Here is a 57671-nt window from a genome sequence, read left to right on the forward strand (position 1 = left end):
GGCCCGTCCCGTCCATGTGCCCAGTGACCAGGGCCGTACCTCCCCCGGCCCGGTGCCGCTGCTCCGCCGGGAGTTCGAGTTCCCGGCAGGGTCCGGGAACTCCACCACGGCGCTCTTCTGTTGACGTGAGGTCTGTTGACGTGACTGTCGACGTGACGCCAGTTCCTGTCGACAAGACGACACAGCGACGGCGATGCGGACCGCCCACGCGCCCCAACTCCGCGAACACGCACCAAAAGTCCCCACCCCGCCGTTCCGTCGCACTGTGACGTGTGGCACCATGCGGTCCACCCCCACCCCCACCCTCACCCCCACCGGCACAGCCCTCACAGGAGACACATCTCTCGTGCAGCAATCCGCCGTCCCGGAACTGGCACACACGCACGCCCGCCCCATCCACTGGGTCGCCACGGCCACCGCTCTCTCCGCCGTCGTCGCCCTGTCCTCGCTGCTGCAACCCGATCCGGCGACAGCGGTACAGGCCGGCCCCGAAACGCGGTCCGCCCCGGTCACCGTGACGGCCCCGAACCCCGCCGGCGTCGACTTCCCCATCGAATGCGGACCCTCCAAGGCCCTCGTACGGATGAAGGCCTCCGGAGACCTCGACGGCGACGGCATCCCCGAGACGGTCGCCGTGGTCCACTGCGACGCCGGATCCGGAAGCCCGCCCGACGGCGTCTACGTCCTCACCCGGGGCACCGCCCCAAAACCCCGCGTGGTCGCCACCCTCGTCACCCCGAAGGACCGGTTCACCGTCAAGGACTTCGCCGTCCGTGACGGCGCGGTGACGGCGACCCTCCTCGGCTACTCCTCGATCGACGTACCGAGTTGCTGCCCCGACGTGACCGACCATGCCAAGTGGCAGTGGAAGAACGGCGCGTTCGTCCGCTCCACGCCCTCCGGCGCGCTGGGCGTGTGACCAACGCCTCCCTCAGCGCGCCCGCAGCGGCCCCACCGATGTGAGAAAACAGACATTCGTGACGCTGCGTACGCGTCAGGTCACTCCGCGTCCGGGCCGTGAACCTCGACCCTGTCCGAAACCCGACGCACATGGATGCACTCTCCCGGACACTCCTTCGCGGAGTCCACGACATCCGTGAGAAGCGTCAGCGGCACGGGGGTTGTGGCCCCCGGGGCCTGCAGCAACTCGTCGTCCGAACCCTTCACGTAGGCCAGGCCGTCGATGTCGAGCTCGAAGACCTCCGGGGCGTACTGGGCGCAGATACCGTCGCCGGTGCACAGGTCCTGGTCGATCCAGACCTCCAGTGCCTCGCCGCCTGCTCCGGCCTCCTGCTGCACGGTCATCTCTCCTGCCGTTTCCTGCGCCGACCGATCCGAAATGAAGGCAAGTCGGCCCAGCTCTGACGGGTGTTGAACACGTCGACCCTACCTCCGGCCGCTTCCCAATCATGTTCCGTGGGTATTCCCCTGGCGTGAGGGAGAGCGCAAGGGTGAAGATCGGACACACCTTGACAGTCTTTGTGATCTAGGGGTTTCAATCGACACCCACCCAGGTAGGGTCTGGAAGCGTCCAGCTCCCCTTGGAGGAGGTGAGGACCGTGGCAGCCCACGACGACGACATGAACCGCGGCATCCGCCCGGGACGAGGGTCCGACGACCCGGCCGGGCAGATCGCCTACCTTGAGCAGGAGATCGCCGTCCTGCGACGCAAGCTCGCCGACTCTCCGCGACACACGAGGATTCTCGAAGAGCGGATCGTCGAGCTGCAGACGAACCTGGCCGGCGTGTCCGCCCAGAACGAGCGACTCGCGAACACGCTCCGTGAGGCCCGCGACCAGATCGTGGCCCTCAAGGAGGAGGTCGACCGGCTCGCACAGCCACCGGCCGGCTTCGGTGTCTTCCTTGTGGCGAACGAGGACGGTACGGCCGACATCTTCACCGGGGGCCGCAAGCTCCGGGTGAACGTCAGCCCCAGCGTCGAGCTCGACGAGCTCCGACGCGGCCAGGAAGTAATGCTCAACGAAGCGCTCAACGTGGTCGAGGCCATGGAGTACGAGAGCGTCGGCGACATCGTCACCCTCAAGGAGATCCTCGAGGACGGCGAGCGCGCCCTCGTAGTGGGGCACACCGACGAGGAACGGGTGGTACGGCTCGCCGAGCCGCTGCTGGACATCACCATCCGCCCCGGCGACGCCCTGCTGCTCGAACCGAGGTCCGGCTACGTTTACGAGGTCGTACCGAAGAGCGAAGTCGAGGAGCTCGTCCTCGAAGAGGTACCCGACATCGGCTACGAGCAGATCGGTGGTCTGGGCAACCAGATCGAGATGATCCGCGACGCCGTCGAGCTCCCGTACCTCTACCCCGACCTCTTCAGGGAGCACGAGCTCCGGCCGCCCAAGGGCGTCCTCCTGTACGGCCCCCCGGGATGCGGCAAGACACTCATCGCCAAGGCCGTGGCGAACTCACTCGCCAAGAAGGTCGCCGAGGTGACCGGCGTGGCCGCCGGCAAGAGCTTCTTCCTCAACATCAAGGGCCCCGAGCTCCTGAACAAGTACGTCGGTGAGACCGAGCGGCAGATCCGCCTCGTCTTCCAGCGCGCACGGGAGAAGGCCAGCGAGGGCACCCCCGTCATCGTCTTCTTCGACGAAATGGAATCCCTCTTCCGCACCCGAGGCTCGGGTGTCAGCTCGGACGTCGAAAACACGATCGTCCCCCAGCTGCTCGCCGAGATCGACGGCGTGGAAGGCCTGCAGAACGTGGTCGTGATCGGCGCCTCCAACCGCGAGGACATGATCGACCCCGCCATCCTGCGCCCCGGCCGCCTCGACGTGAAGATCAAGATCGAGCGCCCGGACGCCGAAGCGGCCAAGGACATCTTCGCCAAGTACCTCACCGAGCGCCTCCCGCTCCACGGTGACGACCTCAACGAGCACAGCGGCGACAAGACCAGCACGGTCCAGAGCATGATCCAGACCGCGGTGGAACAGATGTACGCCGAATCGGAGGAAAACCGCTTCCTGGAGGTCACCTACGCCAACGGAGACAAGGAAGTCCTCTACTTCAAGGACTTCAACTCCGGCGCCATGATCGAGAACATCGTCGGCCGCGCCAAGAAGATGGCCATCAAGGACTTCCTCGAGAAGAACCAGAAGGGCCTGAGGGTCTCCCACCTCCTGCAGGCGTGCGTGGACGAGTTCAAGGAGAATGAAGACCTGCCCAACACGACAAACCCGGACGACTGGGCCCGGATCTCCGGAAAGAAGGGCGAACGGATCGTCTACATCCGTACCCTGATCACCGGAAAGCAGGGTGCTGACACCGGACGCTCCATCGACACGGTGGCCAACACCGGACAGTACCTGTAACAGACAGGGCGGCTGCGGGTGCCCTTCATGGGTACCCGCAGCCGACTGTTTTCGGGGCACGGCTGGAGCAAGGCAATGACGCAAATGATCTCCCCACCAGCGCAGAGGCGTTCTAGGCTCTTTCGTACCGCCGAGTCGCGCAGTGCGGGGACGGGCACCGCACACGCACCGGAGCGCCAGCGGTACTTGAGCGCCGCCCCCGACCGAGGGCGCCGCCCGGCAAGGAGGGCCGCATGACCGTACGGCGAGTAATGGGCATCGAGACGGAGTACGGCATCTCCGTCCCCGGCCACCCCAACGCCAATGCCATGCTCACCTCGTCCCAGATCGTCAACGCCTACGCCGCGGCGATGCACCGGGCCCGCCGGGCCCGATGGGACTTCGAGGAGGAGAACCCGCTGCGGGACGCGCGAGGCTTCGACCTCGCCCGCGAGGCCGCCGACGCCAGCCAGCTCACCGACGAGGACATCGGCCTCGCCAACGTGATCCTCACCAACGGCGCACGGCTCTACGTCGACCACGCCCACCCGGAGTACAGCGCTCCCGAGGTCACCAACCCACGCGACGCCGTCCTGTGGGACAAGGCCGGCGAGCGGATCATGGCAGAGGCCGCCGAACGCGCGGCCCAGCTCCCCGGCGCCCAGCCGATCCACCTCTACAAGAACAACACCGACAACAAGGGCGCCTCCTACGGCATGCACGAGAACTACCTGATGAAGCGGGAAACCCCCTTCTCGGACATCGTGCGCCACCTCACGCCGTTCTTCGTCTCCCGCCAGGTCTTCGCCGGAGCCGGCCGCGTCGGCATCGGCCAGGACGGCCACGAGCACGGCTTCCAGCTCAGCCAGCGAGCCGACTACTTCGAGGTCGAGGTCGGCCTCGAGACGACGCTGAAGCGCCCCATCATCAACACGCGCGACGAACCACACGCCGACGCCGAGAAGTACCGGCGCCTGCACGTGATCATCGGCGACGCGAACCTGTCAGAGATCTCGACGTACCTCAAGCTCGGCACGACAGCCCTGGTCCTCTCCATGATCGAGGACGGCTTCATCGCCGTCGACCTGGCCGTCGACCAGCCCGTACGCACCCTCCACCAGGTCTCGCACGACCCGTCCCTCAAGCGCGTGGTGACACTCCGCAGCGGACGCACACTGACCGCCGTACAACTCCAGATGGAGTACTACGAGCTCGCGCGCAAATACGTGGAGGAGCGCTTCGGGGCCGACGCCGACGACCAGACCAGGGACGTCCTCACCCGATGGGAGGACACGCTCACCCGCCTGGAGAACGACCCCATGAGCCTCTCCGGAGAACTCGACTGGGTCGCCAAACGCGAGCTCATGGAAGGCTACCGGCGCCGCGACAACCTCGACTGGGACGCGGCCCGACTGCACCTCATCGACCTCCAGTACGCCGACGTACGGGCCGAGAAGGGCCTATACAACCGTCTCGTGGCGCGCGGCAAGATCAAGCGGCTCCTCGACGAGGACGACGTCGAGCGGGCCCGTACGAAGCCGCCGGAGGACACCCGGGCGTACTTCCGGGGGCGCTGCCTGGAGCAGTACGCCGACGACGTCGCGGCGGCCTCCTGGGATTCCGTGATCTTCGACCTGCCCGGCCGGGACTCCCTCCAGCGCGTCCCAACCCTGGAACCGCTTCGCGGAACGCGTAATCACGTCAAGGAGCTCCTGGACCGCTGTCGCACGGCAGAAGACCTGGTCAAGGTGTTGTCGGGCGGCTGAGCGCGCGCTTTGGCGGGGGATCCGGGCAGGGTGGAAAAGGCGGCGTCCGGGAATCATCGAGATGGTCCCCGGACGTTGTAGCAACTGCGGGGCCAATGTCAGACCGGGCTTGTAGGGTCTGATCAAGACCGATCGGCAGCAATGCCGACCATGTCGGGCGAACTGAGCGGGGTGAGGGTTATGGCGACCAAGGACACCGGCGGCGGACAGCAGAAGGCCACACGCTCGACCGAGGAGGTCGAGGAGCAGGCACCTGAGGCACAGGCGAGCGAGGACCTGAAGGAGCGGCAGGAGAAGCTGTCGGACGACGTGGACTCCGTCCTGGACGAAATCGATGACGTCTTGGAGGAGAACGCCGAGGATTTCGTTCGAAGCTTCGTTCAAAAGGGTGGACAGTAATCCACATACGTGAACGACAGCAAGAAGTGTTCGCGGTGCCAACAGAAAAAGCCGCGGGCGGCATTCGCTAGCAACAAGTCCATGCACGGTGGCCTTCAGGCGTACTGCCGGGAGTGCTCTGCCGAGTACTACCGGCAGCGCCAGGAGGCGAAAGGGCGGACGGTTCGCGAGAAGGTGCTCGTTCCGCTTGGGCACAAGCATTGTCGTGGCTGCGACGAGGTGAAGCCCCACAGCGAGTGGCATCGCAAGAACAGCGCTCCGGATGGGCTGGCGAGCCGATGTAAGGCGTGCAAGGCGGCTGCTGGTCCAGCGGACCACCTTCGCCGTAAGTACGGCCTCACTCCAGCCGAGTTGGACGCGATGATCGCAGGGCAGCGAGGCATCTGTTGTATCTGCCTCGATGCTCCAGCTGAGCATGTGGATCACTGCCACGAGACGGGTAGGGTCCGTGGCGTACTGTGCTTCAGCTGCAACGCGGCACTGGGGCAGTTCAAGGATCGGCCCGACGTGATAAGGCGGGCTGCGACATACGTGGAAGGAAACGCGTGGAAGCCAATCCTCGTAGCACCGGGCGTCTACCAGCTGCCTTCCTGACGCCTGGGTCGTCCTCGTTCATGGACTTCCTGTCCGAGCACCAGCCGGAGATCCTCCCGGGCAACCGGCAGCTGCCGCCCACCCAGGGCGTGATCGAGGCCCCGCACGGCACGACGATCGTGGCCGTCACGTTCCCGGGCGGCGTGGTGCTGGCCGGTGACCGGCGCGCCACCATGGGCAACGTCATTGCTCAGCGTGACATCGAGAAGGTGTTCCCGGCGGACGAGTACTCGGCCGTCGGTATCGCCGGCACCGCCGGACTTGCCGTCGAGATGGTCAAGCTCTTCCAGCTGGAGCTGGAGCACTTCGAGAAGGTCGAGGGCGCCCAGCTGTCGCTGGAGGGCAAGGCGAACCGTCTGTCGACGATGATCCGTTCCAACCTCGGCATGGCCATGCAGGGCCTCGCCGTGGTCCCGCTCTTCGCCGGCTACGACGTCGACCGTGACAAGGGCCGGATCTTCTCGTACGACGTCACGGGTGGCCGTTCCGAGGAAACGAACTTCGCGGCCACGGGATCCGGTTCGATCTTCGCGCGCGGCGCCATGAAGAAGCTTTTCCGTGACGACCTGAGCGAGGAAGACGCCACGACCCTCGTGGTCCAGGCCCTGTACGACGCGGCCGACGACGACTCGGCGACGGGCGGTCCCGACGTGGCTCGCCGGATCTACCCGATCGTCACTGTGATCACCGAGGACGGCTTCCGCCGGCTCACCGAGGAGGAGTCCTCCGAGATCGCCCGTTCGATCCTGGCGCGGCGCCTGGAGCAGCCGGACGGCCCGCGGGCCGCGCTGCTCTAGTCGGCGGCCGTTTCTTGTCAAGGTGATCGAGTGACTTCCACAGAAAGGGACGGATAACCGGTGTCGACGCCGTTCTATGTCTCACCTCAGCAGGCGATGGCGGACCGGGCGGAGTACGCCCGTAAGGGCATCGCCCGTGGCCGCAGCCTGGTCGTGCTGCAGTATGCCGACGGCATCGTGTTCGTCGGTGAGAACCCGTCCCGTGCGCTGCACAAGTTCAGCGAGATCTATGACCGGATCGGTTTCGCGGCCGCCGGCAAGTACAACGAGTACGAGAACCTCCGGATCGGCGGCGTCCGCTATGCCGACCTTCGGGGTTACACCTATGACCGTGACGATGTGACCGCTCGGGGTCTGGCGAACGTCTACGCGCAGACGCTGGGCACGATCTTCTCCTCCTCGGCCGAGAAGCCGTACGAGGTGGAGCTGGTGGTCGCCGAGGTGGGGGAGAGCCCGGAGGGCGACCAGATCTACCGTCTGCCGCACGACGGCTCGATCGTGGACGAGCACGGCTCGGTCGCGGTCGGGGGTAACGCCGAGCAGATCAGCGGTTACCTCGATCAGCGTCACCAGGACGGCATGTCGCTCGCCGAGGCGCTGAAGCTGGCCGTGCAGGCCCTGTCCCGCGACACGAACGGCAGTGAGCGGGAGATCCCCGCGGAGCGCATGGAGGTCGCGGTCCTGGACCGTACGCGTCCGCAGAAGCGCAAGTTCAAGCGCATCGTGGGCCGGCAGCTGGCCCGTCTGCTGGAGGCCGGCGGCGCGGAGACGGCCGCGGAGGCCGAGGACTCCGACGAGGAGAAGTAGGACCCACCGGTATCGCCCCCCGGTACACCCACCGCCCGACAGCGCGCCCCGGCCGAGCAGGCCGGGGCGCGCGGCGTTGGGGAGGCGCGGTGCCGCCCCGACAGGGGCGCGGGGCACTGCGCGACCAGCCACTGTCGGCTCGCAGACACCAGACCACCTCAACGGGCGCTCAGCCCCCTGGAGGCGCCGTAGAGCCCCGTACCACCAGCTCCACCGGAATGTCCCCGCCCTCGGGTGTACGGCCCTCCAGGACCGCCAGCAGGGCCTGCATGCCCCGTTCCCCGAAGAGCTCCGCGTCCAGGCGGACCGTGGTGAGTTCCGGGTCGAGGGCCTGGGCGAGGGCGAGGTCGTCCAGGCCGGTGACGGAGATGTCCTCGGGGATGCGCAGGCCGAGGCGGCGAGCGGCCTTGTACGCCCCGGCGGCGAGTTTGTCGTCGTCGCAGACGAGTGCTGTTGGGCGTGGGCCCGGGCCGGGAGCCGAGAGGGCTGTTTCGGCGGCTGTCACGGCGGCCTCGATGGAGATCGGTGCGCGGGCCGTGCGGAGCAGGGTGTCCGGTACGGCGGCCAGACGGGTCGCGAGTTCGCGCGCCCGCGCCTCGAAGGTCCAGGAGGCGATGTCGGCCGCCAGGTGCAGGTAGTGGCGGTGGCCTAGGCCCAGCAGGTGGTCGGTGACCTGTCGTACGCCGTCGGCGATGTCGAGGTTGACCGTCGCCGCGCCCAGGCTGCCCTCGGGGTCGCTGTCGAGCATGACGAGGGGCAGTTGGTCGCCCCGGATGTCCGTCAGCGCGTCGGCGGCCATGGAGGAGGCGATCACGCCGTCGAGAGCCGCCTGTGCCGAGGCGAAGGGGTTCCGGGCCGGTCCGATGCCCTCCGGGGACGGGTACAGCACCACACCGAAGCCGTGTTGTGCCGCGATCCGGGCCGCGCCGGTGTAGACGCCTCCGAAGAACTCGGTGGTCAGGGCGGGGACCACGAGAAGTACGGTGCGCGTGTGGCCCAGCCGGAGGTTGCGGGCGGCGAGGTTCGGCCGGTAGCCGAGTTCGCGTGCGGCTTCCCGGACGCGTTCCGCGGTGGTCTGTGACACGCGTCCGTGCCACTTGTCGCCGAGGACGAGGGAGACCGCGGCCTGGGAGACGCCCGCGGCCTGGGCGACGTCGCGGCTCGTGGGGCGGGTACTGCCTCGTGCCACCGTTGCCCTGCTCCTTCGTCTGGACCGGCTTCTGGACTGGGTTCTGGACTGGGTTCTGGGCTGGCTTCTGGACTGGCTTCTGGACTCGTGGACAGCGCACATGGTACGTATGGCGAGCGACGTTATACGTAACACTTCATGGGAGAAGGGTGGGGACATGGCCGCCGGATACCTGGAGATCCTCAGGGCACGGCACGCCGCGCGCCTGCTGACCGGCACGCTCGTGGGCCGGCTGCCGAACATCACGGCTGCGATCGCCGTCGTGCTCTTCGTGCGGGCGGAGGGTGGGACGTACAGCCTCGCGGGGGCTCTGGTCGCCGTGTACGGCGTCGCCAACGCCGTGGGCCAGCCCGTGCTCGGCCGTCTCGTGGACCTCCACGGTCAGCCTCGTGTCCAGTTGCCGGCCGCGCTCGTCTCGGCTCTCGGGATGACCGTGTTCGCCTTCACGGGTATCGGGTCGCTGGTGCCGGCGTACGCCGCGGTGACGGTCGCCGGGCTTTTCACGCCTCCTCTGGAGGGCGGTCTGCGGGCGCTGTGGCCCTCTGTCCTCCGTAAGGAGGAGCAGGTGCACCGGGCGTACGCGATGGACGCCGTGGCGCAGGAGGTCATGTTCACCGTCGGGCCGCTGCTCGTGACGCTGAGCGTGTCGCTGTGGTCCGCCCGGACCGCACTCGTCCTGCTGAATGTCATCGGCGTCCTGGGTGCCCTTTCGGTCGTCGTGTCGCCGCCTTCGCGCGCGTGGCGGTCGGCGCCGCGCGAGGCCCACTGGCTGGGTGCGCTGCGTTCGCCGGGGCTGCTGGTGATGCTGTCGGCGTTCCTGTTCGTCGGCGTCGCGCTGGGTTCCATCACGGTCGCCGCCGTCTCGTACGCGGACGGTCACGGGGGCGACGCGGTGTACGGCTGGCTGATGGCGGGTCTGGGGCTGGGTGCGCTCGTGGGCGGCACTGTGTACGGGGCGCGGCAGTGGGTGGGTGCGCCGGAGCGCCGACTGCGGCTGCTGGTGGCCCTTCTGGCGGTCTGTTACCTGCCGCTGGTGCTGATGCCCGGTCCGGTCGCGATGACGGCGCTGACGGCCCTCGCGGGTGTCTTCCTGGCGCCTGCCATCGCGTGTGCCTTCGTGCTCGTGGACCGGCATGCGCCGCGCGGTACGGTCACGGAGGCGTTCTCCTGGCTCGTGACGACGTTCACGGTGGGTATGTCGGTCGGTACGGGGCTGGCGGGGCCTGTCGTGGAGTCGGGTGGGGCCGTATGGGGCTTTGTCGTGCCGGGTGCGGCGGGGGGTGTCTCCGCGCTGGTGTTGCTGGTCACCGGGCGGGTCCTCGCGGTTCCTGGTGAGGGGCCGGTGGTTGGGGTCTCTTCGGAAAATGATCCAAACCGTGCCGTCGAACCCCGTTTCAGCTCAGGGGATCGGGCGTAATGTTCAGTCATGGACCGCCGCATTTTCGGGCTGGAGAACGAGTACGGCGTCACGTGCACGTTCAGGGGACAGCGCCGCCTGTCTCCTGACGAGGTGGCGCGGTACCTCTTCCGCCGTGTCGTGTCATGGGGCCGCAGCAGCAATGTGTTTCTGCGGAACGGGGCCCGTCTGTATCTCGACGTGGGCTCACATCCGGAATACGCGACACCCGAATGTGACAACGTGACCGAACTGGTCACTCATGACAAGGCCGGCGAGCGCATTCTCGAAGGACTGCTGGTCGACGCCGAACGCCGCCTGCACGAGGAGGGAATCGCAGGCGACGTCTACCTGTTCAAGAACAACACCGACTCGGCGGGCAACTCCTACGGTTGCCACGAGAACTATCTGGTGGCCCGGCACGGGGAGTTCTCCCGGCTCGCGGACATCCTCATTCCGTTCCTCGTCACGCGGCAGCTGCTGTGCGGGGCGGGCAAGGTGCTGCAGACTCCGCGTGGCGCCGTGTACTGCGTCAGCCAGCGTGCCGAGCACATCTGGGAGGGCGTGTCGTCGGCGACGACCCGTTCCCGGCCGATCATCAACACGCGCGACGAGCCGCACGCGGATGCGGAGCGTTACCGCCGTCTGCATGTGATCGTGGGCGACTCGAACATGTCCGAGACGACCATGCTCCTCAAGGTCGGCGCCACGGACCTGGTGCTCCGCATGATCGAGGCGGGCACCGTGATGCGTGATCTGACCCTGGAGAACCCGATCCGGGCGATCCGTGAGGTCAGCCACGACATCACCGGGCGCCGGAAGGTGCGTCTGGCCAGTGGCCGTGAGGCCTCGGCCCTGGAGGTGCAGCGCGAGTACTACGAGAAGGCCGTGGACTTCTGCGACCGTCGCGGTATCCGAACCGGCACGGTCGAGCAGGTCCTGGAGCTGTGGGGCCGCACGCTGGACGCGATCGAGTCCGAGGACCTCGACCGGATCGGCACCGAGATCGACTGGGTCATGAAGTACAAGCTCATCGAGCGGTACCGCGCCAAGCACAACATGACCATGTCGCATCCGCGGGTCGCCCAGATAGACCTCGCCTATCACGACATCCACCGCCGTCGTGGGCTGTACTACCTCTTGGAGAAGAAGGGGCAGGCCGCCCGGATCTGCAACGATCTGAAGATCTTCGAGGGCAAGTCCGTTCCGCCGCAGACCACTCGGGCCCGGCTGCGCGGTGACTTCATCCGGCGGGCCCAGGAGCAGCGCCGTGACTTCACGGTCGACTGGGTGCACCTGAAGCTGAACGACCAGGCTCAGCGCACGGTGTTGTGCAAGGACCCGTTCCGTTCGGTGGACGACCGGGTGGAGAAGCTGATCGCCGGTATGTGAGCCGACGCCGGCTCGTCACGGAGCGGGCCGCGCGGGACGCCCGGTGGCCGGGAGGCAGGAGTGCCTTCCGGCCACCGGGCGTTTCTGTGTGGGGTGGCGTTCGGTTCGTGCGCGGCGGCACATTGTTTGTCGAAACGGCTGTGGTGTGCCGACGACGCCTTGTGACGGGGGATCGACGAGCTGTGGACGATGCGTCGGGTGGTGTGTGCCGGTGCGGGTCCTGGGCGGCGGTATTACTGCGATTTTTCCCGTCCGGGGATTTCCAGAAGCATTGGCGCACAACAGGGCTCGATTTGCGCTCTGTCATGACACGGGCTCGTACCGGCCGGCTGCCTGTGGGGCGGCGTGTTGTGCGGTGATCGGCCCCGCGGAGCGTGTACGTCGTAGAGTGGCGGCCATTGCCCTCACCCCCGAGCCCAGTTGGACTGATGAACTTCAATACGAAACGACGTGTCGCCGCGCTGCTGGCCGTCCCCGCCCTGTTGTTCACCGCCGCGTGCGGTTCGGACGACGGGAACAACGGCGATGCGGCAGCAGGCGTCGCCCAGATCAAGGGGAAGGTCGGGGAGAAACCCGAGATCTCCGTGCCCAAGGACGGCAAGCCGTCCAAGAAGACCGTGACCAAGACGGTCTCGGAGGGCAGTGGGAGCGTGATCAAGGCCTCCGACTTCGTCCGGCTGGACTGGACCGTCGAGAAGTGGGGCGGTGGCAAGGAACTCGGCGGCACCTGGGCGGCGCAGACCGGCGGCAAGACGGCCCGGCCGCAGTCCGTCGAGCAGATCGGCAAGCCGAGCCAGCAGCTGCCCGACAAGGTCATCGACGCCGTGAAGGGCAAGAAGGCGGGCAGCCGGATCCTCGTGCAGGGCACGGCCGCCGATCTGCTCGGCCAGAACCTGAACCCGTCCTCCGGCATCGCCGCGAAGGACGTGCTGATCTGGGTGGTCGACCCGGTCGGCGCCGCCGCTGTGGACGCCAAGGCCGAGGCCAAGGGCGAGCAGGCGGCCTCCGAGTCCGGGATGCCCGAGGTGAAGGCCCCGTCGCAGAAGGCGGCGACCATCACCGTCCCCAAGGGCGCCAAGGCCCCCAAGGACCTCAAGCAGCAGGTGCTGATCAAGGGCAGCGGCAAGAAGGTCGAGGCGGGCCAGGGGCTCATCGCCCAGTACACCGGGGTCAAGTGGGAGGACGGCAAGAAGTTCGACTCCTCCTGGGACCACGGCGGCGCCACCGCCTTCCAGATCGGCACCGGCTCCGTGGTGCAGGGCTGGGACAAGGGCCTCGTCGGCAAGAACGTGGGTGACCGGGTGCTGCTGGTGATCCCGCCCTCCCTCGGCTACGGCGCGAGCCCCAACAGTGAGCTGGCCAAGAACACGCTGGTCTTCGTGGTGGACATCCTCGGCGCCGTCTGACCGGGTGGTCTGTGAGACTGTTCTCCACGCAGGTCACGCAACAAGGAGTGATGAAGTGAGCATCGACAAGCCCGAGATCGACTTCCCGGGCGGCGAGCCCCCGAAGGACCTTGAGATCAAGGACATCTGGGAGGGCGACGGGCCGGTCGCGAAGGCGGGCGACTCAGTCTCCGTCCACTATGTGGGCGTGGCCTTCTCCACCGGCGAGGAGTTCGACGCGTCCTGGAACCGCGGCACGCCGCTGCAGTTCCAGCTCGGTGCCGGCCAGGTCATCGCGGGCTGGGACCAGGGTGTGCAGGGCATGAAGGTCGGCGGGCGTCGTCAGCTGACCATTCCCGCCCACCTCGCCTACGGCGACCGTGGTGCCGGTGGCGGCCGTATCGCCCCCGGCGAGACGCTGATCTTCGTCTGCGACCTGGTCTCGGTCTGAGCCGTCCCAGGAGCGCGCCGCCGGCGGTCGTGCGCGCGGTGCCACCGGGAGGGACCGGTGTGCGGGCGCCTGATCGTCCGGTGCGATTCGATCGCTGTACGGCGCGGTCGTCGTACGCCGTGTGATCGGGACCCGACCGGTCCCGATCATCTGGGCCCATGCCTGTGCGGGCATGGGCCCTTGGCTTTTGCCGGGGTACCGCGGGGCGGTACGGTCATGGCTCAGAAGGGCCGACCGAGAGGACGTAGGGCGTCGATGGCCATTGCCAAGGCGGAGCGGCTGATGAACCTGGCGCTGTGTCTGCTGGGGACGCGGCGACCGCTGAGCAAGCGCGAACTGCGCCAGTCCATCGAGGCCTATCTGGAAGCCGGGTCCGACGACTCCTTCAACCGGATGTTCGAGCGCGACAAGGACGATCTGCGTGAACTCGGCCTGGTCATCGAGACGGTGGAGAACCTCGACGGCGAGGTCGGCTACATGGCACGCCGCGACAGCAACCGGCTGCCGCCCATCACCCTGGATGCCGAGGAGGCCGCCGCTCTCGGGCTGGCCGCCAAGGTGTGGCAGCAGGCGCGTCTGGCGGGCGCGGCGAGTGGTGCCCTGCAGAAGCTGCGTGCGGCCGGTCTGCCCGAGGACGTCGACCCGTACGGGGCGCATGGCGCTCTGGAGCCCCGGATCCCGGTGCACGAGGCCGCCTTCGAGCCGCTGATGCTGGCCTGCCGCGACCGTCGTCCGGTCGTCTTCGAGTACCGCAAGGCGACCGCCGCCCGCCCCGAGCCGCGTACCGTCGAGCCGTGGGCGCTGGAGTGCTGGCGCGGCCACTGGTACCTGGCCGGCTGGGACCGTGACCGCGGTGCCGAGCGGGTCTTCCGGCTCTCCCGCATCACGGGCAAGGTGCGCACGCGCAGCGGCGCCTTCACTGCCGAGGTCCCGGACGTCGTCACGGTGCGCGAGACCGTGGCGAGCTGGGCCGGGGAGACCGCCGACCGCTCCGCGCTGATCCGGCTGCGTTCGGGCGCCGGTTACCCCTTGCGGGCGAAAGCCACCTCGGTACGGGAACTCGGCAACGGCTGGGACGAGTTGGAGATTCCGTACGGGCACGGTCTGGATGCCTGGCTGGTGGAGTTCGGGCCCGACGTGGTGGTCCTGGATCCGGCCGAGCTGCGGGCCGATGTGGTGGACCGGCTGCGCGCCGTGGCCAAGGGCTGAGGGGGATGTAAGAAAGTGGTGGGAAAACCGGCCAGGCCGGCGAACGCCATCGACCAGACCCGGCGGATGCTCTCCCTGGTCACGTATCTCAGGGAGCGTCCCGGCGCCCGTGTGGAGGATGTCGCCCGCGCGTTCGGGATCAGTGAGGACGAGCTGATCTCCGATCTGGACGTGCTGCCTCTGTGCGGCACCAGCTTCCGTGGCGGTGACCTGCTCGACATCGACACCGACGGTGACCGGATCTGGTGGCACAACCCCGCCGCCCTCGGGGCGGAAGCGGCCGAGCCGCTGCGGCTGGCCGCTGACGAGGCCACGGCTCTGCTCGTGGCCGCCAGGGCCGTGTCGACCCTGCCCGGTCTGCGCGAGGGCGACCGGCAGGCGCTGCTGCGGGCCACCGCCAAGGTGGAGGCGGCCGCGGGGGAGGCGGCCGGAGCCAGCTCCCGGCTCTCGGTGACCTTCGAGTCGGAGGGCGGTGTCTTCGCGGACGTCGACCGTGCGATCTCCGAGCGCCGCCGTCTGTGGATCCGCTACTACTCACCGGCCCGCGACGAGGTCACCGAGCGCGAGATCGACCCGATCCGCCTGGTCAGCGTGGGTCACACCTACGTCGAGGCCTGGTGCCGCCGCTCCGAGGCGCGCCGCACCTTCCGGCTCGACCGGGTCGCCGAGATCAAGATCCTCGACGAGCCGTCCGCGCCGCCCGAGATCGAGTTGCGTGACCTGTCCGAGGCGCTCGTGCAGCCCGCGGCGGAGGATCCCGAGGTGGTCGTCGAGGTCGGGCCGGGCGGCCGCTGGGTCGCCGAGTACTACCCGCACGACAGCGCCGATGAACTGCCGGACGGTGGTCTGCGTATCACCCTGCGGACCCCCGATCCCGCCTCGCTGCGGCGGCTGGCTCTGCGGCTCGGGCGCGACGGCCGGATCGTCTCGCCCCAGGACCTCGCGGACAGCGCCCGGCAGGCGGCGCGGGAGGCCCTGGCGGCATACGACGGGCCGGAGGCCGAGCACGACGAGCCACCCCTGGGGCACGGCGAGCCGGAAGGCGTCCCGTGCGCACCTCATGGAGTCCAGGACCGGCGGTAGGACAGGCGTAGGCACCAGGGAAAAAGGGGAGCAAGGGCTTTGAGCGGGTCGGTGGTGTCCGAAACCGGGGCGGCGACGTCCGGTGTGCGGGACGTGCAGGAGATGTCCGTGGCGGTCGCGTTCGCCGGTATGAAGCGGGTGGGCGGCGTGGTGTTCAAGGCCGGCTGCCCCGACTGCAGGGCCAATTTCGAGCTGGGCGCCCGTGAGCTGAGGCTGGCCATCGGCGCCACCAGCAAAACCACGTTCTACTCGTTCACCTGCCCGGGCTGCGGGGTGGCCGTACGCAAGCCCGCCGGCGAGCGCATCGTCGAGCTGCTCACCGGCGGCGGGGTGCGCACGCTGCGGCTGCACCCCACGGTCTAGGCTCGGCGACATGTTCTGGCCGATGCTCGCGATCGCTGTGGGGTTCCTGGGTCTCGCCGTCCTCGGTGTGCTCGCCGTCCGGGTCTTCCTGGAGGCACAGCGCCTGGGCCGGCAGGTCAGTGACTCCACGACTCGTATAAGCCGCGCCGCCGAGGAGTTGGAGCGTGCGTCGGCGAGCGTGGCCCGCTCTGTGGACGGACTGTGAGTCGGGGCGGGGCCCGCTGTGAGTTGGAGGGGCTGGGTGCTTTGGGCCACTTCGCCCTGTCACCTTCTCACCTTGGGCAGGTACTCTCATGGCGCGACCCGGAGAACGAGGCGCGGGTCGCAGATTGGGAGTACGCACAGGGATTGCCTGACGTTCACCCCTGAGCGTTACGATCGCTGCCAGCACGATCGTTCGGACACTTGTCCGACTGGTCGGACAGCACCCCACACCCGCTGCCTCGGTGAGAAGGTAAAGAATTATGTTCGGAAGGCTCGGCGCTCCCGAGATCATTCTCATCCTCGTCGTCATCATCCTGCTGTTCGGCGCGAAGAAGCTTCCGGACATGGCCCGCTCGCTCGGCAAGTCCGCGCGCATCCTCAAGAGCGAGGCCAAGGCGATGAAGTCGGAGGGCCAGGACAACTCGACGGCCGCCTCCGCCCCGCCGCACGACGAGAACCCCGCTCAGCGCACCATCCAGGCGGCGCCCGGTGACGTGACCAGCTCCCGCCCGGTCACCGAGCCGACGGACACGACCAAGCGCTGACGCAGGGCCGGTGACAACCGGCCCGCCGCACGAGATGGGAATGTGGGTTGCTGAAGTCTGCCCGCAAAGAGGAGAAGGATCCAGAGGGGCGGATGCCCCTCGCGGAGCACCTCCGTGAGCTCCGCAACCGGCTCGCGAAGGCGATGCTGGCCATCGTCGCCGTCACGATCGTCGCCGCCTTCTTCTACAACGACATCATCAACTTCTTCACCAAGCCGATCCTCGAGTCGGTGGGCTGCGCCCAGTCCTTCGAGGAACTGGCGAAGACGTCCAAGGACGCCAACCCCTGTGCGCAGATCACGATCAATGGTCTGCTCACCCCCTTCACCCTGGCGCTGAAGGTGTCCCTGATGGCAGGCGTCGTCCTCGCCTCGCCGATCTGGCTCTTCCAGCTGTGGGCGTTCGTCGCGCCGGGACTGCACAAGCACGAGCGGAAGTACGCCTACGCGTTCGTCGGGACGGGGGTCCCGCTCTTCCTCGGCGGCGCCTTCTTCGCCTACAAGGTGCTGCCCACCACCGCGAAGGTCCTGATCGAGTTCACGCCCTTCGGCGTCGACAACCTGCTGCCGCTGGACGACCTGCTCGACCTGGTCACGCGCATGGTGATCGTCTTCGGCCTCTCGTTCGAGCTGCCGCTGCTGCTGGTCCTGCTCAACTTCTCCGGCATCCTCAGCGGTAAGCGCATGCTCGGCTGGTGGCGCGGCATGATCATGGGCATCACGGTCTTCGCGGCCGTCGCCACGCCCAGCACCGACCCGCTGACGATGATGGCGCTCGCCGGACCGATCTGGATCCTGTACTTCGGTGCCGTCGCCGTGTCGCTCCTCAACGACCGTCGCAGGGCGCGCCGCGACGCCATGGGGCCCGACGACGACGAGGCCTCCGACCTCGACCTCACCCCCGAGGACATCGGCGAGATCGAGACCGTGTCGGCGAGCCGCGCCCTGCCCGAGGGCACCGGCACGGACCGGGTCAACGGCTACGACGACGTGACCTGACGCACTCAGGAACACCACCAACCCCTCCGCGGGCCGCGGCCGGGGCGCCCCACGGCGCGGTCGGCCGCTTCCGCGTGGGACCGTGTACGGGGTGCCGGACCGGTCGCGCGTTCCTGATCTGCGGGGACCTCGTGTCCATCGACGGCCGATCCGGATAATGATCGTCCTGTTGTCAGTGGGGGCCGGTAGTCTCGAAAGCACGATGACAGAGGACCTCTCACCGGCCGAGCGGTATGCGGCAGCCCGTAGGCGCGCTGCCGAGCAGGCCACCGCACTCGCTTCCTTCCGCGAGATGTACGACTTCGGTCTCGACCCCTTCCAGATCGAGGCCTGCCAGGCACTCGAGGCCGGGAAGGGCGTGCTGGTGGCCGCCCCCACCGGCTCCGGCAAGACGATCGTCGGCGAGTTCGCCGTCCACCTCGCCCTGAACCAGGGCAAGAAGTGCTTCTACACGACGCCCATCAAGGCGCTGTCGAACCAGAAGTACGCCGACCTGTGCCGTCGCTACGGCACGGAGAAGGTCGGCCTGCTCACCGGCGACAACAGCGTCAACTCGGATGCGCCGGTGGTCGTCATGACCACCGAGGTCCTGCGGAACATGCTGTACGCGGGCTCGCAGACCCTCCTCGGCCTCGGCCATGTGGTCATGGACGAGGTGCACTACCTCTCCGACCGCTTCCGCGGCGCCGTCTGGGAGGAAGTGATCATCCACCTCCCCGAGTCGGTGACACTCGTGTCACTGTCGGCGACCGTGTCGAACGCCGAGGAGTTCGGCGACTGGCTCGACACGGTCCGCGGCGACACCGAGGTGATCGTCTCCGAGCACCGTCCCGTACCGCTGTTCCAGCACGTCCTGGCCGGCCGTCGGATGTACGACCTCTTCGAGGAGGGCGAGGGCAACAAGAAGGCGGTCAACCCGGACCTGACACGTATGGCCCGCATGGAGGCCAGCCGGCCCTCGTACCAGGACCGCAGGCGCGGCCGGGCCATGCGCGAGGCCGATCGCGAGCGCGAGCGCAGACAGCGGTCCCGGGTCTGGATCCCCAGCAGGCCGGAGGTCATCGAACGGCTGGACGCCGAGGGCCTGTTGCCCGCCATCACCTTCATCTTCAGCCGCGCGGCCTGCGAGGCCGCCGTCCAGCAGTGCCTGTACGCCGGTCTGAGGCTGAACGACGACGAGGCACGCCTGAAGGTGCGCGCCCTGGTCGAGGAGCGCACGGCCACGATCCCCGCCGAGGACCTCCATGTCCTTGGCTACTACGAGTGGCTGGAGGGCCTGGAGCGCGGCATCGCGGCCCATCACGCGGGCATGCTGCCGACGTTCAAGGAGGTCGTCGAGGAGCTCTTCGTGCGCGGCCTGGTCAAGGCCGTGTTCGCGACCGAGACCCTCGCGCTCGGCATCAACATGCCCGCGCGCTCGGTGGTGTTGGAAAAGCTCGTCAAGTGGAACGGCGAGCAGCACGCCGACATCACACCCGGTGAGTACACCCAGTTGACGGGGCGCGCCGGACGCCGCGGCATCGACATCGAGGGCCACGCCGTCGTGCTCTGGCAGCGCGGCATGAACCCCGACCACCTCGCCGGGCTCGCCGGCACGCGCACCTACCCCCTGCGCTCCAGCTTCAAGCCGTCGTACAACATGGCGGTGAACCTGGTCGAGCAGTTCGGACGGCACCGCTCCCGCGAGCTGCTGGAGACGTCCTTCGCCCAGTTCCAGGCCGACAGGTCGGTCGTCGGGATCTCCCGCCAGGTACAGCGCAACGAGGAGGGCCTGGAGGGCTACAAGGACTCCATGACCTGCCACCTCGGCGACTTCGAGGAGTACGCGCGGCTGCGCCGCGAGCTCAAGGACCGTGAGAACGAACTGGCCAAGCAGGGTGCCGCCCAGCGGCGGGCCGAGGCGGCCGTGGCGCTGGAGAAGCTCAAGCCGGGCGACGTCATCCACGTCCCCACCGGCAAGTACGCGGGCCTCGCCCTGGTGCTGGACCCGGGCCTGCCCGCCGGCCGCTCCAACGGCCACCGCGGCTTCGAGTACCACGACGGCCCGCGACCCCTCGTCCTCACTGCCGAGCGGCAGGTCAAGAGGCTGGCGTCCATGGACTTCCCGGTGCCCGTCGAGGCCCTGGAGCGGATGCGGATCCCCAAGTCCTTCAACCCGCGCTCACCTCAGTCGCGCCGGGACCTGGCCTCCGCGCTGCGCACCAAGGCAGGGCACCTCGTCCCCGACCGGCACCGCAAGAAGCGGTCCGTGGCCGCCGACGACCGTGAGATCGCCCGGCTGCGCGCCGAGCTGCGCGCCCACCCCTGCCACGGGTGCAGCGACCGCGAGGACCACGCCCGCTGGGCCGAGCGCTACCACCGCCTCAAGCGCGACACGACCCAGCTGGAGCGCCGCATCGAGGGCCGCACGAACACCATCGCGCGGACCTTCGACCGGATCGTCGCCCTGCTGACGGAGCTCGACTACCTGCGCGGCGACGAGGTCACCGAGCACGGCAAGCGGCTCGCCCGGCTGTACGGCGAGCTCGACCTGCTCGCCAGCGAGTGCCTGCGCGCCGGCGTCTGGGAGGGACTTGGCCCCGCCGAACTCGCCGGGTGCGTCTCGGCGCTGGTGTACGAGGCCCGAGTGAGCGACGACGCACTGGCGCCCAAGCTGCCGTCCGGCAAGGCCAAGGCGGCGCTCGGCGAGATGGTCCGCATCTGGGGGCGGCTCGACGCGCTGGAGGAGGAGTTCCGCATCAGCCAGACCGAGGGTGTCGGCCAGCGCGAGCCGGACCTCGGCTTCGCCTGGGCCGCGTACATGTGGGCCTCCGGCAAGGGGCTGGACGAGGTGCTGCGCGAGGCGGAGATGCCGGCCGGTGACTTCGTGCGGTGGTGCAAGCAGGTCATCGATGTGCTCGGGCAGATCTCGGCGGCGGCGCCTGCTCATGCGGAGGGCTCGACGGTGGCGAAGAGTGCGCGTAAGGCTGTTGACGGGCTGTTGCGGGGAGTTGTGGCTTACTCGTCCGTGGGGTGAGTTGCCTTCACGTACTCCCTCCAGCCGCCGTACGCCGTGATGTCGGCCGCGCTCTCCAGCGCGGCCGGCTCGCACAGGAAGCCCGGTACGGGGCTGCCGTCGGCCAACTCCACGCTGCCGAGGGCCATCGGGCGGGGGAGCGCGGTCAGCAGGCGGCCGAGGCCCTCCGTCGGGAGGCGCCACACCTCGGCCTCGATCCCGGCCCCGCCCGCGCCGACGCGGACGAGACCCGGCTTCGGCGGGTCGGTCGCCAGCGCGTGCAGGCGGTAGACGGGCGCCGTCGTGGTCGTACGGTCGAGGCGGGCGCCCAGGGCCAGGAGCTGAGGGTTCAGCGGCTGCCCGGACAGGTGGGCGCCGACCACCGCGAGCCGTGTCTCCGGCTGGAGCAGCGCGGCGATCCGGGCCAGGCGTTCGTCCGTGAACGCGGGGCCGATCAGCATCACGCCGAACGGAAGCCCGTTCACCTCGCCCGCCGGGACGGCTACCGCTGCCTGGTCGAAGAGGTTCGTCGAGTTGGTGAAACGGCCAAGGCGGGCGTTGGCGCCCAGCGGGTCGGCGCCGACCTCGGCGAGGGTGGGGTGGCCCGGGCTGGTGGGCAGCACCAGGGCGTCCGCGTCGGCGAGTTCGACCAGGGCGCGGGTGCGCAGGGCGGCCAGACGGTCCTGGTCGGCGAAGAGCTGGTGGGCGGGGATGTCGCGGGCGCGGGTGATGATGCCGGCGACGGTGGGGTTGAGTCCGTCGCCGCCCTCGGCGGTCAACTTGTCGATAAAGCTTCCCACCGCCGTGTAGCGCTCGGCCACGAACGCGCCCTGGTACAGCATCGCGGCGGCCTCGGTGAACGGGGTCAGGTCGATCGTGCGGATCTCGGCGCCCGCCGTGGCGAGCTGTGCCACCGCCGCCTCGTACGCCTCGGCCCAGCCCTCGTCGAGTTCGCCGAGCTGTGACGCCGACGGGACCGCGACGCGCCACGGTCCTGGGGCGCGCTGGGGGAGTGGCGGGAGGGCGCGGGCGGGCGGCGACGTCATGTGAGTGAGCGCCCGCTCGGCCTCCGGGAGGGTGCGGGCGAACACGGTCACACAGTCGAGGGAGGCGCAGGCCGGGACGACGCCGGTCGTGGGGACCAGGCCGCGGGTGGGTTTCAGGCCGACGATGCCGTTGAAGGCGGCGGGGACGCGGCCCGAGCCGGCGGTGTCCGTGCCGAGGGCGAGGTCGACGATGCCGAGCGCCACGGCCACGGCCGAGCCGGAACTGGAGCCGCCGCTGATCCGTGCCGCGTCGTGGGCGCCCCGTACGGCGCCGTAGGGGGAGCGGGTGCCGACCAGGCCCGTGGCGAACTGGTCCAGGTTCGTGGTGCCCAGGACGATGACGCCTGCCGCGCGCAGGCGGGCGACGACGGGGGCGTCGGCCTCCGGCGTGTACGCGTACGCGGGGCACCCTGCCGTGGTGGGGAGGCCCTGCACGTCGATGTTGCCCTTGGCTGCGACGAGCCGTCCGGCGAGGGGGAGTTCCTCGCCGGCAGCGAGGCGTTCGTCGACGGCTCGGGCTTCGGCTTCCACCTCCGGCTGGGGGCGCAGGTCGATCCAGATCTCGGGGCGGTCCACGTCCTGGATGCGGGCGTAGGCCATCCGGACTCTCGTGACGGTCGAGGTCGGCATCCGTGCTCCTTGGCTGAGGTGGGTCTGTCGTCCGCCGGTCCGTGGGCAGCCGCGTGTCGACTAGGTGGGCGCGATGACCACCAACGCCGTGCCCGCCTCCACCTGGGAACCCGGTCGGGTCAGTACCTCGTGGACCACGCCGTTCACCGGGGAGTGCACCCTGGACTCCATCTTCATGGCCTCAAGGGTCAGCAGGGGCTGACCCGTGGTCACCGTGTCGCCCTCGCCTACGTTCAGCTGCCAGACGGACGCGGCGAACTCGGCCTCCACCAGGTGGCCGCCCTCCGGGACCGTCACCGTGGCCGGGGGAGCTGCCGGGGTGTCGGCCGCCTGTGCCCGGGCGAACTCGCCCGCCGCCTCCCAGGCGTCCCGCTCCGCGGTGAACGCGGCACCCTGCCGGGCGCGGAACTCGGCGATGGAGTCCGCGTGTTCGGCGAGGAACGCCTCGTACTCCGCCAGCGAGAACGTGCCTTCCTCCACGCGCGGCACGAAGCGGCCCGAGACGATGTCGGCGCGGAGTTCCAGGAGTTCGCCGGCGTCGACCGGGTACCACCTGATCCGGTCGAAGAAGCGGAGCAGCCACGGCGAGCCGGGCTCGAAGGCGCCGCGCTGCTGCCAGCCGGACCAGACCTGGGTCGTCCGGCCGACGAACTGGTAACCGCCGGGCCCTTCCATGCCGTAGACGCACAGGTACGCACCCCCGATGCCGACCGAGTTCTCGGCGGTCCACGTCCGCGCCGGGTTGTACTTGGTCGTGACGAGGCGGTGGCGCGGGTCCAGGGGAGTGGCGACCGGGGCACCGAGGTAGACGTCGCCCAGGCCGAGAACGAGGTACTCCGCCTCGAAGACCGTGCGGTACACGTCCTCCACCGACTCCAGGCCGTTGACGCGTCGGATGAACTCGATGTTCCACGGGCACCAGGGTGCGTCGTCGCGTACGCCCGCCATGTAGCGGGCGATCGCCTCGCGGGTGGCCGGGTCGTCCCAGGAAAGGGGGAGGTGCACCGTGCGGGACGGGACGACGAGTTCGTCGGCCGGGGGCAGGGTCGCGGTGATCTCCCGTACCGTCGCGAGGAGTTCGGACTGGGGCAGGACCGAGGGGTCCGTCTGGATCTGGAGCGAGCGGATGCCCGGGGTCAGGTCCGTGACGCCGTCGAGCGCGGCCTCGGCGACCGTCCGCATCAGTGCGTGGACCCGCAGCCGCAGCGCCAGGTCCAGTTGCATCGGCCCGAACTCGACGAGCAGGTTGTCGTCGCCGCTGCGGCGGTAGGTGATGTCGCCGTCGCGGGCCAGGACGCCGCCGTCGACGATCGCGGGCCGGGCGGAGCCGTCCTCGGTGACCGGCAGGAAGCGTACGGTGTCGCCCGGCCGCAGCTGGCCCAGCTTCCAGCGCTCCGTCGTCGCCACGGTCGCCGGGCAGACGAAGCCGCCGAGCGAGGGGCCGTCGGGACCCAGCAGCACCGGCATGTCGCCGGTGTAGTCGACGGCGCCCACCGAGTAGGGCGTGTCGTGGATGTTGGAGGGATGCAGTCCGGCCTCTCCGCCGTCCGTGCGGGCCCAGCGCGGCTTGGGGCCGACCAGACGGACCCCGGTGCGCGCCGAGTTGAAGTGCACCTTCCAGTCGGCCGAGTAGAAGTCGCGGATGTCGTCCTCGGTGAAGAACTCCGGTGCGGCATGGGGGCCTTCGAGGGCGCCCACATGCCAGGACGTGCCGAACTCCGGGCGGTCGCCCACCGGTACGGATGCCATCGGTGCGGGTGCCGATGCCCCTTCGGCGACGGCACCAGCGTGCAGGACGTCCCCGGGGCGCAGGGCCCGCCCACCGTGTCCTCCGAAGCCGCCCAGCGTGAACGTGGCCGCGCTGCCGAGGAACGGCGGTACGTCCAGGCCGCCGCCCGCGAACAGCACGTACGTCCGCAGACCGTGCTCCGTCGGTGCGCCCACCTCCAGCACGGCTCCGGCGGGTATCGTGACCAGCTCCCACTGGGCGACCGGCGAACCGTTCAGGGTCACCGGTGCGGGTGCCCCGGTCACACACACCGTGGTGGCGTGGGTGAACCGCAACGACGGCCCCTTGAGGGTGCATTCGAGTCCGGGCGCTCCCTCGGGATTGCCGAGGGCCCGGTTGCCGAGGCGGAAGGACAGGTCGTCCATCGGGCCGCACGGAGGCACGCCCACCTGCCAGTGGCCGGTGCGGCCCGGCCAGTCCTGCACGGTGGTGAGAGTGCCGCCGGAGACGACCTCGACGCGCGGGGTCGGATCGGTGACCCCGGAGAGGGTGGCCGTGCAGTGGGCGGCGGTGGCGAAGGAGGTGTCGGCGAGGGCCGCCCGTACCAGGCCCAGGTTCGTCTCGACGCCGTCGACGCGGGTCGCCGCCAGCGCCTCGTCCAGCTTCCGCAGGGCGTGGGCGCGGTCATGCCCGTGCGCGACGATCTTCGCGAGCATCGGGTCGTACGACGTCGTCACCTCGGTGCCCGTCTCCACCCAGCTGTCCACGCGGACGCCCGGCGGGAACGCGACCCGCGTGAGCAGGCCCGCGCTCGGGCGGTGGTCGCGGGAGGGGTCCTCGGCGTACAGACGGGCTTCGACGGCGTGGCCACGGGGTGCGCCCGGGGCCCGTACGACCGCGTGGTCGCCCTGCGCGAGGCGCAGCATCCAGGCCACGAGGTCGACGCCGTACACCTCCTCGGTGACCGGATGCTCCACCTGGAGCCGGGCGTTGACCTCCAGGAAGTACGCCTCCTCGCGCACCGCGTCGTACACGAACTCCACCGTCCCGGCGGAGCGGTAGGCGACGCTCGCGCACAGATCGCGGGCGGAGGCGGCGAGTTGGGCGCGCACGTGGTCGGGAAGGCCGGGCGCCGGTGCCTCCTCCAGGACCTTCTGGTGGCGGCGCTGGAGGGAGCAGTCGCGGTCGCCGAAGGTGACGACCAGGCCCTCGCCGTCGCCGAAGACCTGCACTTCCACGTGACGGGCGTGCTCGACGAGGCGCTCGAGGTACACCCCCGCGGACGAGAAGGCCGCTGCCGCGACGTGCTGCACCCGCTCCCAGGCCTCGGTCAGTTCGCCGGCGGATCGACATGCCGACATACCGATGCCGCCCCCGCCGCCGGTCGCCTTCAGCATCACCGGGTAGCCGATGCGCTCGGCCGCGGACAGGGCCTCGTCCAGGTCAGCCAGCAGGTCCGTGCCCGGTGCGAGCGGTACTCCGGCCGCCTCCGCGGCGGCCCTGGCCGTGTGCTTGGCGCCGAAGAGCTCCAGCTGCTCCGCCGTGGGTCCCACGAACACGATGCCGTCGTCCTCGCAGCGCCGGGCGAACGCCGCGTCCTCGGAGAGGAAGCCGTACCCGGGGTGGATCGCGCCCGCGCCGGTGTCCTTGGCGGCCTTCAGAACGAGGTCGACGTCGAGGTAGGACTCCAGGGCGGGCGCCGGGCCGAGGCGTACGGCGTGGTCGGCGAGCCGTACGTGGGGCGCGGAGCGGTCGGCGTCGGAGTACACGGCGACCGTGCGCAGGCCCATCTCGCGTGCCGTGCGGATGACGCGGATCGCGATCTCGCCCCGGTTGGCGACGAGCAGTGTGTCGAAGCTCATGGCGCGGCCGCCCCGGTGACGGTCATCTGCACCGCCGTCGGGTCGAAGCCGTTGCAGGGGTTGTTGATCTGGGGACAGTTGGAGACCAGGACGAGCACGTCGCGCTCGGCGCGCAGGGTCAGGGCGAGGCCGGGGGAGGAGATGCCGTCGACGATGCCGAGGGTGCCGTCCTGCTCGACGGGCACGTTCATGTACCAGTTGATGTTGGAGACGAGGTCGCGCTTGCCGAGGCCGTACCGGGCGCCCTCCGCGAGGAAGTTGTCCACGCAGGCGTGCTGGGACCAGGTGTGGTGGCCGTAGCGGAGCGTGTTGGACTCCTTGGAGCAGGCGCCGCCGACCGTGTCGTGCCGGCCGACGTCGTCGGCGACCACGGTCATCAGCGCGGTGTGCTCGTTGGACAGCAGCACGCTGCCCGTCGTCAGGAAGATGGTGCCCTGCGCGTGGATCGTGTCGGGGGCGCTGTAGCGGAGGGACGTGTCGTGGGCGTCGTACACGAGGAAGTCGACGGCCTGGTTGCCGTGCAGATCGGTGATGGTGAGGGTCTCGCCCTCGCGTATCACGGACGACCACGGCGCCCTGGCCGGAACGACGGTCTTCATGCGAGCCCCTTCGCGGCGAGGAATTCGGCGGTGTTCAGGAAGGCGCGGCGGCCCTCGGGGGTGGCGTCCCACAGCGGGTCGCCGGGTGCGGTGGGCGCCGAGCGCCAGGCGAGCACTTCCAGAGGGGTACTCACGTACTCCGCGCGCGGGTCGGCGGGGTGGGGCACGTTCGCGAGCAGGACGGTCACGTCCTGCTCGGTGCGCAGGGTCACGCTGCCGCCGGGTCCGGCGGAACCGGTGAAGTGGAGGCTGCCGTCGTCACGGACCTCCACGCCCTGGAAGAACGACAGCGAGGGCGGCAGGTCGCGGGGTGCGAGCCCGTTCTTGGCGGCGGCCAGCTTGAACAGCTCGCGACCGGCGGGGGAGGCGGACTGCGGTGTGCCGTCCCCGTACCGCTCGGTGTTCCGTACGAGGGTGGAGGTGCCGCACAGCGCGTCGTGCCGCCCGGAGGTGTCGGCGGTCACGGAGGCGAGGACGCGGCCCTGGTCGGACAGGAGCAGCCGCCCCTCGCCGAGGTAGGCGTTCCACTGCACCTTCACGGTGTCGGCCACGTTCAGGCGTTCCCAGGGGCGGTCTGCGGCGTGGAGAAGCAGGTGCGCGCAGGCGTCGCCGCGCGGGTCGGTCAGGCGCAGCTCGGTGCCGCGGGCCAGCACCTTGTGCGTGTAGTTGCCGCCCGCCACGGTCTCTGCCCACACCAGGTGCCCCGCCTCGCAGGGCGGCTGCGGCCAGTCGCTCGCCGGCACGACGGGCATCGCCTCGGCCCGTGTGCCCTCCTGTGCCCGGGCATGGGCCCGTGCTCCGTACGTGGTCTCCGTCGCCATCGCGGAACCTCCGGCTGCTCCGGTGATTTCTGTCGCTCGACAGAAATTAGAGTCGGGTCGGGTCGGGGTCGTGTACCGGAGGTTAGTGGGTGGTTACCGAAAGCTCACGGCTGGTTTCGGGCGGGGGCCGGCAGTGTCGCAGGGTGCGTCCCGTGCTGTTAAGGGGCGCGGGGCTGCGTTCATGTGCGGCTCCGCCGCGTGGGCGCGACAAGTCACAGCGAACCCGCGGTCGGCCACCGACAGCAACCCGGCAGACGAGACCGACCAGCCGAACCCCCGGAGGGCCGTGCGAGGATCGAACCCATGGGAAGCACGGGTGGACGCCGCGTCGGGAGGCCGCGGGCCGAGCGGCGGCCGGAGACCGGTCTGTCGCCGCGCGACGAACTGCTCGCGGCCGCCGCGGAGTTGTTCACGACGCGCGGCTATGGCGCCACCACCACCCGGGCCGTCGCCGAGCGGGCCGGAATGCGGCAGGCGTCCATGTACCACTACGTCTCCGGCAAGGAGGAACTCCTCGCCGGGCTCGTGGAGTCCACGGTCACGCCCTCGCTGGCGCTGGCCCGCGAACTGCTCGCCCGGGACGCCGCTCCGGCCGAGGACCGGCTGTGGGAGCTGTGCCGTTCCGATGTGGAGTTGCTCTGCGGCGGTCCTCACAACCTCGGCGGCCTCTACCTGCTGCCCGAGGTGCGCGCCGAACGCTTCGCCGGCTTCCACGCCATACGTGCCGAACTCAAGGACGCCTACCGTCAGTTGATCGCCGTGACGCGCACGGGCGGCGGGCTCTCCAAGAGTGAGCTGGACCTGCGGACGGACCTCGTGTTCGGGCTGATCGAGGGTGTCATCCTCGTTCACCGGTCGGACCCGGACCGTCGGGTCGCGGTGTTCGCCGAGGCCACGGCGGACGCGGCCCTGCGGATCGTCGGAGTCTGAAGCCGGGTCTGAAGCCGGGGCTGAAACCGGGGTTGAAACCGGGGTGTCAACAGCCGGGTCCCGTTCGCTCATTCGTGATTACCAGACGTGTTCGATAACTAGCTGAGCGTATAAATGGAGCCGAGCGTACCCCCGTCCTCGTGCCCATTTCAGGTGCTTGCGGAATATGACATAGCGATGACCCGGTCGGACTAAGCTCGCCCGCGGCGCACCGAGTTGAGGTGTAATCGTGCGCTTGTTCCCAAAAATTACCGAAGATCCAGTTTGAACTCCCTCAAACCACAGCAACTTCCCCGAACCCCAGTCGATTCGTCTCAGAGGGCATACATGGTGAGTGTTCAATCGCCTCCCAGTGGCCGTGAACTTCCCTACGCGCGCGTGCTGTTGCCGCCCGCCATACTCTTGGCCGCGGCGACCGGGGCCGTCGCCGCCCTGGTGACGGGGCCCGCCCGGAACGCCGTCGGCTGGTGCGGAGCCATCACGACCGTCCTGGTCGTCGCGGTCGCGTCCCAGGTCGTGCGCCGCGGCAGGCAACTCCGGTCCCTGCGCGCCGAGTACGGGCAGCGGACCGCCTACCTGGAACACCGCGTCGCATCCCACGACCAGGAGTTCCAGCGCCTCGGCAGGGAGATCCTGCCCGCGATGCTGGAGCGGCTGAGCGGTGGCGATTCCCCCTCAGAGGTGATTCGCCTGGGCATCGCGGAGAACCCCGTCTACAGCAACCTGCCCGAGTCGCAGCGTTCGCTGATCCACATGGTCCTCGACATCGTCGACCGCGAGGACGTCCGGCGCGACTCCTCGCAGCGGGCCTTCGTCAACATCGCACGACGCGTCCAGGCGATCGTGCACCAGCAGAACGTGGAACTCCGGGAGATGGAGGAGGACCACGGGCGCAACCCCGAGGTCTTCGACGACCTGCTGCGCATCGACCACGGCACAGCGCTGATCGGCCGGCTCGCCGACTCCATCGCCGTCCTCGGCGGAGGCGGCCCCGGCCGCCAGTGGCCCGAGCCCGTGCCGCTGTACAGCGTGCTGCGCGGAGCGATGTCCCGCATCCTTGAGTACCGCCGCATCGAGCTGCACTCCATCGCCAAGGTCAACGTCGCCGGGGTGTCCGTCGAGCCGCTCATCCACGCCGCGGCCGAACTCCTCGACAACGCCACCCGCTACTCGCCCCCGCAGACCAAGGTGCACGTGACCGCCGTCGAGGTGCAGACCGGCGTCGCCATCGAGATCGAGGACGCCGGCGTCAGCCTCAGCGAGGAGTCCCGCGCCAAGGCGGAGAACATGCTCGCCATGGCCCAGGCGGGCGCGGACTTCCAGGAGCTCGGCGACACCCCGCGCCTCGGCCTCGCCGTGGTCGGCCGCCTCTCGACGATGTTCAACATGCAGGTCTCGCTGCGGCAGTCAGCGTACGGCGGTGTCCGCGCCGTCCTCGTCGTACCGCGCAACATGCTCACCGACGAGCCCGCCACCAGCTTCGCCCACGGCATCGGCGCCGCCGCTACGCCGGCACTGTCCAACGGCGGCGTCGCCGGCCCCGAGCGCACGCAGAAGAGGCGCCGTCCGACCACCGGCCCGCGCGTCCCGTCCTCGGCCGAGGCGCTGACGGGCATGGACGACGACGCGCCCGTCGTCACCGAGTGGACCGCCAACGGTCTGCCGCAGCGCCGCAGCCGGGTGACGACCCCGCTCAGCCAGCGGATGGCCGAGGCGGCCGCCGCGGAGGCCGCCGCCGAGGCGGCGCGGACCGCCACGCCCGTCTGGGAGCCAGAGCCGGAGAAGATCGAGCCGCCCGGGGCATGGATCGAGGAGTTCTGGGCCGGCCTCAAGGGCGACCCGGACCCGAACGCCTTCACCAGGAACCCGGACGACCCGACGACGTTCACCGCCGACAACGAGCCGGCCCCCAGGAAGGCCGACGACGAGAAGGACCTCAAGTGACCACAATGCGAGCCAACTTCGACTGGATGCTCAAGGACCTCGCCGACGGAGTACCGGGCGTTCAGCAGGTCGTGGTGCTCTCCGCCGACGGACTGCGCATCGCCCGGTACGGCGGTGACCCGGACGCCGCCGACCGTGTCGCCGCGGCCTGCGCGGGCCTGCAGAGCCTGGCCGGTGCCGTCGCCGCCGAGATCGCCACCGGTGACGGCCGGATGCGTGTGGTCATCATCGAGATCCAGGGCGGCTACTTCTACATGATGGAGGCGGGCCCCAACGCCTACCTCGCGGTCCTCGCCAACGCGGTCGCGGAACCCGGCATGATGAGCAACCGCATGCGCGACCTCGTCGCCCGCATCGGCTCCCATCTGACGAGTCCGCCCCGGCGCAACGGGCAGACCGTATGACGCCTCCACAGCGCCAGCGGCGGCATCCCAAGGAGCAGCCCCCGCCCCCACCGACGGGTGACGACGCACGGGACGGCCCCCCGCCGAAGAACCCCGAGCGGCTGTACATCATCACGGGCGCGGCCGTCGAGGACGGCGAGCGGGCCCCGATCGACCTCGTGACGTTGATCGTGGCGAGCGCCGACCTGCCGCCTTCCGCCACGCCGGAGCAGACGGCGCTGCTCCGGCTCTGCCAGGCACCCCTGTCCGTGGCCGAGATCTCGGCCTACCTCAACCTGCCGTTCAGCGTGGTGACCGTCCTGCTCACCGAGCTGCTGGCGGCCGAACTGGTACAGGCGCGCGCCCCGATCGTCCGGCAGGCGCGAGCCGACCGTTCCCTCCTCGAAGCGGTGATGCATGGACTTCAAAAGCTCTGACCCCGTCACGGGTCCTCGAACCGAGGACCACCTGCCGCACACGGCAGAGGCCGGGGTGAAGATCGTGATCGTGGGCGGCTTCGGAGTCGGCAAGACCACCATGGTCGGTTCCGTCAGTGAGATCAGGCCGCTGACGACCGAGGAGACCATGACGCAGGCCGGCATCGGAGTCGACGACAACTACGGCTCCGAGTCCAAGACGGCCACCACCGTCGCCATGGACTTCGGCCGCATCAGCATCACGGACCAGCTCGTGCTCTACCTCTTCGGCACCCCCGGCCAGGAGCGCTTCTGGTTCCTGTGGAACGGCCTGTTCGAGGGCGCCCTCGGCGCGGTCGTCCTGCTCGACACCCGCCGCCTGGAGGTCAGCTTCGACGTCATCGGGCGCCTGGAGGAGCGGGGCGTGCCGTTCGTGGTCGCCGTCAACACCTTCCCGGACGCGCCCCGCTACCCCGTCGAGGAACTCCGCGCGGCACTCGACCTGCCGAAGGAGATCCCCATCGTGGAGTGCGATGTACGGCGCAGGGCTTCCAGCCGGGATGTCCTGATGACACTGCTGCGGTTTCTGCATGCGTTGGCGAGGGCCAAGGCGCCGGCGTGAGCGACGAGCCTGCAAGGCCGTTCGGACACTCCATGCCGCCGAGCCGTACGGGTCTCCTGAGCCGCGTACGTTCTGTGCCGGAGCGCCGCACATGTCCCGAGTGCGCCCCGTGACGACGCTCGTCTCCGTCCCGCGCACGACCTCCCCCACGTTCTCGGCTTCGCTCGAACCGCTCGAACCCGGGGGACCCCAACACCCCCTGTACACCTGATCCAATTCAGCTTCGGAGCGATCACCGTGACGCCTGAATCCCTCTCCCCGACCGATACGGACGACCCTATGGCCGCCCCGCCACCCGGCTGCCCCGCGCACGGCATCGGCCCCGGCGGCCTGCGCCGTCTCTACGGCCCCGAAGCGGAGGACCTGGGAGCCGTGTACGAGGAACTCCGTGCCGAGCACGGGGCCGTGGCTCCCGCGCTGCTGCACGAGGACGTGCCGATCTGGGTGGTGCTCGGCCACAGCGAGAACATGCACATGCTGCGCACCCCCTCGCAGTACAGCCGTGACACGCGGTTGTGGGTCCCCTTGCAGGACGGCACGGTCAAGCCGGATCACCCGCTCATGCCGCACTTGGCATGGCAGCCCCTCGCCTGCCATGCCGAGGGCGACGAGCACCTGCGACTGCGCGGCGCGGTCACCGGCGCCATGTCGACCATCGACCACCGGGGCGTCCGCCGCCACATCAACCGCGCGACCCAGCACCTCGTCAACAAGTTCTGCGAGGAGGGCAGGGCCGACCTGGTCGCCCAGTTCGCCGAGCGCCTGCCGATGATGGTGATGTGCCAGATCCTCGGTATGCCCGACGAGTACAACGACCGCATCGTGGAGGCCGCCCGCGACCTGCCCAAGGGCACCGAGACCGCCATCGCCAGCAACGCGTACATCATGGACGTCCTGACGCGGCACACGGTCCGCCGCCGGGCCGAACCCAAGGACGACTTCACCAGCCACCTCATCAACCACCCCGCGCGGCTCACCGACGAGGAGGTCGCCCAGCACCTGCGCCTCGTCCTGATCGTCGCGTACGAGAGCACCGCCAACCTCCTCGCCAACGTCCTGCGCGTGGTGCTCACCGACCCGCGGTTCCGTGCCCAGCTCAACGGCGGCCAGATGACGGTGCCCCAGGCGGTCGAGCAGTCCATGTGGGACGAGCCGCCCTTCAGCACCGTCCTCGCCTACATCGCCAAGCAGGAGACCGAGCTGGGCGGCCGGCGCATCCGCAAGGGTGACGGCCTCCTCATGGGTATCGCGCCGGGCAACGTCGACCCACGCGTGCGTCCCGACACCAAGGCCAACATGCAGGGCAACCGCTCTCACCTTGCCTTCAGCGGCGGACCCCACGAGTGCCCGGGCCAGGACATCGGCCGAGCCATCGCGGACGTCGGCGTCGACGCGCTGCTGACCCGCCTTCCCGACGCCGAGCTCGCCTGCGAGGAGCACGAGCTGAGCTGGCGGTCGTCGATCTCGAACCGGCACCTGGTGGCACTGCCGGTGAAGTTCGCGCCCAAGCCCCAGCAGGACGTCATGGCACGTCCCGGGCACCCGGTGCCGTCACAGCGTCCCAGCACCTGGCCATCCGGCACGCCGCGTGCACAGACGACGGCTCCGGAGCCTGCCGCTCCGGCCGCCGCCTCAACGCCTGCGCCTCTGCCGACGCCCGAGCCGACCCGCCGGCCAGGCGTGTTCCGACGCCTCTTGCGCTGGTGGCGCGGCTACTGAGCCGACGGGGCAGCGGGGCCGGCTACCCGGCCCACTTCTCGAACGACCCCCAGGCCTGCAGCACGCGCGGGCTGACGAACCGGTGCTCGCACCCCGTGACCGGATCGGTGAACTCCAGTACCCGCGCCATGAGTTGCAGCGGGCGCCGGAAGTCACCGGCCGCCACGGGGCCGGTCACCACTGGATAGAGGGGATCGCCGAGGATCGGCACTCCCAAGGCGCTCATGTGCAACCTCAGCTGGTGTGTCTGCCCGGTACGCGGTACCAGCCGGTACCGGGCGACCCCGTTCCGGTGCTCCAGCAGCTCGATCCGGCTGACGGCGTTGGGCTCGCCCTCGACCTCACGGGCCGCCATGACTCCGCGCTCCTTGACGATGCGGCTGCGCACGGTGCGTGGCAGGTCCAGTGAGGGATCGTACGGCGCCACCGCCTCGTACTCCTTCGCCACCCGCCTGTCGCGGAACAGCGACTGGTACGCGCCGCGCTCCTCGGGGCGCACGGTGAACAGCACCAGCCCGGCCGTCAGCCGGTCCAGACGATGGGCCGCGCTCAGCGTCGGGATTCCCAGCTGCCGCCGCAGCCGCGCCAGGGCCGTCTCGGCGACATGGCTGCCGCGCGGGGTGGTGGCCAGGAAGTGCGGCTTGTCGGCCACTACCACGTGCTCGTCCCGGTGCACGACGTCGACCGCGAACGGCACCGGCTCCTCGTCGGGCAGCTCCCGGTGGAACCACACGAACATCCCCGGCACGTAGGTCATGTCCCTCGGCACCGGACGTCCCTCGGCGTCCACGATCCGTCCCGCGTCGAGCATCCCGTCGATCACCCCGGCCCCGGCCGCGAGGCGTGCCACGAGGTGGTCACGCACGGTCGCCCACGTGTCCCCGGCCGGCAACCGCACGCGCACCGGATCCACCCCGTCGCGCTGCGGCAGGGGAGAGGGCGGGGGCGGAGTACGGCGTCTCATCACGATCAAGCGTACGAGGCGGCACCGACAGCGAGGGCAGGGCGAGCGCCGAAAAGCGTTGTGCTGTCTCCGCGTCCCGAGGGCAGGATGCCGGGCATGCCTTACCTCAACTGCGCGGTCCTCACCGTCGGCACCCTCGCCCAGCGCCACCAGCCGACGATCCCCACGCCCGACGGCCTGCTCCTGCGCCCTTGGAGGGCAGAGGACGTCCCGGCCGTCTACGAGGCCTTTCAGGATCCGGTCATGCATCAGTGGCACATCCGCGCGGCCGACTCCGAGGACGAGGTGCGCGGCTGGATCGACGAGTGGCGCCAGGAGTGGGAGAAGGAGGACAAGGCGCAGTGGGCCGTCGTCGACGCGGACTCCGACCAGCTCCTGGGACGCGTGGCCCTGCGGAGCATCCTGCTTGACGAGGGCACCGCCGAGGTCGCGTACTGGACGGTCGCGGCGGCCCGCGGACAGGGCGTCGCCGCCCGCGCGACGACGGCCCTCAGCCGCTGGGCGCTGGAGGAGATCGGCTTCCACCGCCTCGAACTCATGCACGCCGTCCGAAACGTGGCGTCCTGCCGTGTCGCCGCCAAGGCCGGGTTCGCCCTGGAAGGCACCAAACGCAGCGCCCTCCTCCACCAGGACGGCTGGCACGACATGCACATGCACGCGCGCGTGCAGGGCGACTGACCCTCCACGCGCGCGTGCACGGCGGATCGGTCCTGTGCTCGTGTGCGGGGCGGCCTGGCCTGCACGGAGGGCGGGGTGCATGCCGAACGGGCCGCCCGTGCGGCGGCGGCCGCCGACCTGCGTCGCCTGCCGGGAGGTCCTTGGGCGGTGAGGACAGGTCGTTGGTCCTGGCTCTGTTCGCGGCCGCTGCCCCAAGTCCCTACTGCGCCGGGAGAAGAGGCGAGCTCGGCACGCTGTGACTCCAGGGTGGCTGATGTGCGGCGGGGAGGGCCGGGAGCGGGCGGTTACGCGAGGATGTCGTCGTTGTAGGCCGGGCCGCCGATGTGGCGGTAGCGCCCGGTGTGCTCGCCCCAGTAGTAGTTGCCGGCGATCCACGATCGGCAGCCTTCGATGCTGGTCTCAACGGCCTGCAGCTCTGTTGTGCTCAGGTGCATGTCCTGGCAGATGTCCAGGAGTTCGGTGGCCCGGCGGACGAAGCCGGCTATGGCCTGCTCGGTCATGATGGCCGCACGCTGCCGTGCTTCGGGCAGGCTGCAGCCGTACCGGTGCTGAAGGGTGAGCACCAGGTTGTTCTGTGCTTCATGCCGGGCCTTTTCGCGGAGTTCGGACTGGATGTCGTTGGTGAAAGCCACGGCGTCCACCGTGTCATTCCTCATGGCCTGGAATGCCGGCAGAGCCGCTACATGAGCGGGCACTTCGAATCCTGCGGTCCATTCGGACTGGTCCAGGCACCAGTGGATTCCCACGGTGAGCCGCCGCAGTGGGATGTAATCCTCAACGGTGAGCCATTGGTCGACAAAAGCAGTCTCTCGCAGGTAGGCGAGAAGCCAGCGGGCGCAGTTCGCCGCGAAACGGTCGCACCAGGCAGGAGACATACGGTACTGCTTTTCTCTCCAGATGTCCTGGTACGCCCGGGTCGCTGGCGTTGACAGGCCCAAAGGCGCCTCGTGCTGTCGAAACATGATGGCGACCATCTCGTGCGCCACACCGTGCAGGAGCTTGTCCCTCCCCTGTTCCTCGGGGTCGAACTGGTCGTCTATGAGGAAAGCGAGTGAGTGGAACTTCGCCGCGTTGATCAGTCCTTCTTCGGTCGCGTCGGGAAATGTGACGGCCATCATCAAAGGCACGTCCCAGGACCTCCACTCGGCGACGGCTTCAGAAGACCGCAAGATCTCGTGTTTCTGCAGCCAGGACAGGGCCGCTTCCCGGGCGACCTCCCTGTACGGACTTATTCGCACCGGAAAAGGAATACTCAGATCGACGCCTGAAGGCGCGTTTTTGCTGTAACGTTCACGCGTATGGCTGGATCCGTGAGCAGGGCTGGGAAAAGGGTTCATGCCGGACGGGCCTCCGTTTCTTGCTGCAGCGCAATGTGAATCCCTTGCTGGTAATCAATTTCGCCGCGAACGATGCGATCAGCTCGCGTTCGGTCAGCACCTGGAACAACAGCCCAGCGGGCGCATATGGCGGCCAGGGGTACACGCACCAACTGATGTGTGTGCCCGGCCAGGGTGACGGCCCCGGTCAACTGGACAGGAGCGGAGCCTTTCACGATGCCCTCCGGGTGGCGGAGTCGACCAAGTCCGTGAACTACGCGCTGTCCTCTAGACGCTGCGACTTTGGCGGGGCTGACTCGTGGACGAAAGGGGCCTGTGGCCGCGGCCGACGTGTGGTCATCACCGACACGACAGTGCGTAAGGCGGCCAGGTCGTGGATCCCGTCCACCTTCCAGTGCCCCTCTGGGTTTCGTCAACTGTTCGGGGCGGGGGGCTGGGGGCCGGCGTTGGTGGAAGGTGCTGTCGCGGAGCGTCGCGAGGAGCGCGTCGGGCGGAAGCCGGTCCCACGTTCTCGGAGGCGCGTTGCCGACCATCGCGGGCACCCGGACACACCCCCACGGGCCCGGTGCGACACCTTCTCATGCCGTCAACTCACCCTGACAGCCCCCAACTTCGCACCATGCGATGGTTTCCAGCCGTCGGAAAGGGCATGCGGCCCGGCGCATTGACGGACCCAGCGGCGCCGGATGCGCGGTCTCACACCCACTCTGCCCGGTGCCCCGCTGGTGCCGGCGGCCGATGAGGACATCACGTCAGTGGCCATGGAGTCCTACGGAGCCGGTTCCGGGAGAGCCTGGGCAGACTCCGCAGCAGCGCGTCCGCGTTGTGCGCGCACCAGCCGGTACAGCACCCCGATCCCCACGGTCACCAGCAAGAACAGCACCGTGAACCACTGGAAGTACCAGTGCCCGCCCGCCGGGTCGTACACCTCCGCGCGCGGCCAGGCCAGGTTGACGGTCATGACGAGGCCGTAGAGCAGGGCGAGGGCGTTGACCGGGACGCCCCAGCTGCCCAGGGAGAACAGAGGGCGGCCCGTCTCGTCGGTGCCGTTGGTGCCGTCGGAGGTGAAGCTGCCCCTCATGCGGCTCACCAGCAGCGGTCCCGTCACCATCGCGTAGGCCAGGTACAGCATGACGATGCAGGTGGTACCGATGGCGAGGAAGGCCTCCGGCGAGGCGAAGTTGAGGAGCAGGAGCGCCGCCGCGAGGACACCGACGACGACGGCGGGGGCGTTGGGCATGCCGGTGCGCGGGTTCACCTTGGAGAGTTGCCGGGCGAAGGGGAGCCGGCCGTCGCGGGACATCGAGAAGAGCATGCGGCAGGCCGCCGTCTGGATGGCGAGGGTGGCCACGGCGATGGCCACCACCACGTCGGCGAGCAGCACCCGGCCCATCCCGTCGCCCAGGCTGCTCGTCAGGACGTAACTCAGCCCGTCGACCGCGAGATGGCCGTCCGTGAGGCTGGGTGCGGCGAGCAGCCCGGCGAGCACGATCAGTCCGCCCAGCAGTCCTGCCGCACCGAGTGCGGCGAGGATCGTGCGGGGCGCGGTGCGGCGGGGATGGCGCGTCTCCTCGCTCATCTCGCCGGCGCTGTCGAAGCCGATCATCACGTACGCCGCTGTGAACGAGCCCACGAGGAGAGCCCCGAAAAGACCGGTGCTGCCCTCGGCCGCGTGGAACGTGATGCCGGGGGAGCGCTCGGAGTGGGTCAGCAGCAGCACGATGATCAGGACGGCGCCGATGATCTCGGCGGTCACGCCGACGCGGTTGATCACCGACAGCACACGGTTGTCCAGGACGTTGACGAGGGTCGTGAGGGCCAGAAGGATCACGCCGAGGACGGCCGCGTTGGCCGCTCCGGTGGCGGACGTGGGCGCAGGATCGCCGCCGACGAGCTGGAAGCCCGACCAGATCGCCGGCATCACCATCTGCAGCGCGAGGGCCGCCGCCGCGACCACCACGATCTGCCCGATCACCATGATCCAGCCGGCGAACCAGCCGAAGGTGGGGTTCGACAGGCGCGACGACCACTGGTAGATCGCCCCCGAGATCGGGTAGCGGGCGGCCAGTTCGGCGAAGCACGCGGCCACGAGCAACTGGCCGATCAGCACGGCCGGCCAGGTCCAGAAGAAGACAGGGCCGCCGAACGCGTACCCGAAGGCGAAGAACTGGAAGACGGTCGTCAGGACCGAGATGAAGGAGAACCCAGCGGCGAACGAGGCGTACCTGCCGAGGCTGCGATGCAGTTCCTGGCGGTAGCCCAACGCCAACAGGGAGCGCTCGTCGGATGATTCCGGGGGATCCGGGCGGACATCAGGGGGAGTGGTGCTCGTCATGGAGGCGACCTGCCTTCGCACAGCGCACGGGAGTTCCTGTCGGGCGACAGAAATTAGAGAGGTGCTGTTTCGCGGGCGTCACACAGTGATGTCTTGAGCGGGCCCAACTTCTCACGTCCTCACGACGTCTGGCCGAACGCGATACATCGTGTCCATTGACTCGGCTTCACTGGACGCGATATGTTCGTACACGGATATTCGGTGACGGAGCCTTGGGGAGGGGGTGGGCGTCGATGGCGGCCAAGCGTCGGAAGTTGGGCAATCCGCTGGCCCTGGCCGTGATGGTGCTGCTCATGGAGAAGTCGATGCATCCGTATGAGATCGCGCAGACCCTCCGCCGTCGAGGCAAGGACAGCAGCACGAAGATCAACTACGGCTCGCTGTACACCGTGGTGCAGAACCTCGAAAAGCACGGCTTCGTGGAGGTCGCCGAGGTCCAGCGGCAGGGCAACCGCCCCGAGCGCACCCTCTACGGGATAACGGAGGCCGGCCGGGAGGAGGCCACAGAGTGGCTCTCGGACCTGCTGGCGGTACCGGCCCGTGAGTACCCGATTTTCGAGACCGCGCTCTCCCTCGTGGGTGTCCTCCACCCCGACGAGGTGGCGCGTCTGCTCGAGGAGCGGCTCTCACGGCTGGAGGTGCAGGTGGCGAGCGCACGCGGCGCGCTGCAGAAGCTGTACGAGACGCTGCCGCGCCTCTTCCTGGTCGAGACCGAGTACCAGGCGCACATGGTCGAGGCCCAGGCGCAGTGGGTCCGTGGGCTCTTGCAGGAGCTCAATGACGGGTCGCTGCCCGGCGTCCAGGCGTGGCGGACGTTCCACGAGACGGGGGAGATGCCCCCGGAGTTCCAGGACTTGGAGGACCGCCCCATCGAGCAGTAATGACAGGAGAGCTCGAGCAGTGGCAACACGAGAAGTGGACCCCGGCAGAGCTGTTGCAGCAGCCCCGCCAGGGTCTCGAACCCCGAGCTGACTCCGCCGTGCGGCGGGCCGGGCGATCGAGGTGCGGCACACCCAGGATACCCGGCTCTCTTCATGTGGATCAGTTCGCGATCCGTTGGGTCATTCGCGATCCGGCGGATCGGACGCGATGCGTCGCTCGTACGGACGCCCGTACCGACGTGTCGTCATCCCGCTGGTCATGCGTTGTGACGTAGTGACAGGAGAGCAGTCATCATGAGTACCCGTGCGCCCGCAGTCGTGGCGCGTCAGCTGATCAAGACCTATCCCGGTGAGGTCACCGCCCTGCGCGGCATGGACGTCACCGTAGAGCCGGGCACCGTCTTCGGGCTCCTCGGGCCGAACGGCGCCGGGAAGTCCACCACCGTCAAGATCCTCACCACTCTGGCCCGCCCCGACTCGGGCAGCGCCGCGGTCGCCGGCCACGATGTTCTGCGGCACCCTGACCGGGTGCGCCGCGCGATCGGCGTGGTCGCCCAGAGTTCGGGCGCCGACCCGGTGTCCACGGGCAGGGAGAACCTGCAACTCCAGGGCAGGCTCTACGGCTTGAAGGGCGCCGAGCTGAACCGCCGCGTCGACGAGCTGCTGGCGCGGTTCACGCTCACCGACGCCGCGCGGCGCCCCGCCAAGACGTACTCGGGCGGCATGCGGCGCCGCCTCGACGTGGCGCTCGGACTGGTCCACCGTCCCCAGGTGCTGTTCCTCGACGAGCCCACCACCGGACTCGACCCCGAGGCCCGCACCGCGATGTGGGACGAGATCGCGCGCCTTGCCGGTGACGAGGGGCTCACCATCCTGCTCACCACGCACTACCTCGAGGAGGCCGACCGCCTCGCGGAGCGCATCGCCATCGTCGACCGGGGCCGGGTCGTGGTCGAGGGCACCCCCGACGAGCTGAAGGGCGAACTCCGCGGCGACGCCGTCCATGTGGAACTCCGCGAACCGCTCGGCGAAGCCGGTCGTACGCTGCTCAAGGGCGCCCTGGCCGGGCTCCCGGGCGTGCACGAGGTGCTCTTCGACACCGTGCGGTCCCGCGGGATCAGCGTCCGCGCCGACGACGGGGCGGCCGCGATGCCCGCGCTGCTCCAAGCGCTGGAGCGCGTGGGGGTCGCCGTGGCCGCCGCGACGGTCGCCCGGCCCTCGCTCGACGACGTGTACCTGCGCTACGCGGGCCGCCGTTACGCGCAGGCGGAGGCGGAAGCCGAGGGCGCCGGGGGGCGCGTCCTGGCTGGAGCGGGGGGCGCGCGATGAGCACGGCCTTCACCCAGACCTGGTACATGACCGAGCGCCAGCTCGTGGTGTTCCTGCGGCAGCCCGCGTATCTGCTGATCACGCTGATCCAGCCGGTGGTGTGGCTGTTCCTGTTCGGCAACCTCTTCAAGGAGGTCGTCGGACTCGGTGGCTTCGGCACCACCTCGTACCTGGACTATCTGGTCCCGGGCGTCGTCGTGATGAGCGCCCTCGGCTCCAACATGTGGGCGGGGATGACCACACTGGAAGAGATCCAGCGCGGGACGCTCAACCGCTTCCTGACCACCCCGGTCAGCCGGGCCGCGCTGATGAACGGCAACGTCGTGAGCAACGGACTGGTCACCGCCCTCCAGTCGGTCGTCATCGTGCTGCTCGGGCTGCTGGGTGGCGCCGACTACCCGGGTGGGATCGGCGGTGTCGTGGTGCTGGTCGCGGCCTCCGTGTTGCTGGGCACGATCTTCGCGGCGCTGTCCAACGCGCTGGGCATGCTCGTCCAGGAGCGGGAGTCCATCATCGGTATCAACACGTTCCTGATGCTGCCGCTGACGTTCCTGTCCACCGCCTTCATGACGGAGGACAGGATGCCCTCGTGGATGCGGCACATCGCCGACTTCAATCCGCTCAACTGGGCGATGATGGCGGGCCGTTCGGCACTGTCCGAGCAGCCCGACTGGGGTGAGGTGGCCGGTCGCGGGGGAGCACTTCTCGGGCTGGCCGTGGCGGCGGTGTGGCTGTCCATACGGACGTTCCGCTCGTACCAGCGGTCGGTGTAACCGTCGGTGCAGCGGCCGTTGCCGGCGTCAGTGAAGGACGACAGTCCTTCAGGAGGCGGCTGCCGAGCCCGCAGCCGCCTCCGGACGAGCGGTCGGCGGCGGTGGGCCGACCGGATGGCGTACCTGCCGGATCACGCGGTCGTGGTCACGCGGTCGTCGTCATGCGGTCGTGGTCACGCGGTCGTCGTCACGCGGCCGTGGTCACGCGCTCGCGGCCGGGCCCTCCGGCTCCTGCTCCTGCTCCACCTGCGCGTTCCACTCGCGCTTGGTCGCCTGCCAGTTGTCCTCGTTGTGCCCGAGCCGCCAGTAGCCGGAGATCGACAGGTCCTCGCGCGGAACCTGGCGCTCGACGCGCAGCAGTCGGCGCAGCTCCTTCACGAACCCCGCCTCGCCGTGGACGAAGGCGTGCAGGCGGCCCTCGGGGAACTCGAGCGCGCGGACGGCCTCGACCAGTGCCTCACCGGTGGGACGGTCGCCGCGGTGCAGCCAGACGATCTCCACGTCGGAGGCGATCTTCTGCTCCTCATCGGCGTCGGACACCTCGATGAAGGCAAAGGCCTTGGCTCCGTCGGGCAGCGCCTCCAGCGAGGCAGCGATCGCGGGCAGCGCGCTCTCGTCACCGGCGAGCAGATGCCAGTCGGCGTCCGGGTTCGGCGCGTAGGCGCCGCCGGGGCCCAGCAGCCGTACGACCTCGCCCGGCTGGACCCGAGCGGCCCACGGGCCGGCGAGGCCCTCGTCGCCGTGCACCACGAAGTCCAGGGTGAGCTCGCGCAGTTGGGGGTCCCAGGCGCGTACCGTGTACGTCCGGGTCACGGGCCACTGTTCGCGCGGGAACTCCGCACGGATCCGCTCCATGTCGAAGGGCTCCGGGTAGGTCACGCCGTCCGGGCCGAAGAGCAGCTTCACATAGTGGTCGGTGCTGCCCCTCGTGGCGAACTCGGCGAGCCCCTCGCCACCGATGACGACACGCTGCATGTGCGGCGTCAGCCGCTCGGTGCGGACGACTCTCGCGGAATGGGGCTTCGGGGCCCTGCGTACCGGACGCTCTGCCATGGCGGCCTCCCAAATACCTAGCTAAGGCTTACCTAAGTTAGCACCTTCTCCCCGGCGACACCTCACGCTTTAAGCGTTGATGACCACGGGAGGTGTGGAGCCGCCCCCCAGGTGCCCCCTCACGCCCCGGGTACCGCGCGAAGACAGCACATACCCCGGTCAGGTCCGAAGCGTCGTGAGCAGTCGCTGCAGCGAACCGCCCAGGCCCCAGCGCGTGGCGAGCTGGTCCAGCTCCTCCGGGTCCCGCGGTTCGCGCGGGAGCGCCGTGTCCACATCGGGCAAGGGTACGTCGGCGGCGACCTGGACGACCTTGGGGGCGACCGCGACATAGGGCCGTGACTCGTCGAGCCGCCTGCGCTGGGACGGCGTGAGCTTGGCCGACGGGTCGTCGACCGCCGCCATGATCCCGGCCAGGTCCCCGAACTCGGCCAGCAGCTTCGCCGCCGTCTTCTCGCCGATGCCCGGCACTCCGGGCAGCCCGTCGCTGGGGTCGCCGCGCAGCAGCGCCAGATCCGCGTACCCGCCGCCGCCCACCCCGTACTTCTCGTGCAGCACCGCCTCGTCGGTGAGCTGCAGCGTGCCCACGCCCTTGAGCGGGTACAGCACGCGGACCCCGCGGGCGTCGTCGACCAGCTGGTACAGGTCGCGGTCGCCGGTGACGATGTCGACCGGGCCCTTCGCCCGAGCCGTGAACGTGCCGATCACGTCGTCCGCCTCGTACCCCTCGACGCCCACTCGGGCGATGCCGAGCGCGTCCAGGACGTCCTCGATGACCGGCACCTGGGGCGACAGCGTGTCCGGCACCTCCTCCTCGTCCGGGCCCGCCTGGCGCTCCTCGGCCACGCGGTGTGCCTTGTAGGAGGGGATCAGGTCGACCCGCCGCTGCGGCCGCCAGTCCGCGTCCATACAGGCCACCAGGTCGTCGGGCCGGTGGTCCTTGACCAGGCGGTCGATGAAGTCGAGCAGTCCGCGCACGGCGTTCACCGGGGTGCCGTCCGGGGCCTTCACGGAGTCGGGGACCCCGAAGTAGGCGCGGAAGTACAGCGAGGCGGTGTCGAGGAGCATCAGGCGTCGGGTCACCTTCCGCATCATGCCGTACGGCACCGACAGGCAGTGTCCGAGCAGCCCCGACGACGTGCCGAAGGTCGAGGTGAAGAGCTTGTGAACTGGGACACGCACGCGTTTGTCCTGCTCGGGTGTGGGCAGGTGCGCGCCCGGAGCAGGGCCGGTTGCGTCTTCAACCACGCTGGCCGAGCGGATCCGCCGGAACGCGGACGGCGCCCGGGCGCAGGGCGCCCGCACACCGGGCCCGGCGGGCGGACCCCGCCGCGCTCCACGGCCCGCTAGCGGGGGAGACGGGCCGTCCAGCTCACGAGACGAGAGGTATCCGTGTCATCCAGACTTGAGGCCGAGAACCTGTACAAGGTCTTCGGCAGACGACCCGACGAGGCTGTGGAGCGGCTCCGCGGCGGAGCCGACCGCGAGGAACTGCGCGCCGAGGGCACGACCGCGGCCGTGATCGACGCCTCCTTCATGGTGGAACCCGGCCAGATCTTCGTCGTCATGGGCCTCTCCGGCTCCGGGAAGTCCACGCTGCTGCGGATGCTCAACGGGCTGCTGGAGCCCACCGCGGGACAGGTGCGCTTCGACGGCCAGGACCTCACCGCGATCGGCGACCGCGAGCTGCGCGAGGTCCGCGCGAAGAAGATCAGCATGGTGTTCCAGCACTTCGCGCTGTTCCCGCACCGCAGCGTTCGCGAGAACGCCGCCTACGGCCTGGAAGTGCAGGGCGTGCCCCGCGCCGAGCGCGAGCACCGCGCCGACGAGGCGCTCGCCCTGTGCGGCCTGGCCGGCTGGGAGGCGTCCTGGCCCGACGAGCTGTCCGGCGGTATGCAGCAGCGCGTGGGCCTGGCCCGCGCCCTCGCCACCAACGCCGACCTGCTGCTCATGGACGAGTCGTTCAGCGCCCTCGACCCGCTGATCCGCCGCGACATGCAGGACCAGCTGCTCGACCTGCAGAAGACCCTCAAGAAGACCATCGTCTTCATCACGCACGACCTCAACGAGGCCATGCGTCTGGGCGACCGCATCGCCGTCATGCGCGACGGCCGCATCGTCCAGACGGGCACCGCCGAGGACATCCTGATCCGCCCGGCGGACGACTACGTGGCCTCCTTCATCCAGGACGTCGACCGCTCCCGCGTGCTCACCGCGGGCGCCGTCATGGACCGGGAGGTCAGTGGCGACGAGGCGGACTGCGGCTGCGAGACGGCGACGCCCGACACCCCGTTCACCGAGCTGTGCGCGATCAGCGCCCGTCTGACGCATCCGGTCGCGGTCCTCGACGGGAAACGGAAACTGGTGGGAGTCGTCACAGGACAACGCCTCGTCGGCTTCCTCGGCGACGAGCAGACCGCCCCCGTGGCCTGCGACTCCCCGCGGAGCACCGACGGCGGCAAGGCGGTGGCCCGTGCCTAGGATTCCTCTCGGCGACTGGGTCAACGACACGGTCGACTGGCTGCTCGGCCACATGGCCTGGTTCTTCGATTTCCTCAAGAGCGTTTTCGTCGGTACCTATGACGGCATCGACGCCGTCCTCCAGGCGCCCGAACCCCTGCTGCTCGCGGGTATCTTCGCCGTGCTCGCCTTCTGGCTGCGCGGCACGCCGGCCGGTGTCCTCACCTTCGCGGGATTCGCCTTCATCGACTCCCTGGAACTGTGGGAGGACGCGATGGTCACCCTGTCGCTCGTCCTCGTCTCCACGATCATCGCGCTGGTCGTGGCCGTGCCGGTGGGCATCTGGGCCGCGCGCTCCGACCGGGTCAGCGGGCTGGTCCGGCCACTCCTGGACTTCATGCAGACGCTGCCCGCGATGATCTACCTGATCCCGGCGATCCTGTTCTTCGGCACCGGCGCCTCCGCGGGCATCGTCGCCACCCTGATCTTCGCGCTCGCCCCCGGCGTGCGCATGACGGAGCTGGGCATCCGCCAGGTCGACAAGGAACTGGTGGAGGCCGCCGAGGCGTTCGGCACCACACCCCGCAACACACTGCTGCGGGTCCAGCTGCCGCTCGCGTTGCCCACCGTGATGGCCGGTGTCAACCAGGTCATCATGCTCGGTCTGTCCATGGCCGCGATCGCCGGCATGGTCGGTACCGGCGGCCTCGGCGGCGACGTCAACGAGGCCATCGGCCAGCTCAACGTGGGCCTCGGCTCCGAGGCCGGTGTCGCCATCGTCATCCTCGCGATCTACCTAGACCGCATGACCAACGCCCTGGGCACCCAGGTCTCCCCGCTGGGCCGCCGTGCCGCCGCCAAGGCGCGTGCCGCCCACGGCCTGAGGATCTGGTCCTACCGGCCCCGCCCGCAGGTCGCCGTGATCGGTGTCGTGATCCTCGCCCTCGTGGCGGGCGGCATGGGCATCTTCGGCGGCGGTGACAGTAGCGGCACCACTCCCGTCGCCAACAGCAAGGACGTCGGCCAGGGCAAGAAGGTCACCATCGGCTACATCCCCTGGGACGAAGGCGTCGCCTCCACCTTCCTGTGGAAGGAGATCCTCGAGGAGCGCGGCTTCCAGGTGGACGCCAAGCAGTTCGAGGCCGGTCCGCTCTATACCTCCCTCGCGGCGGGCAACGTCGACTTCCAGACCGACGCCTGGCTGCCGACCACTCACGAGCAGTACTGGAAGAAGTACGGCGGCAAGATCGACGACCTCGGATCCTGGTACGGCCAGACCTCGCTGGAGCTGAGCGTGCCGTCGTACATGAAGGGCATCGACTCGCTGGCCGACCTCAAGGGCAAGGCCGCCACCTTCGGCGGGAAGATCACCGGCATCGAGTCCAGCGCCGGCGAGATGGCCCTGCTCAAGAGCAAGGTCCTCAAGGAGTACGGCCTCGACAAGGAGTACAAGGTCGTCGACAGCTCCACGCCGGCGATGCTGGCCGAGCTCAAGCGGGCCTACAGCAAGAAGGAACCGATCGTCGTCACGCTCTGGTCGCCGCACTGGGCGTACAACGACTACAAGCTGAGGAAGCTCAAGGACCCCAAGGGCGCCTGGGGCAAGGGCGACGGCGTGCACACCGTGGCCCGCAAGGGCTTCGCCGACGAGAACCCGGCCGTCGGCAAGTGGCTGAAGAACTTCCAGATGCGCGAGGAACAGCTCACCAGCCTGGAAGCCGAGATCAACAAGGCGGGCGAGGGCAAGCAGCAGGACGCCGTGCGCGCCTGGCTGAAGCGGAACCCGGGCCTCGTCGACAAGCTGGCCCCCGTCGCGGGCGGCGGCGGGGCGAGTCCGGCCGAGGCCAAGCGGCCCATCGACGTGGCCTGGTTCCCCTGGGACGAGGACATCGCCGTCACCTACCTCTGGAAGAACGTCCTGGAGCGGCGCGGCTACAAGCTGAACCTCAAGCAGATGGACGTCGGCCCGGTCTACACCGGCCTCGCTTCCGGCGACCTCGACCTCAACTTCGACGCCTGGCTGCCGTACGCGCAGAAGAACTACTGGGACAAGAGCAAGGACAGACTCGCCGACCTCGGCACCTGGTACGAGCCGACCTCGCTGGAGGTCTCGGTGCCCTCGTACGTCAAGGACGTGAAGTCCTATGAGGACCTCAAGGGCAAGGCCGACCTCTTCAACGGGAAGATCATCGGCATCGAGCCGGGTACCGGCGAGATGAACCTGCTCAAGACCAAGGTCCTTCCCGGCTATGGCCTGGACAAGGAGTACGAGGTCGTCGACGGTTCCACGCCCGCGATGCTCGCCGAGCTCAAGCGCGCCTACGCCAAGAAGCAGCCCATCGCCGTCGTCCTCTGGTCGCCGCACTGGGCGTACAGCCAGTACGACCTCACCAAGCTGCAGGACGACAAGAAGCTCTTCGGCGAGGGCAACACGATCCGGACCATCGCCAACGAGAAGTTCCCCGAGCAGTACCCGCAGCTCACCAAGTGGATCAAGAACTTCAAGATGAGTGAGGACGAGCTCGGCAGCCTCGAGGCCGAGATCAACAAGCGCGGCCAGGGGCACGAGGAAGAAGCGGTCGCCGCCTGGCTGAAGGAGCACCCGGACATGGTCGACCGGATGACCCCGCAGTAAGCCGCCCCAAGGGAGCCGCTCGAAAAGGTGGGCCCCGCCACACGCCCGGACAGCGTGCGGCGGGGCCCACCCCTTGGTTCATGGCCGGGGACGTGTGCCCCCGGGATCCGACCCGCCGCCAGGACGTCCGCGTCGGCGCCAGCGGTCGTCGCTCGCCGCCGGCCGCACCGGCGACTGCGTACTGGCGTACGAGAAAGATCCGGCCAACCACGTCGAGGTCCTCGGCTGGGCCGGCCGCAGAGCCCCGCTGACCGGGAACACGGAACCTGGGTACGACGCGCCGCCCAACCTCTCCCGCTGCGGCGAGAGCGGCCGGCCGTCGTCGGCCGGTGGAGCTGTCGAGGCACGGAACGTCAAACCTTCACTACTCTGCGCTACTTCACAACCTGGCAGGCCACGGCGGACAATCGACCCGACCGTGCCCTCGAAGCCGGGGGGCCGGCGGCACCGCCTGCGACCGTGCACGCCCACGGCTGACCGACGTCGCGACGTCGGGCACCGGCGGGTGTCTGCCTGGGATGCGGCAACCGGACGGGCCGTTCGGCCCGGCCTGCGCACCCACGGCGGCAGCAAAGCCGGTGCCGGCCCGTTCGTGCCCTCCACACCGACCAGAAGGGCGCCCCGTGCCCCTGGTCAGCCTCTTCGTCCGATGGGAGGGTCCGACGGCGGGGGAGGCGGGACAGCCTCTCCGCTGGCGAGAACTGTGACCCTGACCGCCACTCGACATGACGGCGATGTGACGGGCGCATGAAACGGTTTGCCGAATATGCGTAGGGTGCAGAGAACTCATCAGAGGAAGTGCGCGGATGAGTCGCGGAACAGTGGTGTATCAGTAGCGGCTGTACCAAGTGGAGCAGCCGTGTCAGTCAGCGGCGGACCGACGAGCGAAGGAGGGAGCCGGAGCGATGGGCGACCACAAAGAACAGCCCCTTCGGGTGGGCGCGGCCGTCCGGCGGCGGCGCCGGACACTGGAGCTCACTCTCGCCGTCGTGGCCGAGCGCAGCGGCCTGTCGGTCCCCTTCCTCAGCCAGGTCGAGAACGAGCGGGCCCGCCCCAGCAAGCCGTCCCTGGAGCGCATCGCCGACGCGCTCCGCACGACGGCCGTCGAACTGCTCGCCGCGGCCGACCCGGCGTGCAGCGTCGACGTGGTGCGCGCCGACACGGACGCCTTCGCGCCGACCGGGTCCCATACGCGCTCCCTGGTGCGGGGACACCACCAGCTGCACGCCTTCGAGGTCACCGGCGACCACGACGAGGGCCGGGAAGTCCAGCACCGCAACGACGAGTTGATGTACGTGGCCGACGGCGCCGTCGAGGTCGAGGCGGAGGGCCGCGCCCACCGGCTGGGGCGCGGTGACACGCTGTACCTGACGGGCGGCGTACGGCACCGCTGGCGGGCCACGGTGCCCGACACCCGGGTCATCGTGGTGGCCGTTGCGGACCACATCGAGGCCCTGGAGGACCGGCACCGGCGCGGTACGTGATCCGTCGTGCCGGTCGTGCCGCGTGTCGTCTCCCTCGTCCCCTCGCTGACCGAGGCCGTGGCGCTCTCGGTGCCCGGCGCGCTGGTCGGCGCCACCGAATGGTGCACCCATCCCGCGGATCTGGGCGTCGTACGGATCGGCGGCACCAAGAACCCGAAGACCGACCGGGTCATCGCTCTGTCCCCCGATCTGGTGATCGCCAACGAGGAGGAGAACCGCGAGCCCGACCTGACCGCCCTGCGGGAGGCGGGCGTCGAGGTCCTCGTCACCGAGGTACGGGACGTCCCGGGGGCCTTCCGCGAGCTGGAGCGGGTGCTCCGGGCGTGCGGTGCGCCGACGAGGCCGCGGTGGCTGGACGAGGCGGAGGAGACCTGGTCCCGGCTGCCGTCCCCCGACCGCCGTACGACCGCCGTGGTGCCGATCTGGCGACGGCCCTGGATGGTCCTCGGCCGGGACACCTTCGCGGGCGACGTGCTGGCGCGACTCGGCGTGGACAACCTGTACGCGGCGCACGCGGACCGTTATCCCCGCGTCCCCGTCGAGGAGCTGCGGGCCGCCGGGCCCGATGTCGTCGTCCTGCCCGACGAGCCGTACCGCTTCACCGCGGACGACGGGCCCGAGGCGTTCGCGGGGCTGCCGTGCGCACTCGTCAGCGGGCGTCATCTCACGTGGTACGGGCCGTCGTTGGCGGAGGCACCGCGGGTGCTGGGCGAGGCGCTGCGCGCGGCACACCGCTGACCTGGGCCCCCACCAGCGAGTTCACGCCGAGCCGGACATAAGCTGGCTTTATGGGCAGCAAGAGCAGGGCTGAAGAGCAGGAGGGCGGGGGTGCCGCGCCGCGGGGCGGGCTCGCGCACCGGGTGCCGGACCTCGGCGCGCTGGAGCTGTTGCTGGCCGTGGCGCGGCTCGGATCGCTCGGGCGGGCCGCGCGGGAGCTGGGGATCACCCAGCCGGCGGCGAGCAGCCGGATCCGTTCCATGGAGCGGCAGCTGGGCGTGGCCCTGGTCGACCGGTCGCCCCAGGGCTCGCGGCTCACGGACGCGGGCGCGCTGGTCACGGACTGGGCGCGGCGGGTGGTGGAGGCGGCCGAGGCGTTCGACGCGGGGGCGCAGGCGCTGCGGGACCGGCGTGACTCCCGGCTGCGGGTCGCCGCGAGCATGACGATCGCGGAGTATCTGCTGCCGGGGTGGCTCATCGCGCTGCGCGCGCAGCGGCCGGACACGGCGGTGTCGCTGCTCGCGGGGAACTCGGCGGTCGTCGCGGAACGGTTGCTGGCGGGGGAGGCGGACCTGGGGTTCGTGGAGGGCGTGAGTGTGCCGACGGGTCTGGACTCGGTCGTCGTCGCTCATGACCGACTGATCGTGGTGGCCGCGCCGGGGCATCCATGGGCGCGGCGCCGTAAGCAGCTGGAGGCCGGTGAGCTCGCGGCGACGCCGCTGATCCTTCGTGAGGAGGGTTCGGGTACGCGGCAGGTGCTCGACGCGGCGCTGGGGGGTCTGGCGCGGCCGTTGATCGAGCTGTCCTCGACGACCGCGGTCAAGGCCGCGGCGGTGAGTGGGGCGGGGCCTGCCGTGCTGAGCGAACTCGCCCTCGGTGAGGAACTGTCCGCCCGGCGCCTGGTGAGTGTTCCGCTGGACGGCGTCCACCTGCGGCGGGCCCTGCGGGCGGTGTGGCCCACGGGGCATCGGCCCACGGGACCGGGGCGGGATCTGCTGGCGCTGACTCGGAGCCGGGCGGCGGGGTGACGCTGCCGCGGGCCCACCGAGCGTTTTCTCGCCCCCGCCGCTCCTACCCGTCCCATCACCAGGTGCGCTGCCCCTTCGACCCCGCACGGGGCTCCGCCCCGGACCCCGATTCGGGGGCGCTGCCCCCGGGCCCCCGCTCCTCAAACGCCGGAGGGGCTGATCTTCAGGCGGCGGGGGCGAGGAAAAGCAGTGGAGACCGCCGCGCTCCAACCCCCACGATGCTGAACATGACCTTCCCCGCCCAACCCGCCCCACCCGCCACAGGCGTCCGGGCGCCCTGGCAAGCGCTGCCCACCACGGTGCGCGCCGCCGTCGCGGACGTGCTCGGCGCGCCCGTAGCGCGGGCGGTCACCCAGACGGGCGGATTCTCACCCGGCGTGGCCGCACGGGTGACCACGGCCGAAGGACGACGGGCGTTCGTGAAGGCGGTGAGCGCCGAGGCCAACCCGACCAGCCCGGGCATGCACCGCGAGGAGGCACGGAACGCCGCGGCCCTGCCCCATCACGTCCCCGCGCCCGCGCTCCTCGGCTCGTACGACGACGGCACCTGGGTCGCGCTCGTCTTCGAGGACGTGGCGGGCCGGCAGCCGCACGTCCCCTGGCACGAGCGCGAGCTGGCACGCGTACTGGACGCCGTGGCGGAACTGAGCCGGGTGCTCACGCCCGCGCCCTTCGACGGCCCGACCGTCGTCGAGGACCTGGCCGACAACTTCCGCGGGTGGCAGCAGATGATCGACGACGGGGACGGCGGAGAAGGGCTCGACCCCTGGACCGTGAGCCGTCTGCCGGACCTCGCCGAACTCGCCGCCTCCTGGACGTCCCTCGCCGGCGGCGACACCCTCGCCCACTGCGACCTGCGCGCCGACAACATCCTGCTCACGGAGGACGGGCGCGTCGTCTTCGTCGACTGGCCGCACGCACGGCGAGGGGCCGCGCCCTGGTTCGACCTGACGCTCATGCTGCCGTCCGTGCGGGCACAGGGCGGCCCCGATCCGGAAGAGGTGTTCGCCGCGCATCCGCTGGGGCGGGACGCCGAGCCGGACGCGGTCACGGCGACCCTCGCGGGCTTCGCCGGGTTCATGATCAGAAACTGCCGGCAGCCACCGCCACCCGGCCTCCCGACCCTGCGCGCCTTCCAGCGGGCGCAGGGCATGGCCGCACTCGAGTGGCTCAGGAAGCGGATCCGGCGGAACGGATGAGGGCGCGCATCACCCGCGTGTCCTCGCCCATCTCCGGATGCCACTGGACGCCCAGCACCCAGGCCGCCCGACCGGGCAGCTCGACCGCTTCCACGGTGCCGTCCGCCGCGTGAGCCGAGGCGACGAGCCCCTCGCCGAGGCGGTCCACCGCCTGGTGGTGGTACGTCGGCACGGCGTTCCCCTCGGGCACGGTGTCCGCGTACAGGGTGCCCGGCACGGGCTTCACCGTGTGGTTCCCGAACACGCCCACCTGCGTGACATGGCCGTGCAGGTGCTGGACCAGCGTTCCGCCGAGGGCCACGTTGAGGAGCTGCATGCCGCGGCAGATCCCCAGGAGCGGAGTACCGGCGGCCAGAGCCGCGCGGATCAGGGCGAGCTCCCAGGCGTCGCGTTCCGGCGCGGGCGGGCCGGTGCGGGGGGAGCGCTCGGCGCCGTAGTGCGAGGGGTCGACATCCGGGCCGCCCGCGACCACCAGGCCGTCGAGGCGGGCGACCGTCTCGGCGGCGTACGACGGATCGTCCGGCGGCAGCATCGCGGCCAGCCCGCCCGCCGCCTGGACCAGTCGCGGGTAGCCGACCGGCAGCAGCGCGGCCTCCAGCTCCCAGACGCCCCAACGGGCGCCGGACTCCAGATACGTACTCACACCGATCAGCGGCCTGGCCACGCGGTTCTCCCTCGTGCTCGAAGAGGACGTGCCCTCAATGGGATACGTTCATACCTTTGCCGGGACGTACGACGAAAAGCAAGCGCCCCCGGCGTCGAGGGCCAAGCCCCCTGACCCCTCACGCCAGGAACCCCCGCAACAGCGCCGCCGTCCCCGCGCAGTGCTCCCGCATCATCTCCCGCGCTCCGTCCGCGTCACCGTCCAGCACCGCCTCGACGATCGCGCCGTGCTGCCGCTGCGAGTGCTCCAGGTTCCTCACCAGCAGGGGGATGCAGTCCAGCAGGTCGTTGACCGACGCGCGGACGGCCGCGTACTGGGCCGTGAGGGACGGGGAGCCGCTCAGCTCCGCGAGCGTGAGGTGCAGGAGGGTGTCGAGCCGGCGGTACTCGGTCAGGGGCGCGTCCTGGGTGCGGACGAGCGCCTCGCGGAGACGGTCCGCCGGCTCGCCGGACAGGCCGTGGGACGCGCACAGCCCCACCGCGCCCACTTCCAGGACCTCGCGGAAGCGCAGCACGTCCTCGATGTCGATCTTCTCCGTGCGGCGGCGCAGCTCGTCCTCGCCGCCCGCGTCGGTGCGGGGGAGCACGAACGTCCCGCCGTACCGTCCGCGCCGTGACTCCACCAGCCCCTGGTCCTGGAGCACCTTGAGGACCTCGCGGAGCGTGACCCGGCTGATCCCGAGCCGCTCGGCCAGCTCCCGCTCGGCGGGCAGCCGTTCGCCGCCGGGCACGAGGCCGAGCCGTACGACCTGGAGGATCTGCTCCAGGGCCTCCTCGAAGCCGTTGCCCGCCCGCACCGGACGCAGCACCGGGGCCAGCCCGTCGCCCGGGCCGCCATCAGGATTCACCGACATCCGGCCGTGCCCCCTTCCCAAGCAATGGTTCTCCGCAATACCTTATGGCTCTCGGTCCGGGTGAAGAAGCCGAAAGAAGCCGCAGGAAGCCGCAAGAAGTCAGAAGAAGCCGGCACAGGCAAGCGAGCCCGGCCACGCCGCGCGGACAGGCGCGACGAAGCCCGAAGGAGGCCCTCCCGTGGCAGACCGCACACCCCCGCTCACCGTCGAGGAACTGCACGCCCTCGTCGCGGGCGGCGAGATCGACACTGTCGTCCTGGCCTTCCCCGACATGCAAGGGCGCCTCCAGGGCAAGCGGTTCGCCGCGCGTTTCTTCCTCGACGAGGTGCTCCAGCACGGGACGGAGGGCTGCAACTACCTGCTGGCCGTCGACACCGAGATGAACACCGTCGACGGGTACGAGATGTCCTCCTGGGACCGGGGCTACGGCGACTTCGCCATGCACCCCGACCTGAGCACCCTGCGCCGGGTGCCCTGGAACGAGGGCACGGCGATGCTGATCGCGGACCTCGCCTGGAACGACGGCTCACCGGTCGTGGCCGCCCCCCGGCAGATCCTGCGCCGCCAGCTCGACCGCCTCGCCGAACTCGGCTACACCGCCCAGGTCGGCACCGAGCTGGAGTTCATCGTCTTCAAGGACACCTACGAGCAGGCCTGGGACGCGGGCTACAGAGGGCTCACCCCGGCCAACCAGTACAACATCGACTACTCGGTGCTCGGCACGGGCCGTATCGAGCCGCTGCTGCGCCGCATCCGCAACGAGATGCAGGGCGCGGGGCTGACCGTCGAGTCGGCGAAGGGCGAGTGCAACCCCGGCCAGCACGAGATCGCCTTCAAGTACGACGAGGCCCTGGTCACCTGCGACCAGCACGCCATCTACAAGACCGGCGCCAAGGAGATCGCCGCCCAGGAGGGCGTGTCGCTCACCTTCATGGCCAAGTACAACGAGCGCGAGGGCAACTCCTGCCACATCCACCTGTCGCTGGCGGACGCCGACGGCACCAACGCCATGGCGGGTTCCGCGGACGACCCCGGCGGCATGGCACCCGTCATGCAGCACTTTCTCGCCGGGCAGCTCGCCGCGCTCCGGGACTTCTCGCTGCTGTACGCGCCCCACATCAACTCCTACAAGCGGTTCCAGCCGGGATCGTTCGCACCGACCGCCGTCGCCTGGGGGTACGACAACCGGACGTGCGCGCTCCGGGTCGTCGGCCACGGCCGCTCCATGCGCTTCGAGAACCGGCTCCCGGGCGGCGACGTCAACCCGCACCTCGCCGTCGCGGGCCTGGTCGCGGCCGGGCTGTACGGCATCGAGCAGAAGCTGGAGCTCCCCGGGGCCTGTCCGGGGAACGCGTACACCGCCGAGTACGCGCATGTGCCCACCACCCTGCGCGAGGCCGCCGAGCTCTGGGAGAACAGCCCCATCGCCAAGGCCGCCTTCGGCGACGAGGTGGTCGCGCACTACCGCAACATGGCGCGCGTCGAGCTGGAGGCCTTCGACGCCGCGGTGACCGACTGGGAGCTGCGCCGCTCCTTCGAACGCATGTGAGAGGTCCCCTCTTGTCCGAGCAGTCCGAGCAGTCCGAGCAGTCCGAGCAGTCCGAGCAGTCCGAGCAGTCCCAGCACGAGCAGTACGAGCACGAGCCCCAGGCACTCCAGGTACTCAACCCCGCTACCGAAGAAGTCGTCGCGACCGTCCCCGCCGCCACCGCGCAGGACGTGGAGGCGGCCGTCTCACGGGCCGCCGGGGCGCAGACCGAGTGGGCCGCCCTGGCCCCCGGTGACCGCGCCCGGCTGCTGCGCCGCTTCGCCGCCGTCGTGGACGGGCACCTGGAGGAGCTGGCGCGGCTGGAGGTCCGCGAGGCCGGCCACACCGTCGGCAACGCCCGCTGGGAGGCGGGCAACGTCCGTGACCTGCTCGACTACGCGGCCGGAGGCGTCGAGCGCCTGACCGGACGCCAGATCCCGGTCGCGGGCGGCCTCGACGTCACGTTCCACGAACCCCTCGGTGTCGTGGGCGTGATCGCGCCCTGGAACTTCCCGATGCCCATCGCGGCCTGGGGCACCGCCCCCGCGCTCGCGGCCGGCAACGCGGTCCTCCTCAAGCCGGCCGAGACGACCCCGCTCACCGCGCTCCGCCTCGCCGAACTCGCCCTGGAGGCAGGGCTCCCGGAGGGGCTCTTCCAGGTGTTGCCCGGCCACGGGCCCGTCGCGGGCAACGCCCTCGTCGAGCACCCCGGCGTCGCGAAGATCGTGTTCACGGGGTCGACCGTAGTGGGCAAACAGGTGCTGGCGAAGGGCTCGGCCCTGCTCAAGCGCGTCACGCTCGAACTCGGCGGCAAGAGTCCCAACATCGTCTTCGCCGACGCCGACATCGAGGCCGCCGCGGCCGCCGCCCCCATGTCGTTCCTCGACAACTCCGGTCAGGACTGCTGCGCCCGCACCCGCGTCCTCGTACAGCGGTCCGTGTACGACCGGTTCCTCGACCTCCTCACGCCCGCCGTCGAGTCGGTCCTCGTCGGCGACCCGGCGGACGAGAACACCCAGATGGGCCCGCTGATCTCCAAGGTCCAGCGGGACCGCGTCCGTTCGTACGTCGACCCGGACGCGCCCGGCATCCGAGGCAAGGCCCCCGAAGGCCCCGGCTTCTGGTTCCCGCCCACCGTCCTGACCGGCGTCGAGCCCCACGCGCGCGTGGCCGTCGAGGAGGTCTTCGGCCCGGTGGCCGTGGTCCTGCCCTTCGAGGACGAGGCGGACGCCATCCGGCTGGCCAACGACACGCCGTACGGCCTCTCCGGCTCCCTGTGGACCCGTGACATCGGCCGGGCGCTGCGCGTCTCCCAGGCCGTCCGCGCGGGCAACCTGTCCGTCAACTCCCACTCCAGCGTCCGCTACTCGACTCCCTTCGGCGGCTTCAAGCAGTCGGGCATCGGCCGCGAGCTCGGCCCGGACGCGCTCACCGCCTTCACCGAAACCAAGAACGTCTTCATCAGCACGGAAGGCCCCGCACAGTGACTGACGAAATCATCTGCCGCCGCCTCGTCGGCCGTACCGCCGTCATCACCGGCGCCGGCAGCGGCATCGGCCTCGCCACCGCGCGCCGGCTCGCCTCCGAAGGGGCCCACGTGGTCTGCGGCGACGTCGACGAGACCCGCGGCAAGGCGGTCGCCGACGAGGTCGGCGGGATCTTCGTGAAGGTCGACGTCACCGACGCCGAACAGGTCGAGGCGCTCTTCCGGACCGCGTACGACACCTACGGCAGCGTCGACATCGCCTTCAACAACGCGGGCATCTCCCCGCCCGACGACGACTCCATCCTGGAGACCGGCCTGGAAGCCTGGAAGCGGGTCCAGGAGGTCAACCTCACCTCCGTGTACCTGTGCTGCAAGGCCGCGATCCCTTACATGCGACGGCAGGGCAAGGGCTCGATCATCAACACCGCGTCCTTCGTGGCCCGCATGGGCGCGGCGACCTCCCAGATCTCGTACACGGCCTCCAAGGGAGGTGTGCTGGCCATGTCCCGCGAGCTGGGCGTGCAGTTCGCGCGTGAGGGCATCCGCGTCAACGCCCTGTGCCCGGGCCCGGTCAACACTCCGCTCCTCCAGGAACTGTTCGCCAAGGACCCCGAGCGGGCCGCCCGCCGTCTGGTGCACATCCCGCTCGGGCGGTTCGCGGAGGCCACCGAGATCGCGTCCGCGGTCGCGT

The 57671-nt window shown here is 69.9% G+C and carries 50 protein-coding genes (1 of these 50 running past the window's edge); 37 read left to right on the forward strand and 13 right to left on the reverse strand.

Annotated features, from left to right (window positions below; all coding sequences use genetic code 11):
• Positions 1-346 precede the first annotated feature (346 nt).
• The gene (locus AB0959_RS29585) at positions 347-919 is read left to right on the forward strand and encodes a hypothetical protein (protein WP_366829674.1); all 573 of its coding nucleotides are present in this window, start codon (positions 347-349) and stop codon (positions 917-919) included.
• Between the two features lie 80 nt (positions 920-999).
• Here the strand turns inward: AB0959_RS29585 and AB0959_RS29590 are convergent, their stop codons facing one another.
• Entirely contained in the window at positions 1000-1305 is a 306-nt protein-coding gene (locus AB0959_RS29590; protein WP_366829675.1) for a ferredoxin, read from the reverse strand.
• A gap of 254 nt (positions 1306-1559) precedes the next feature.
• Here AB0959_RS29590 and arc point away from each other — a divergent pair, with 254 nt between their 5' ends.
• The 6 genes from arc to prcA all read left to right on the forward strand — a co-directional run bounded on the left by arc (position 1560) and on the right by prcA (position 7668).
• A complete protein-coding gene (arc, locus tag AB0959_RS29595; RefSeq protein ID WP_366829676.1) occupies positions 1560-3326 on the forward strand; it encodes a proteasome ATPase in 1767 nt (588 codons plus the stop codon).
• A gap of 233 nt (positions 3327-3559) precedes the next feature.
• The gene (gene dop / locus AB0959_RS29600) at positions 3560-5071 is read left to right on the forward strand and encodes a depupylase/deamidase Dop (protein ID WP_366829677.1); all 1512 of its coding nucleotides are present in this window, start codon (positions 3560-3562) and stop codon (positions 5069-5071) included.
• A 180-nt stretch (positions 5072-5251) separates the two neighbouring features.
• Positions 5252-5470 (forward strand): ubiquitin-like protein Pup, encoded by a 219-nt coding sequence (locus AB0959_RS29605; RefSeq protein WP_062646942.1) that lies wholly within the window; start codon positions 5252-5254, stop codon positions 5468-5470.
• Positions 5471-5551: 81 nt separating this feature from the next.
• Positions 5552-6064: an endonuclease VII domain-containing protein gene (locus tag AB0959_RS29610; protein ID WP_366829802.1), complete on the forward strand. Its 513-nt coding sequence runs from the start codon at positions 5552-5554 to the stop codon at positions 6062-6064.
• On the forward strand, positions 6016-6861 hold the full coding sequence (prcB, locus tag AB0959_RS29615; RefSeq protein WP_366829678.1) for a proteasome subunit beta: 846 nt from the start codon (positions 6016-6018) through the stop codon (positions 6859-6861). The genes AB0959_RS29610 and prcB overlap by 49 nt, the downstream gene beginning before the upstream one ends.
• Positions 6862-6921: 60 nt before the next feature.
• Complete coding sequence (gene prcA, locus AB0959_RS29620) at positions 6922-7668, forward strand: proteasome subunit alpha (protein ID WP_366829679.1); 747 nt, start codon at positions 6922-6924, stop codon at positions 7666-7668.
• Between the two features lie 169 nt (positions 7669-7837).
• Here the strand turns inward: prcA and AB0959_RS29625 are convergent, their stop codons facing one another.
• Positions 7838-8857: a LacI family DNA-binding transcriptional regulator gene (locus AB0959_RS29625; RefSeq protein WP_366829680.1), complete on the reverse strand. Its 1020-nt coding sequence runs from the start codon at positions 8855-8857 to the stop codon at positions 7838-7840.
• Between the two features lie 157 nt (positions 8858-9014).
• Here AB0959_RS29625 and AB0959_RS29630 point away from each other — a divergent pair, with 157 nt between their 5' ends.
• The 11 genes from AB0959_RS29630 to AB0959_RS29680 all read left to right on the forward strand — a co-directional run bounded on the left by AB0959_RS29630 (position 9015) and on the right by AB0959_RS29680 (position 20899).
• Positions 9015-10274: an MFS transporter gene (locus AB0959_RS29630; RefSeq protein WP_366829681.1), complete on the forward strand. Its 1260-nt coding sequence runs from the start codon at positions 9015-9017 to the stop codon at positions 10272-10274.
• A 9-nt stretch (positions 10275-10283) separates the two neighbouring features.
• On the forward strand, positions 10284-11645 hold the full coding sequence (gene pafA, locus AB0959_RS29635) for a Pup--protein ligase (protein WP_366829682.1): 1362 nt from the start codon (positions 10284-10286) through the stop codon (positions 11643-11645).
• 428 nt (positions 11646-12073) lie between these two features.
• Positions 12074-13051: an FKBP-type peptidyl-prolyl cis-trans isomerase gene (locus tag AB0959_RS29640; RefSeq protein WP_366829683.1), complete on the forward strand. Its 978-nt coding sequence runs from the start codon at positions 12074-12076 to the stop codon at positions 13049-13051.
• Positions 13052-13106: 55 nt separating this feature from the next.
• Entirely contained in the window at positions 13107-13481 is a 375-nt protein-coding gene (locus AB0959_RS29645; RefSeq protein ID WP_366829684.1) for an FKBP-type peptidyl-prolyl cis-trans isomerase, read from the forward strand.
• A gap of 255 nt (positions 13482-13736) precedes the next feature.
• Positions 13737-14690 carry a WYL domain-containing protein gene (locus AB0959_RS29650; protein WP_366829685.1) on the forward strand — a complete coding sequence of 318 codons (954 nt, stop codon included), beginning with the start codon at positions 13737-13739 and terminating at the stop codon, positions 14688-14690.
• 15 nt (positions 14691-14705) lie between these two features.
• Positions 14706-15773 carry a WYL domain-containing protein gene (locus AB0959_RS29655; protein ID WP_366829686.1) on the forward strand — a complete coding sequence of 356 codons (1068 nt, stop codon included), beginning with the start codon at positions 14706-14708 and terminating at the stop codon, positions 15771-15773.
• A gap of 102 nt (positions 15774-15875) precedes the next feature.
• Positions 15876-16136: a hypothetical protein gene (locus AB0959_RS29660; protein ID WP_366829803.1), complete on the forward strand. Its 261-nt coding sequence runs from the start codon at positions 15876-15878 to the stop codon at positions 16134-16136.
• Positions 16137-16146: 10 nt separating this feature from the next.
• A complete protein-coding gene (locus AB0959_RS29665; RefSeq protein ID WP_366829687.1) occupies positions 16147-16341 on the forward strand; it encodes a hypothetical protein in 195 nt (64 codons plus the stop codon).
• Between the two features lie 259 nt (positions 16342-16600).
• Entirely contained in the window at positions 16601-16885 is a 285-nt protein-coding gene (gene tatA, locus AB0959_RS29670; protein WP_366829688.1) for a Sec-independent protein translocase subunit TatA, read from the forward strand.
• 47 nt (positions 16886-16932) lie between these two features.
• Positions 16933-17883, forward strand: a complete 951-nt coding sequence (gene tatC / locus AB0959_RS29675; protein ID WP_366829689.1) for a twin-arginine translocase subunit TatC — start codon at positions 16933-16935, stop codon at positions 17881-17883.
• A gap of 157 nt (positions 17884-18040) precedes the next feature.
• Positions 18041-20899 carry a DEAD/DEAH box helicase gene (locus tag AB0959_RS29680; protein ID WP_366829690.1) on the forward strand — a complete coding sequence of 953 codons (2859 nt, stop codon included), beginning with the start codon at positions 18041-18043 and terminating at the stop codon, positions 20897-20899.
• On the opposite strand, the gene atzF is transcribed toward AB0959_RS29680, so the two are convergent.
• Genes atzF through AB0959_RS29700 form a run of 4 tightly spaced genes read right to left on the reverse strand, consistent with a single transcriptional unit; the run spans position 20881 to position 27565 of the window.
• On the reverse strand, positions 20881-22554 hold the full coding sequence (atzF, locus tag AB0959_RS29685; RefSeq protein ID WP_366829691.1) for an allophanate hydrolase: 1674 nt from the start codon (positions 22552-22554) through the stop codon (positions 20881-20883). The two genes, AB0959_RS29680 and atzF, sit on opposite strands and share 19 nt — an antisense overlap.
• A 60-nt stretch (positions 22555-22614) precedes the next feature.
• On the reverse strand, positions 22615-26145 hold the full coding sequence (locus tag AB0959_RS29690; RefSeq protein ID WP_366829692.1) for a 5-oxoprolinase/urea amidolyase family protein: 3531 nt from the start codon (positions 26143-26145) through the stop codon (positions 22615-22617).
• Complete coding sequence (locus tag AB0959_RS29695) at positions 26142-26744, reverse strand: urea amidolyase associated protein UAAP2 (RefSeq protein ID WP_366829693.1); 603 nt, start codon at positions 26742-26744, stop codon at positions 26142-26144. Before AB0959_RS29695 ends, AB0959_RS29690 begins: the two co-directional genes overlap by 4 nt.
• Positions 26741-27565 carry an urea amidolyase associated protein UAAP1 gene (locus AB0959_RS29700; protein WP_366829694.1) on the reverse strand — a complete coding sequence of 275 codons (825 nt, stop codon included), beginning with the start codon at positions 27563-27565 and terminating at the stop codon, positions 26741-26743. Before AB0959_RS29700 ends, AB0959_RS29695 begins: the two co-directional genes overlap by 4 nt.
• A gap of 303 nt (positions 27566-27868) precedes the next feature.
• Here AB0959_RS29700 and AB0959_RS29705 point away from each other — a divergent pair, with 303 nt between their 5' ends.
• The 6 genes from AB0959_RS29705 (at position 27869) to AB0959_RS29730 (ending at position 33579) form a co-directional block, all read left to right on the forward strand.
• Positions 27869-28495, forward strand: coding sequence for a TetR/AcrR family transcriptional regulator (locus AB0959_RS29705; protein ID WP_366829695.1), 627 nt, complete (start codon positions 27869-27871; stop codon positions 28493-28495).
• A gap of 327 nt (positions 28496-28822) precedes the next feature.
• Positions 28823-30439 (forward strand): ATP-binding protein, encoded by a 1617-nt coding sequence (locus AB0959_RS29710; protein WP_366829696.1) that lies wholly within the window; start codon positions 28823-28825, stop codon positions 30437-30439.
• Positions 30436-30843, forward strand: a complete 408-nt coding sequence (locus tag AB0959_RS29715; RefSeq protein ID WP_366829697.1) for a roadblock/LC7 domain-containing protein — start codon at positions 30436-30438, stop codon at positions 30841-30843. Before AB0959_RS29710 ends, AB0959_RS29715 begins: the two co-directional genes overlap by 4 nt.
• Positions 30840-31259, forward strand: a complete 420-nt coding sequence (locus tag AB0959_RS29720; protein WP_366829698.1) for a DUF742 domain-containing protein — start codon at positions 30840-30842, stop codon at positions 31257-31259. The genes AB0959_RS29715 and AB0959_RS29720 overlap by 4 nt, the downstream gene beginning before the upstream one ends.
• On the forward strand, positions 31240-31860 hold the full coding sequence (locus tag AB0959_RS29725) for an ATP/GTP-binding protein (RefSeq protein WP_366829699.1): 621 nt from the start codon (positions 31240-31242) through the stop codon (positions 31858-31860). The genes AB0959_RS29720 and AB0959_RS29725 overlap by 20 nt, the downstream gene beginning before the upstream one ends.
• Positions 31861-32139: 279 nt before the next feature.
• Positions 32140-33579, forward strand: coding sequence for a cytochrome P450 (locus AB0959_RS29730; protein ID WP_366829700.1), 1440 nt, complete (start codon positions 32140-32142; stop codon positions 33577-33579).
• A 22-nt stretch (positions 33580-33601) separates the two neighbouring features.
• On the opposite strand, the gene AB0959_RS29735 is transcribed toward AB0959_RS29730, so the two are convergent.
• The gene (locus AB0959_RS29735; RefSeq protein WP_366829701.1) at positions 33602-34543 is read right to left on the reverse strand and encodes an RluA family pseudouridine synthase; all 942 of its coding nucleotides are present in this window, start codon (positions 34541-34543) and stop codon (positions 33602-33604) included.
• A gap of 96 nt (positions 34544-34639) precedes the next feature.
• Between AB0959_RS29735 and AB0959_RS29740 the strand changes: the two genes are divergently transcribed.
• Positions 34640-35221 carry a GNAT family N-acetyltransferase gene (locus AB0959_RS29740; RefSeq protein WP_366829703.1) on the forward strand — a complete coding sequence of 194 codons (582 nt, stop codon included), beginning with the start codon at positions 34640-34642 and terminating at the stop codon, positions 35219-35221.
• A 284-nt stretch (positions 35222-35505) separates the two neighbouring features.
• Here the strand turns inward: AB0959_RS29740 and AB0959_RS29745 are convergent, their stop codons facing one another.
• Together AB0959_RS29745 and AB0959_RS29750 are read right to left on the reverse strand one after the other, a co-directional pair.
• Entirely contained in the window at positions 35506-36558 is a 1053-nt protein-coding gene (locus tag AB0959_RS29745) for a hypothetical protein (protein WP_366829704.1), read from the reverse strand.
• Positions 36559-37327: 769 nt separating this feature from the next.
• Positions 37328-38893, reverse strand: coding sequence for an amino acid permease (locus AB0959_RS29750; RefSeq protein WP_366829706.1), 1566 nt, complete (start codon positions 38891-38893; stop codon positions 37328-37330).
• Positions 38894-39126: 233 nt separating this feature from the next.
• Here AB0959_RS29750 and AB0959_RS29755 point away from each other — a divergent pair, with 233 nt between their 5' ends.
• The 3 genes from AB0959_RS29755 to AB0959_RS29765 all read left to right on the forward strand — a co-directional run bounded on the left by AB0959_RS29755 (position 39127) and on the right by AB0959_RS29765 (position 41876).
• Positions 39127-39774: a PadR family transcriptional regulator gene (locus AB0959_RS29755; protein ID WP_366829707.1), complete on the forward strand. Its 648-nt coding sequence runs from the start codon at positions 39127-39129 to the stop codon at positions 39772-39774.
• Positions 39775-40068: 294 nt separating this feature from the next.
• Positions 40069-41103: an ATP-binding cassette domain-containing protein gene (locus AB0959_RS29760; RefSeq protein WP_366829708.1), complete on the forward strand. Its 1035-nt coding sequence runs from the start codon at positions 40069-40071 to the stop codon at positions 41101-41103.
• Positions 41100-41876: an ABC transporter permease gene (locus tag AB0959_RS29765; RefSeq protein WP_366829709.1), complete on the forward strand. Its 777-nt coding sequence runs from the start codon at positions 41100-41102 to the stop codon at positions 41874-41876. The genes AB0959_RS29760 and AB0959_RS29765 overlap by 4 nt, the downstream gene beginning before the upstream one ends.
• Positions 41877-42077: 201 nt before the next feature.
• Here AB0959_RS29765 and AB0959_RS29770 read toward each other — a convergent pair whose 3' ends face one another.
• Both AB0959_RS29770 and AB0959_RS29775 read right to left on the reverse strand, forming a co-directional pair.
• Positions 42078-42929, reverse strand: coding sequence for a siderophore-interacting protein (locus AB0959_RS29770; protein ID WP_366829710.1), 852 nt, complete (start codon positions 42927-42929; stop codon positions 42078-42080).
• Between the two features lie 159 nt (positions 42930-43088).
• Positions 43089-44033 (reverse strand): 5'-3' exonuclease, encoded by a 945-nt coding sequence (locus AB0959_RS29775; RefSeq protein WP_366829804.1) that lies wholly within the window; start codon positions 44031-44033, stop codon positions 43089-43091.
• 285 nt (positions 44034-44318) lie between these two features.
• Here AB0959_RS29775 and AB0959_RS29780 point away from each other — a divergent pair, with 285 nt between their 5' ends.
• From AB0959_RS29780 to AB0959_RS29805, 6 genes are all read left to right on the forward strand, one after another.
• Positions 44319-45407: a glycine betaine/L-proline ABC transporter ATP-binding protein gene (locus tag AB0959_RS29780; protein ID WP_366829711.1), complete on the forward strand. Its 1089-nt coding sequence runs from the start codon at positions 44319-44321 to the stop codon at positions 45405-45407.
• The gene (locus AB0959_RS29785) at positions 45400-48021 is read left to right on the forward strand and encodes an ABC transporter permease/substrate binding protein (protein WP_366829712.1); all 2622 of its coding nucleotides are present in this window, start codon (positions 45400-45402) and stop codon (positions 48019-48021) included. Before AB0959_RS29780 ends, AB0959_RS29785 begins: the two co-directional genes overlap by 8 nt.
• A 905-nt stretch (positions 48022-48926) precedes the next feature.
• Positions 48927-49505 carry an XRE family transcriptional regulator gene (locus tag AB0959_RS29790; protein ID WP_366829713.1) on the forward strand — a complete coding sequence of 193 codons (579 nt, stop codon included), beginning with the start codon at positions 48927-48929 and terminating at the stop codon, positions 49503-49505.
• 6 nt (positions 49506-49511) lie between these two features.
• A complete protein-coding gene (locus AB0959_RS29795; protein WP_366829714.1) occupies positions 49512-50243 on the forward strand; it encodes a helical backbone metal receptor in 732 nt (243 codons plus the stop codon).
• Positions 50244-50293: 50 nt separating this feature from the next.
• Positions 50294-51250, forward strand: coding sequence for a LysR family transcriptional regulator (locus tag AB0959_RS29800; protein ID WP_366829715.1), 957 nt, complete (start codon positions 50294-50296; stop codon positions 51248-51250).
• A 227-nt stretch (positions 51251-51477) separates the two neighbouring features.
• The gene (locus AB0959_RS29805; RefSeq protein WP_366829717.1) at positions 51478-52449 is read left to right on the forward strand and encodes an aminoglycoside phosphotransferase family protein; all 972 of its coding nucleotides are present in this window, start codon (positions 51478-51480) and stop codon (positions 52447-52449) included.
• Here the strand turns inward: AB0959_RS29805 and AB0959_RS29810 are convergent.
• Both AB0959_RS29810 and AB0959_RS29815 read right to left on the reverse strand, forming a co-directional pair.
• Positions 52421-53113, reverse strand: a complete 693-nt coding sequence (locus AB0959_RS29810; RefSeq protein WP_366829718.1) for a gamma-glutamyl-gamma-aminobutyrate hydrolase family protein — start codon at positions 53111-53113, stop codon at positions 52421-52423. The genes AB0959_RS29805 and AB0959_RS29810 overlap by 29 nt on opposite strands.
• A gap of 118 nt (positions 53114-53231) precedes the next feature.
• The gene (locus tag AB0959_RS29815) at positions 53232-53966 is read right to left on the reverse strand and encodes an FCD domain-containing protein (protein WP_366829719.1); all 735 of its coding nucleotides are present in this window, start codon (positions 53964-53966) and stop codon (positions 53232-53234) included.
• A 178-nt stretch (positions 53967-54144) separates the two neighbouring features.
• On the opposite strand from AB0959_RS29815, the gene AB0959_RS29820 reads away from it, so the two are divergent.
• The 3 genes in view from AB0959_RS29820 to AB0959_RS29830 are tightly spaced (at most 11 nt apart) and all read left to right on the forward strand, a layout consistent with a single transcriptional unit that may run on beyond the window.
• Positions 54145-55515 carry a glutamine synthetase family protein gene (locus AB0959_RS29820; RefSeq protein WP_366829720.1) on the forward strand — a complete coding sequence of 457 codons (1371 nt, stop codon included), beginning with the start codon at positions 54145-54147 and terminating at the stop codon, positions 55513-55515.
• Positions 55516-55526: 11 nt separating this feature from the next.
• Positions 55527-56981, forward strand: coding sequence for an aldehyde dehydrogenase family protein (locus tag AB0959_RS29825; RefSeq protein ID WP_366829721.1), 1455 nt, complete (start codon positions 55527-55529; stop codon positions 56979-56981).
• A protein-coding gene (locus AB0959_RS29830) for a 3-oxoacyl-ACP reductase (protein ID WP_366829722.1) crosses the window boundary here: on the forward strand, positions 56978-57671 show its 5' portion. Its footprint extends 89 nt past the window's final position; the window shows 694 of its 783 coding nt (coding positions 1-694); its start codon is at positions 56978-56980; its stop codon lies off the right edge, out of view. The genes AB0959_RS29825 and AB0959_RS29830 overlap by 4 nt, the downstream gene beginning before the upstream one ends.

Source organism: Streptomyces sp. NPDC046862 (assembly GCF_040704615.1).
Taxonomy (GTDB): Bacteria; Actinomycetota; Actinomycetes; order Streptomycetales; family Streptomycetaceae; genus Streptomyces.

What these genes read in the sequence shown, in the direction of transcription:
- AB0959_RS29590 (WP_366829675.1), bottom strand. Translation starts at nt 1,305, where the DNA reads ATGACCGTGCAGCAGGAGGCCGGAGCAGGCGGCGAGGCACTGGAGGTC.
- dop (WP_366829677.1), top strand. Translation starts at nt 3,560, where the DNA reads ATGACCGTACGGCGAGTAATGGGCATCGAGACGGAGTACGGCATCTCC.
- AB0959_RS29605 (WP_062646942.1), top strand. Translation starts at nt 5,252, where the DNA reads ATGGCGACCAAGGACACCGGCGGCGGACAGCAGAAGGCCACACGCTCG.
- AB0959_RS29610 (WP_366829802.1), top strand. Translation starts at nt 5,552, where the DNA reads ATGCACGGTGGCCTTCAGGCGTACTGCCGGGAGTGCTCTGCCGAGTAC.
- AB0959_RS29630 (WP_366829681.1), top strand. Translation starts at nt 9,015, where the DNA reads ATGGCCGCCGGATACCTGGAGATCCTCAGGGCACGGCACGCCGCGCGC.
- pafA (WP_366829682.1), top strand. Translation starts at nt 10,284, where the DNA reads ATGGACCGCCGCATTTTCGGGCTGGAGAACGAGTACGGCGTCACGTGC.
- AB0959_RS29640 (WP_366829683.1), top strand. Translation starts at nt 12,074, where the DNA reads ATGAACTTCAATACGAAACGACGTGTCGCCGCGCTGCTGGCCGTCCCC.
- AB0959_RS29650 (WP_366829685.1), top strand. Translation starts at nt 13,737, where the DNA reads ATGGCCATTGCCAAGGCGGAGCGGCTGATGAACCTGGCGCTGTGTCTG.
- AB0959_RS29660 (WP_366829803.1), top strand. Translation starts at nt 15,876, where the DNA reads ATGTCCGTGGCGGTCGCGTTCGCCGGTATGAAGCGGGTGGGCGGCGTG.
- AB0959_RS29665 (WP_366829687.1), top strand. Translation starts at nt 16,147, where the DNA reads ATGTTCTGGCCGATGCTCGCGATCGCTGTGGGGTTCCTGGGTCTCGCC.
- tatA (WP_366829688.1), top strand. Translation starts at nt 16,601, where the DNA reads ATGTTCGGAAGGCTCGGCGCTCCCGAGATCATTCTCATCCTCGTCGTC.
- AB0959_RS29680 (WP_366829690.1), top strand. Translation starts at nt 18,041, where the DNA reads ATGATCGTCCTGTTGTCAGTGGGGGCCGGTAGTCTCGAAAGCACGATG.
- atzF (WP_366829691.1), bottom strand. Translation starts at nt 22,554, where the DNA reads ATGCCGACCTCGACCGTCACGAGAGTCCGGATGGCCTACGCCCGCATC.
- AB0959_RS29690 (WP_366829692.1), bottom strand. Translation starts at nt 26,145, where the DNA reads ATGAGCTTCGACACACTGCTCGTCGCCAACCGGGGCGAGATCGCGATC.
- AB0959_RS29695 (WP_366829693.1), bottom strand. Translation starts at nt 26,744, where the DNA reads ATGAAGACCGTCGTTCCGGCCAGGGCGCCGTGGTCGTCCGTGATACGC.
- AB0959_RS29700 (WP_366829694.1), bottom strand. Translation starts at nt 27,565, where the DNA reads ATGGCGACGGAGACCACGTACGGAGCACGGGCCCATGCCCGGGCACAG.
- AB0959_RS29705 (WP_366829695.1), top strand. Translation starts at nt 27,869, where the DNA reads ATGGGAAGCACGGGTGGACGCCGCGTCGGGAGGCCGCGGGCCGAGCGG.
- AB0959_RS29710 (WP_366829696.1), top strand. Translation starts at nt 28,823, where the DNA reads ATGGTGAGTGTTCAATCGCCTCCCAGTGGCCGTGAACTTCCCTACGCG.
- AB0959_RS29720 (WP_366829698.1), top strand. Translation starts at nt 30,840, where the DNA reads ATGACGCCTCCACAGCGCCAGCGGCGGCATCCCAAGGAGCAGCCCCCG.
- AB0959_RS29725 (WP_366829699.1), top strand. Translation starts at nt 31,240, where the DNA reads ATGGACTTCAAAAGCTCTGACCCCGTCACGGGTCCTCGAACCGAGGAC.
- AB0959_RS29730 (WP_366829700.1), top strand. Translation starts at nt 32,140, where the DNA reads ATGGCCGCCCCGCCACCCGGCTGCCCCGCGCACGGCATCGGCCCCGGC.
- AB0959_RS29735 (WP_366829701.1), bottom strand. Translation starts at nt 34,543, where the DNA reads ATGAGACGCCGTACTCCGCCCCCGCCCTCTCCCCTGCCGCAGCGCGAC.
- AB0959_RS29740 (WP_366829703.1), top strand. Translation starts at nt 34,640, where the DNA reads ATGCCTTACCTCAACTGCGCGGTCCTCACCGTCGGCACCCTCGCCCAG.
- AB0959_RS29745 (WP_366829704.1), bottom strand. Translation starts at nt 36,558, where the DNA reads ATGAACCCTTTTCCCAGCCCTGCTCACGGATCCAGCCATACGCGTGAA.
- AB0959_RS29750 (WP_366829706.1), bottom strand. Translation starts at nt 38,893, where the DNA reads ATGACGAGCACCACTCCCCCTGATGTCCGCCCGGATCCCCCGGAATCA.
- AB0959_RS29755 (WP_366829707.1), top strand. Translation starts at nt 39,127, where the DNA reads ATGGCGGCCAAGCGTCGGAAGTTGGGCAATCCGCTGGCCCTGGCCGTG.
- AB0959_RS29760 (WP_366829708.1), top strand. Translation starts at nt 40,069, where the DNA reads ATGAGTACCCGTGCGCCCGCAGTCGTGGCGCGTCAGCTGATCAAGACC.
- AB0959_RS29765 (WP_366829709.1), top strand. Translation starts at nt 41,100, where the DNA reads ATGAGCACGGCCTTCACCCAGACCTGGTACATGACCGAGCGCCAGCTC.
- AB0959_RS29770 (WP_366829710.1), bottom strand. Translation starts at nt 42,929, where the DNA reads ATGGCAGAGCGTCCGGTACGCAGGGCCCCGAAGCCCCATTCCGCGAGA.
- AB0959_RS29790 (WP_366829713.1), top strand. Translation starts at nt 48,927, where the DNA reads ATGGGCGACCACAAAGAACAGCCCCTTCGGGTGGGCGCGGCCGTCCGG.
- AB0959_RS29800 (WP_366829715.1), top strand. Translation starts at nt 50,294, where the DNA reads ATGGGCAGCAAGAGCAGGGCTGAAGAGCAGGAGGGCGGGGGTGCCGCG.
- AB0959_RS29805 (WP_366829717.1), top strand. Translation starts at nt 51,478, where the DNA reads ATGACCTTCCCCGCCCAACCCGCCCCACCCGCCACAGGCGTCCGGGCG.
- AB0959_RS29815 (WP_366829719.1), bottom strand. Translation starts at nt 53,966, where the DNA reads ATGTCGGTGAATCCTGATGGCGGCCCGGGCGACGGGCTGGCCCCGGTG.